The sequence below is a fragment of the Alcaligenes sp. SMD-FA genome, assembly GCF_025960365.1.
Lineage (GTDB): Bacteria > Pseudomonadota > Gammaproteobacteria > Burkholderiales > Burkholderiaceae_B > Alcaligenes > Alcaligenes aquatilis.
Genome location: NZ_CP110108.1, coordinates 1709977 through 1765673 on the forward strand (window position 1 = coordinate 1709977; position 55697 = coordinate 1765673).

Consider the following 55697-nt stretch of genomic DNA (forward strand, 5'->3'; position numbering starts at 1 on the left):
TTTGAATCTGGCCGGGCGCTCTATGAGCTGGATGACGGCGAACACCATGATCACCTGATCTGCACGGACTGCGGACGTGTGCAGGAGTTTCATGACCAAGCTATTGAGCAGCGACAAAAAACGATTGCTCAAGAACGGGGCTTTCAGGTTCTGGAACATAGCCATGTGCTGTATGGCCGTTGCCTGAAAGCGGATTGCGAATATCGCCCGGAACCCATGATGACAAGGAGAAAACGTGAAGACTGAAGGACAAGAAACCAGGTCTGCTGAAAATGCGACAGTCCAAATGAGCCGCCGAATCTCGGTGGAGCAAGTGGAAGAGGGCCACGAACTGGCCCCCAAGTTTGATGAGCACGGCTTGATTGCTTGCATCACGACAGACGCTAGCAATGGCGAGGTCTTGATGTTGGGTTACATGAATCGGGAAGCCCTGGAGAAAACCATACAGACAGGGCAAGCCCATTACTGGAGCCGCTCGCGTCAAATGCTCTGGCATAAAGGTGCCAGCAGTGGACTGGTGCAGACGGTAGAGGAAATGCGTATCGACGACGACCAGGACGCGGTGTGGCTACGTGTGCGGGTAGCCGGTTCCGGAGCCAGTTGCCACGTGGGCTATTACTCCTGTTTCTACCGGCAGGTGCCGGTGGGTGCCGAGCATAGCAAAGGTCAGGATCTGGTCTTTGTCGAGTCCGCCAAGACCTTTGATCCCAAAGAAGTGTATGGGGATGTGCCCAATCCCACTGTGCTGTAGTGTTTGTTTCATTCAATGGAGCCGCTTGACTGTTCGCACTCGTAAAACTGCAGGGCAGTCAGACTGAACATCGCATAGCGATCAGTTGTAATGGGAGAGAGCTTACTTGAGAGGCCATAAAGCATGGAAATGATGCACCGGACCTTGCCCCAGGCCGATCTGCAATTGGTCGGCAGCGGCCAAAGCGCCATTCAGGTATTCCTTGCCCAAACCCACCGCAGTTGGCACGCTGCGCCCCGGTAGCAGGGCCGCAATGGCGGAGGATAGCGAGCAGCCCGTGCCATGTGTGTTGCGTGTCGGGATGCGGGGCGACTGAAAAACATGGCTCTGCCCCTGACCTTGCAACAGATCCACACTGTCCGGGCCGTCCAGGTGGCCGCCCTTGAGCAGCACCCATTCAGGGCCCAGCAAGCACAACTCCTTTAAAGTGCTGTGCATTTCTTGCAGCGAGGCGGGTTCCGGTTTTTGCAGCAAATCGCCTGCTTCGGGCAAGTTGGGGGTGAGCAGGGTACACATGGGCAGCAGCTTGTCGCGCACCACGGAGACGGCTTCGGGGCTGAGCAAACGGTCCCCGCTTTTGGCAACCATGACCGGGTCCAGCACAATCGGGCAGTCCAGGCCGTGATGGTGCAGGCGGTCTGCAATCGCTTCCGCAATCCCTGCATTGGCGACCATGCCGATCTTGATGGCATCCACGCGCACATCCTCAAACACCGCGTCCAACTGGTCCGCCACAAAGTCCGGCTCCAGCGCCACAAAACGCCGCACGCCCTGGGTGTTCTGCGCGACCACGGCTGTAATTACGCTCATGCCGTAGGCACCCAAGGCGTACATGGCTTTCAGATCAGCCTGAATACCAGCGCCGCTGGTCGGGTCTGTGCCCGCAATACTCAATACATTCGGAATCATGCTTGGCCTACTTGATCTTGAGTGGCAGCCAATGCCAGTGCCTGGCGGGCAACTCGGACGACGTCAAAACTGTGTGCTACATCCAGGCTGTTCAGTTCCGCATTGCTGAACCAGCGTGCGTCCAGGGCATCATCGCCTGCCTGCGGCTCACCTTGCTGCCAGCGAAACAGCACAGCAATCAGAATGAAGTGTGAATAGGCCAAGGGTGTGGTGCTGGGCTCGCGGTCAAACACATCCAGCGCATCAAAGACCTGCAAGGCCTGGCCTTGTATGCCGGTTTCTTCGGCCAATTCCCGATGGGCCGCCGCCATGATGGTTTCGCCCGCGCGGATTTTGCCGCCCGGAAAGGCCCAGCGTCCGGCATCGGGCCGATTGGCGCGGCGTATCAGCAAAATCTGGTCTTGACGGATGACGGCAGCCAGGGTGGCGGCAACCGGGCCGACGGGGGCGGGAGAGTGGTCAGACGACAAGATAGCAACTCCTACTCAAGGATAGCCATCCGGCAGCAAGCGGCGAGCAGGTACATACCCGTCCCTTCGCCGGCATGACCCGGATCAGGTTCAACGGGTCACTGCGGTGCAATCTGCTCGGGCAGTTTCTCAGCCTGCTCGCCAGGCTCCCCTCGGTGAAAAGACCGTTCTTGTTAAAACGGTCTGGGCGAGTATACCTGTCTTTCGCCTACAACTCCCCCGTCAAAAACTGCGCTCGCCCACGCCCGAAGGACCAGTCTGCATCGCTGTTCTCGACCAGAGCGATGATCAGATCATCGGGTGATACGCCACAGTTTTGTTCCAGTCGCTCTGCCAGCAAACGGTAGAACTGGACTTTCTGACTCTCGCTGCGGGGGCGGGACACGATATGCAGCAGCACTACTTTGTCGCTGCGAGGGTAACCCAGGCCGGTGTCGTCCAGCACCAGCTCGCCGGGACGGTGCTGGGTGACGCATTGGTAGCGGTCGCTGGCAGGAACATCAAAGGCGTGCACCATGGCTTGGTGCGTGGTGTCAAGTAGCTGGCGTAGTTCGTCGTCGCTGCGGCCTTGGATCAGGTCAAATTTCAGTAGTGGCATGGTGGGTCATTCTTGATAGGAAGTGCGGTCTGCAAGGCCGTCGGGAGTGATAGCCATATCGTCGTACATCAGGCGTTCGGCTTCGATGAGCAAGGTTGATAGTTGCTGGTAAGCGGCGGCCCATTCATCGATAAGCTCGTTGCTGGCTATCCTCTCGCTCAGCTCTTCGCGTAGGGCTTGCAGCAGGAAAGTGTCCCCATGTGGGGCACGCTCGGACTGGATTTGGAGAGCAACGCGATTGTTGGTGATCTGGCTGGCCAAGGGACTCAGCGGTGGGGAGTCGCGCAGTATCAATTCATAAAAATAGGTGGTCAAGGCTTCACTGTCGCTTGCCAGCAGCGGCACAGCCGCCTTGATGATGTCGCGTTGAGCGTCTGTCAACATACAAGTCAAAAGCCAGGCAAGATGTGGCCATTTGTGCAGTCAACGAGATAGGCAGCAGGGTGGGTCACGGTATCAGTCTCCTAGTTTGAGGTTGAGATAGCGGCGCTATCCATAGGGAAGATAGAAGACTGAGTAGATCAAGTAAAATGATGAATAGTGAATTTATGGATCATTAATAATGATTAAAAAGCGATCCCTATAAGTGTTGCCTGGACGAGCTTTAGGCGTACTTGCAGACGGCCAGCAGGTAGGAGCCAGTGCCAGAGGGCTGAGATGATGAGGGTTGCCTGTCTGTCGCGTGAGGGCATGAGGAAAACTATCTGCTCATTGATCACTAAAAAAGATTTTATTTATCAATATTCATCATTTTACTTGATTGATAACTGCGCCTATCGTCAAGGCTCTGAGGACACCGTGACCCAGGCCCAGACCAGCAGGAGGCAAGGTGATGACCGAAGCTGGCCGCTTGTGCGTGTTGGGTAGGCGGCCCACGACGTATCACGTTGGGTATTGCACGGTAAAGGACTTGTCCTCGATGACCTTTTCAAGGAGCTAATCATGCAACTGCGAGACAACGGACTCAGGTTCTCGCCCATCACGATTGTGTTGCACTGGCTTATTGCGGCCTTGCTGTTTTCCATTCTGGGTTTGGAGGTGGCCATCGCCCAAAGCCCCGGTGAGGCGCGGCTGGTGCTGTTGCAAAATCTGCTGGGGACGCTGCTGTTCCTGATCTCCATCTACCGTTTCTGGGCGCGGGTGACGTCTTTTCATCCCTTGCCGGTGGGCTCGCCCAATCCGGTAGAGGTGATAGTGGCCCGTTCCGTGGCGATAGCCCTGGCCTTGGCGATGGTGCTGCTGCCCGTTGCTGTCTGGCTGTCCCGAGCGGCAGCGGGGGTGGCGGTGGAACTGCCCGGTGGTCTGGCCTTGCCGACCTTGATCAGCCCGAATGAGCAGCTCAAAGCCGTGGTCGATGTGTTGTTCAATATTGGCGCCACTGCCTTTTTGCTGGGGTTGGCCTTGCACCTTTTCGGGGCATTCAAAAACCATGTTGTGCTCAAAAATCTGGCCCTGCGGCGCATGCTGGGCAAACAGGTGGAGTTGTAAATCATGAGCGAAGCAAACCGAGTCTTTGCGGGCAATGTCATCACGCAGATGTGTGGTGTGCCATACCCGATCTTTTTGGCGGGCATGGCTGCAATTTCCGGGCCGCACTTGGTGGCGGCGGTAGCGAATGCGGGTGGGATGGGGGTGCTGGGCGGCTTGCGTCTGGCTCCCTTGACGTTGCGTAACTGGCTGCGGGAAACCAAAGCGCTGACGGACCGGCCTTTTGGGGTGAATATCGTGCCGCAGTTTGGTGGCCCGGAAGTGTTCGAGGCCCAGTTCCAGGTGATCTTGCAGGAGCGGCCCCGCATCTTGTCGCTGTTCTATGCCGAGGACTATTGCGCCGACCTGATTCCCCGCGCCAAAGACGCCGGCATGATCGTGATGGTGCAAACCGGCACGGTGGCACTGGCTCGCCAAGCGATGGCGCAGGGGGCCGACATTATCGTCGCCCAAGGCAGTGAGGGCGGTGGTCACCTGAATCGCGGCACGATTGGCCTGATGTCTTTACTACCTGCAATTCTGGACGGTGCGCAGGGCCGTCCCGTACTGGCCGCAGGCGGAATTGTTACCCGCCAGGATGTCAGAGCGGCCATGACCCTGGGGGCTTCTGGTGTACTGGTGGGCACGGCCTTTCTGGCCAGCGAGGAGTCCAATGCACACCCGCTCTACAAGCAAAAGATTCTGCAAGCCAGTACGGACGATACGCAATATCGCACCGGCTATTCCTTTGGCTGGCCCTATGGCACCCCGCATCGTGTGATTCCCAACCGCGACAAGTGGAATGTGCTGCGTTGGGTCGGGGGCGGGGCGCGGGCGATTGACAAGGACAGAATGGCCAGGAAACTGTCTTTGTATGCTGGTCAGGGCGTGGGCAAGATTCACAGCATTGTGCCAGCGGCAGAGCGGGTTGCGGAGCTGGTCTTGGGGCTGCCTTGATGGCTTATTGTGGCAAGGTCTGTGCGACGCTGTTGGACGGACCCACAGGCTGGCCGGTTAGAGCAGGCAGTTCGGCATGGCCTTGATCTGGCTTGGGCAATTGGGCGAACTGCGTTTGAGCCAGGGCCACAAAGCTGCGCAGGGCCGAGCCAGGATTGGTATCGGCACGACGGATAAACACGGTTTTCACCCGCGCAAGCTCAGGCGGCAGCGCGTGGCATTGCACGGGCAAGCGCAAGCTGCTGTTCTGGGCGATGGCTTTGGGCAGCAAGGTAATGCCCATGCCCGAGGCCACGCAGGACAGAATGCCGTCCAGCGTCCCCATTTCCATGATCTGGTTGGGCACCAGCCCGGCCTGGTAAAACCAGTGTTCCAGCGTAGAGCGGTAAAAGCAGCCGGTTCTAAAGACCAGAACCGTTTGTTGGGGGATTGTTTCGATCAGGGCAGGCAAGGACTCCACCGTTTTGCTGCTGACCAGCACCAGCTCTTCCTCAAACACCTCTTCTTGAATCAGGGCCGGGTTTTGATGAAAACCACCGACAAAAGCACCATCTAGCTGGTGGGTCTCGATGGCTTTAATCAGCTCTGCCGTGGTGCCGGCTTGTAAGGACAACTGAACCTGGGGGTAGCGCTCGCGGTATTGGATCAGAACCTGGGGCAGGCGGATGGCAGCCGTGGTTTCCATGGAACCCAGGCGCAGCAGACCGCTGGGCGTGCCCGTGTCTTGCAGGGCCGCACGGCTTTCGTCGGTCAGTTGCAAGATACGGCGGGCGTAGTCCAGAAAAGTATGGCCAGCCGCAGTTAGCACCACGCCGCTTTTCTGGCGTATGAACAATTGCTGTTCCAGCTCTGCCTCCAGCTCTTTGACGCGCATGGTGACATTGGATTGCACGGTGTGTACCTTCTGGGCAGCGGCCGTAAAGCTGCCATGCTCGGCAACCGCACAAAAAATCCGTAATTGGCGCATTTCCATACCGGCTTTCCTATGTCTAAAAGTGATGTTTGGGTTTTCGTTCAATCACTTTATGACATTTCCGATGCGTCGTACAGCGCAGAAGGGGCTAGGTTGAAAGTTGGTGACGGTAGTTGGCCGGGGTATGCCCAAAGCTGCGCCGAAACAGGCTGATAAAGGCGCTGGGGCTGGAATAACCCAGATCATAGGCAATGGTGGCTACTGGAACACCGGCCGCCAGCATTTCCAGGGAGCGCATCAGGCGGGCGCGTTGCCGCCAGGCGGTGAAGTTAAAGCCGGTTTCGGTCACGAAACGGCGGCTTAAGGTACGCAGACTGACCGCTGCCCAGCTCGCCCAGTGCTCCATGCCCTGGTTGTTGCTGGGGTCGGCAATCAGGGCGCGAGCAATGCGTTGCAAGCGCGGGTCCCGGGGAAGCGGCAGCCCAAAAGGCTCGACGGGCAGGGTACGGATTTCATCCAGGATAACGGAGGCAATATGCGCCTGTTCTTGGGGCAAGGGGGCAGCGGGAATCAACTCCCAGGAGCAGGCGCGCAGCACGGCTTCACGCAACAGGCCCGAGGTACGCAAGGTGCAGGCGTGGGCGGGCAGGTCGGCGCAGGCCGCTTCGTCTATATAAACGCTCCAGCCATGATAAGGGCCGTGCGATTGGCCCGAGTGCAGGACATGCGGCGGCAACCAGACGGCATGGATAGCGGGCACCACCCAAACGGCGTCTTCCACCCCGACGGAAAGCAAGCCGCGCAGAGAACCGAACAACTGCCCGCGAGCGTGCTGATGGGGGCGCGAGGATAGCTCCGAGTCGTGATTACCGGTGACGGCGAACAGCACAGGATGCTCGGGGAAGTTCAGAAAATCATGCAGACCTATTTTTCGTTCAGGCATGGCGTAATTTTGTTATTCATTGACCGATACAGTGTACATCTGCCAAAACCTTTGTGCTTACACTGAAAGCCTTGATGAACAAAGGAGCGATACATGCAAGCACATGACATTCTTCCCGATCACGCCAGCGAAGTTCAGATTGCTGGCACCACTATTCGCAAAGGCACGGTTGGCGCCTTTCTGGCCAATGCAGCGACGTTGCGCCAGCCTGGTGTCAGCGATGCACAACGTCAGCGTGCCTTGAACGATATTGTGGCGGCCTTGCCAGCCTTGAAAGCCTTGGGCTTGTTTGATGCCTTGGAGATTCGGGACCCTCAATTGCGTGATTTTGTGGAGTCCAGGCTGTGATGAGAGGTGAAGGCGCAACGGTTCGTCCGTATTGGCTGCGCGATACCGCCTGCTTGTATTTATCCGGCGGCTTGATGCGTGCCTTTGGAGGCATCCCCTATTTAGGCGTGCGCCGCTTTGATAGTGGCTGTCTTTATTGATGGCAAGGAGCCGCTTATGCAAGTCGATGACACGCAGTTTCCATTGGTGTTTTTAAGAGAACACAGCCCGCAGCAAACACCGCAACAGGCGCAGGATCAATTAGAGGCCTTGTTGAATCGGGGCCAACGCTTTGTCTTGCTGACTGACAGAATGGGCGGTGAAGATCCTGCTCATGAAGAAAGCCATGAAGATCGCAAGCAACGTGCCCTGTTTTTCAAGCAGAACAAGCCGCGTTTGAAGGCGTTGTGCGCTGGCATGGTGGTGATCAGCAAGGGGCGGACCATCCCTGCCGCCGCACGCTTGGCGCAGCAAACCTTGGGCCGGGTGTTGGGCCTGCAATTCAGTTTTGTTGTGGATGAGGGCGAGGCACGGCTTGAAGCCAGCCGTTTGCTGGCCCGTTAAATTGCGGGCGGCATGGCTGCCAGAAAGAGGAAGTCAGATCAAAAGAGGGACCACAGGCCGTGTGATGCGGCCTGTTTTTGTGTGCGATTTAGTTGGCTTGCAAATCCAGCGTGCTATCCAGGTGTATGCGTTCAAAGTCTGAAATCAGCACCTGAATACGAATATCCCAGCTGGCCAGATGCGGCAGCTCGACATTACTCACCTCCCATTGATCCTGCCGCGTGAGTTCCGCCGGAAAGGTAATGGACTCCACTCCGGCTTGCGGGTTGCTGAAAATCACCTCCACCTCTTGAGCCTTCAGGGGACTGAAATCCGGCTCGTATAAAGAGACGGTCAGAATGGCCGGGTGCTGGGTGGTGGCCGGGATGTACAACAGATCCGCCATACCGGCTTCGGTATGAATATGGCTGGAAATGCTGGGTGGAACTAGTTGGGCCAGGGCGCGCGGGGGCGGGGTGAAGCGCCATAATGCGGCCACGGCCAGGATCAGCACCGCCAACACATATTCCAGACGAACCACACGTCGCAGAGCCTGTCGTGCATCGCTACGCTGTTGTAAGACGGCTTGGGTCAGGCGATAGCGGTTGTAGGCTCCCAGAGCCAGCAAGAGCAGGACCAGAATCAGCTTGGCACTGAGCACTTGTCCATATCGGCTTTCCCATAAAGAAGCGAGCTGATCAAATTGCACGTAGATTAGCGCGGCTCCGCTCAGGACCAGAACCAGCAGGACAGCGGGAATCCAGCGCGAGAACAGCGTCAGCAAGCGGGATTCCTGAGCATGCTGAAGTGCATAAACCAAAGGCAGGAAGGAACCAATCCACAGTGTCAGCGCCACGACATGCAGCCAGACACTGGGCCGAGATAGCCAGACGGGATCTGCTGTGCTGGCATGTCCGCTGGACGCCAGGGAAGCTCCCAGAAGAATCAGCGCCAAAGCAGCCAGCCATTTCTGACTAGTGGCGTTTCTTGCATTCCAGGAAAGGGCGGCACAGGCCAGGGCGACCCAGCCCAGCGGCACGGCCAAGCCCATCGAGGTGGATGCCGCCGTTTTCCAGGCCGATGTGCTGAACAGGGCGGACAGCGGCAAATCCAGCGCATCGACACCGACCAGGCCCAGGTTCAGCAATAAGGCGACGGCACCTAAAGCCAGCATTCGTGGTGCGATATGACTTTGCGGGTTTGATGCGTTGTTTGATGCTGGACCCAGAGCGCGGTAGACCACCCAAGCTATCCCTGTAAACAGGCCCACATAGCCCAGAAGTCGGGCCAGCCAGATCAGTCCATTTCTGAGGGGATTGCTGTGGGTGCTGTCCACCAGATTTGAGCTGGGCGCCCCAATGGAAAATGTCAGTGTTCCGCCTACGGGATGGCCGTCAGCAGAAATAACCCGCCAGCTCAGTCCATAAGTACCCTCGGTCTCCATGGGCGGCAAGGCCAGTTCCAGCCGCTGGTCTTGCATCAAAACGTCCCCCAGTTCTTCGGAGGAACCGTCGGGACGAATCAAGGTCATCAGCAAGGGGGAGACGGACTCATTGAAACTTAGGCTGGCGGTTCTGGGCGACTGGGCCAGTATTGTGCCGCTATCGGGCTTGCTGGCCACCAAGGACGCATGAGCATGCAGAGCTGGCACCCAGGCCAGCAAAAGCAAGGCGATCAGCAGCACAAGCAATGGGTGGCAGCATGCCTGCCTATGCAGGGACTGGGTTTGCATAAGATCTCCTTTAGGCGGATGTCCAAGGGCAGCCGCCGCCTGGGTGTCTACGGTTTGGGCAACAGTTGCAGCGCAGGAGCAGGGGCGTCGGAATGGTCAGCCGCTTTCTGGGTGTCCGGTGCCGCTTGATCAATCCAGCGCTCCACGCCTTGCTCGCATTCCTGCACAACCGGGAAGTAGAGCGTGCTATTGGGTTTGAGCTCATCGCCTAAGTAGCTGATGAACACGAACTCGTCATAGTGCTCGTCCTGCAAAGGGCCGCCAGCCCAGACCACTTCCTGAACACCGGAGCTGACTTTGGCACCCCAACGCGTATAGGCCTGCTTGTAGTCACCTTTTACGGTTTCCAGCGTCCAGCCTGCTTTGGGTTGTGGTTTGACGCCGACCACGCCTTCCGGAATACGGACACGGATTTTGGTGGTGGCAGAGCCTTTGCAGCCATGCGGCACGGACAGAACAGCCTTGTAGCTGCTGCCCACCGGGGCTTGCTTGGTTTGCAGGGAAACGTGTGCAACAGCGCAAGAGGCGAACAGCACAGCAGCCATGCCCAGAATGGCACGGGAAGACATAGAAGAAATCGACATGAAAAACCTCGGCTAGATAGAAAAAGAAAGACCGTCAAAGGACGGGGATATATCAAGCGAGGGATAAGGGTGGGGCGCGTGACCCTAAAGGTGGGCCTTGTGCGGGTAGCGGTGGCCGGGTTTGATTGCTTTCGACCAGTAAAACCGGTCGATACGTAATCAGGCTGATCAGAACAGGTGCATCCAGCGTTGGCAATAAAGCGGGAGAAGCCGCGATGCCAAAGGGGCAGTCCTGCTGCGTGTGATGGGTATTGGAATCCGCTTGACCATCCTGGCCGATCAGATCAATCCAGAGCGTATTTGCTGAATTGCCCGCAGTACAGAAGGTAATGGCAAAACCATTGTCTTGTGCAGAGCGGGTAGGCATATAGCCTGCTGGGACGATGGCGCGACAGACGTAGGCTAGCAGAGCCAGGCAAAACAGAAATTGCCAGACTCGGATTTCGCGAAAAACGAAATGGGGACCCAGGGCGCGCATGCGGAAAAGTATATTACAAAAGAGGTGGCCGACAGATGAGGTGTTTGTCAGTTATCTGGCGCCAAACTTTAAGTGTTTTACTCTTTACGCTGTTTAATAGCGGCGACGGCTAGCTGGGTCGCCACCGTCAAAGGCCCTGGCAGTTGGTCCAATGCAAACCAGTCCATGCCGCTGTGCTTTTCTGGCTCCTGCACCACCGCTTGGCCGGTGAAAGATGTCACCCAATAGACAGGCGCAACCCAGTGCTCTCCTTTGTTGGCATCAATCTGGTTCACATTGACCAGCAGCTCCAGGCTATCCAAACGCAACCCCACTTCTTCCATAATTTCGCGTTTGACGGCTTGCTCCAGGGTTTCCAGCCAGTCCACTTTGCCGCCCGGGATGCCCCAGTGCTCGGCTTCCGGCTCACGTACGCGCTTGAGCAGCAAGATTTTTTCGTTTTGCATAATGACTGCACCGCAGCCCACTCGTATGGTTTCGTCCATGTCTACGTCTCTAGTTTGTTAAAAGGGCGTCAAGTGGCCCCCAGCGTCAATCACACGTAAAAAAAGCCGCGAACACAGGGGGCGGCTTGGCTTAGCTAAGACAAAGCAGCGTTTAGGGAAAACCGGCACATTGTTCTAGAAACGCAGGCCGTGAGGCCAAGCGGTGGTAGTAGTCTTCGGCCGCCTGCAGTTTCGGGCGATCAAACGGCGTATTCAGCCAGCGGTGAATGGACAGGCCCAGAATAATATCGGCCAGGCTGAACGCCGGTCCGGCTGCATAGGCTTGGGTTTGAGCCAACTGTTTATCCAGAATGGACATCATCTGTGCCCAGGCCGATAACGATGCCTGGACCTGCCCCGCATCCTGGTGTTGAGGTGACTGCCGTACCAGGCTCATAAACGCATAGGACCAGGATGGGTTCAGCTCGCACGCCTGCCAGTCTATCCATTGATCTACCTTGGCCCGTTGCCAGGCATCTTGTGGATACAAGGCGGTGGGCGCTTGGCGATTGGCCAGATAACGCACAATGGTATGGGACTCCCACAGCACGCGATCCCCATCCAGCAGGACGGGGATCTTTGCGTTAGGGTTCAGCGCAAGGAATTCGTCCGTGTTGACGTCCTTGAAACCGAGGCCCCAATCCTGCCGCTCAAACTCCAGACTTAGCTCCGCGCAGGCCCACATGACTTTACGCACATTGATGGAGGATTCTCTGCCAAGAATGGTCAGCATGAGGGGGCTCTGAGGCGCAGATTATTTGTTGGCAGGCAGCAGTTCGTCACGGCGTTCAATGATGCGTGAGATCAGGCCATATTCTATGGCTTCCTCGGCACTCATCCATTTGTCGCGTTCGATATCGTCGCGCACACGCTCGATAGGCTGGCCGGTTTCACGGGCAATCACTTGAGCGATACGTTCGCGCGCTTTCATGATTTCCTGGGCTTGAATGGCCATATCGCTGGCCTGACCACCGGCGCCACCGCTGGGCTGGTGAATCAGAAAACGGGTTTGTGGCAGGCATACGCGTCGCTCGCGAGCCGCGCCCAGGAACAGGTGGGTGGCAGCACTGCCAACCCAACCGGTTCCCACCATGGTGACGGGCGAGGAAATAAAACGCACCACATCGTGGATGGCGTCGCCCGATTCTAGGTGGCCACCGGGCGAGGACACGATCATGGTGATGGGGGCGGTGGATTCGGCATCCAGCGCCAGCAGCTTGCGCACGGTTTCCGAGGCGAGCTTATCCGTGATGGTGCCAAAGACCAGCACAGTACGGGCGCGGAAGGCTTTTTCTTCCAGAAAGGCGCTATCTTGAGGGCTGGTATCAGAGCGAGTTTCTTTTTCTTGGCCAAGCATGGGTGAAGACTCCAAGGGATACGTGTTCTGTCTGCTAAGGAAAATCGATTGCTCGACTATATCCCGACTGATGATCAACCGGGCTTTCACTTGGCAATTTTTGTGGTTTTTTTTGTCCGGGCTGGGGGCGCCCAAGCGCGTTCCGAGCAGGCAGACAAATCAACAGCAGGGTGGTTTGCCCTGCATGTTCGTCATAGTCTCATGCTTGTTTGGTATTTGATCGGGAGAACAAGACCCTATCGTCCTGCTTCTTGGATCAGCATCCGAGAAAGGCGCTGATCTACAAGCTGTGGCTGGGCCTGGAGACCTGCCACAGAACCCCGATAGCTCATTGGAAACGCTTCTCTCAACAGTGACACGACGCCCCCTGTCACTAAAAAAGATACCTGTCGCTTCAGGCGCTTGATGCTAAAACGGGACTGCACCAGATCAGTTGCCAAGGTCGAAGAAGTCCCTGCTTAAAAACGCTTTTCCAGCTTCAGCGCGACTTCGGTTTGCTTGTATTTGAAGGCCCAGTCGATATTGCTGTTGTTGAAGGTGTGCTTCAGATACAGATTGGGCGTAATGCCTTGGAACGCAAAGCGTGGCATGCCCACGTTCAGGATATAAATCTGTTGCCGGTCCTTGCGCAGCCCACCCAAGAACAAGTCCTCGGCATCGTGACGGGTCTGCCGGTACAGTGCCGTGGCGTTGATGTTCAAGCCTGCATCAAAGGCCCTGTAAATTCCCAGATTTGCCATATAGCTGCGGCTTTGTGCGGTTTGCTGAGACTGCAGATTACGGGTGTAATTCAGGCCCCCGTAGACCACGGTTTTTGCATCGATCAGATACGAGCCGTACAAGCCTATCTGGTTCTCTTTGACGCCTTCAAAGTACTGCCGTAAATCGCCTTTGTAGGACAGGCTCTTGTGCTGGGCATTCACGCCCACTTGCAGCCTGTCGCTAAGATTGTGCTTCCAGTCCACGCGCCCACCCCAGGACTGATAGCTGGTGCGACGGTTGGTGTAATTGTTCTCGAACAAGGGCGTAATCGACAGGTCGTTTTTAGCGTCCTGATAGTTGTAGCCCGCGTAAATAATGCTGGTGTTGTCGCTGTAATAAATGTCCTTGGGCTCGGCTTGCTTGTGCTTGTCGTACAGATTGCCGTAGCTCAGGCCGCGCAGCAGCAGATTGTGGTTGCCGCTGAGCTGGAAACGCCGGTTCAAGGTCAGGTCGTAGACCATGGCCGTGGATTTGACCGGGTCCGGCATCTTGCGTACCGACGGAAAGCACCCAAAGAAATAGCAGGTGAGGAAGGTGTCTTGCTGGCCGTTTTCTTTGTTGATATTGCTGTTGTAGCCCAGGCCAATCGAGGCAGAGCCGTGCCAGGCATTGCGGTCTTGCAGGGCACCCTGAAAGCCTTCGATCACGGGTCGCACTTCATCCGGAATACCGGCAGAGGAAATCTGGCTGAACAGTTCCTTGGCTTCGCTGGATTGATAGTCCTCGAACAGTACGCGGGCCAGTTCGAGCTTGGCGCGCATCATATTGGGATCGCTTTCTTGAGCTTGGCGCAGCTTGCTGATCGCCAGGCTGTGATTGTCCTTGCTACGGGCCACCATCCCTTGAGCCATCAGCACCAAAGCAGGGTTGTGGCCGGGCAGCTCCTGATACTTTTCTACAAACTGATCCACCTTGGCCCACTGCTGCAGATTGATGGCGACATAAATGGCCGGTTCCAGATCGGTCAGCGTGGCATCAACGCTATAGGTTGTGCCGTTGATGGTGATCAGGGCCGAGGGGTCCACATCGGGCGGGGTTTCTTCCACTAAATGGGAGCGTTCGCGTTCGTTCAGATTGCGGTCGATTTGATTCAAAAGTCGGCGCGTATCGTCGTCGTTGGCTTGCACCGCGCTGGATGCCATGGCCAGCAGCAGGCACAAAAGGGGAAGGGCTCGCCCATGCATGAATGAAAACCTTGCAAGAAAAAGGGGAGATGGACGCAGGGTCCGGAGAGAAAGGGGATCGAGCTTGTCGATCCCCCTTTTCTTATGGCAACACTAGGGTGTTGTCAGAGGCGGATTACTGTTTGGCACCGCCGAAGGCCATGTCATTGGCACCGTTGGCTGGGTTGTAGTAAATACCTGCCAGGGCGTCAGCGGCTGCGCCGTAGAATTGGCCCTCAATTTTGGCTGTACTACCGCTAAAGTTTTTAGCGAAAGAGCCATCGGAAGCAATGGTTGTGCCATTAAACAAAACAGTACCAACCAGACCAGCCAGGGTACCTGTACCACCACCGTAGTTGGCGGTCAGGGTGCCTTTGGAGATACCTGCTTGAGTGCCAGGGTTGTACTGGTTGACGCCTACAACATCGTACTTGGCATTGACCAGGTTAGGCATGGCTGTAGTTGGGTTTTCGCCAGTGTAGAACACCGTGCGGTCAGCATGGCTCAGGTTCAGATCCGTGCTGCTTGCTGGAGGTGTGCCGGCTATGCGGGGAGCCCACTCACCAAAATACACTTCCTGGCCGGAAACCTTGGCAACTACTTCGCCACCGAAGTGGGGGTAGCCCGGCAGAGGATTGTTCAGTTGGCGATAGGCGTAAATTTGAGTGCCTGTTCCTACACCGCTGGTGATGGTATGGCGCCATGTTTCAGCAATGTTTGTTCCCAAGGGCATTTGAATATATCCGTTGCCATCAGCACCACCCAGCACTTGATTGGTTTGCCAAAGAGGACCGCTTTTGAAGCTCACCACACCCGATTGTTTGGTGGCGTCATATGGGTCAGTACCTGGCATGGAGATACCAGCTTCGCCTTGAGCCATCATTGTGGACTCTTTATTAGCCACTACAAATGCTTTCGAGGAACCACCAGCGACGGGGGCAGCGAAGCTGCTGGCGGAGGCCAGCAGGAAAGCCGAAACAATAGCCAGTTTTTGTACATTCAGACTTGCTTTCATTACGAACTCCATTAAGTGAAGAAAAAGGGCGTTTTTACGAAAACGACCAAAAAAACCGATTAACTTAAAAACGTGCTGTCATACCGACACGCACTGTCCGTCCAGGGGCCGGCATAGAGGTGCGGGCCATAGGGTCCAGGTAGTACTGATTAGTTAGATTGCTGATTGCCACGTCCACATTCAGGTTTTTCTGTACCTGATAGCTGGCGTAGGCATCGAACACCAAAATGGGGTTCCAGTAGTTCGTTCTGTTAAATGCCCAGCCAAGGCCACCAAAATGGCCTTCATCTTTGTTTTTCGCAGCGCTGTGATACACCGCACGTGCTCCGAGCAGTAGTTTCTTTTCCAGCAGGCGTGCACCGACATCCAGATTCAGGGAGTACTGCGGTTGCAGACTGGTTCTGGCAAAGGTGCGAGGGAAGCCTCCATCAACGCAGGCAGGAATGTTGTCGCTTCCTGCGGCTCCAGGGATGGGCATAAACGTCTGGGCGTAGTCGGCGTCGCAGAGCTGTTGCTTCAAGCGGTATGTGCCGCCAAAGTTCGCAAAGTATTTACCGCTATCCACGCGAGCTTGCAGTTCAATACCGGACATTTTCTTCTCGGCAAACTGCACGGTATTGAAGTCCCAGTCCCGGTCTATATAGTCTTTGATCCGGTTGTTGAAGTAATTGATCTTGACGTCTGCATATTCCAGGCTTGGGAAGTAGCTGCTCAGATTGTGGACATAGCCGATTTCCCAGTTGTAGGCATGTTCAGGACGAGTAGCTGCCCCGGTCGAGCGCTTGCTGCCGCCAGCCAATGCCATGGAGGATTCAAACAGGCTTGGAAAGCGTACAAATTCGTTGTAACGGGCATAAAGACGAATATCGTCTGTAATGAAGGCTGTCAGCCCGATGTGAGGAACCCAAGCATGGTCTTTTTGTTTTTTAGGTTCTTCCCATTTGTTGGGTATTTCAGATTCGTCTTGGTAAACAGGTTTGCGATTGCTTATCGAGGCAATGTATTTGTCTACTGTGCCTTTTTGTCCCTGCGCATCGGTGACTTGCTCTGTTGAGTCAATTTCGCCATTGGTAAAGGGGTTATTGGCAGTAAAACCTTTGTGACTTTCGCCAGAGGGAACAAAAACCGTTTCTTCGGTATAGCGATAGCCGTTAATTTTTCCTTTATGAAATGAATCGCCTAGTATTTCTTCAAATGATTTTTTGCTTGTATGCCCGAAAACGGCCTCCAGCATGCTCGGATCTAAATCGGAAATGAACTGCCAGTCTTCTTCATATTGCTTGTACAGGGGGAGTTCTCTTTCAATGATTTGGCCTTCGTAATCAGCAACTTCTTGGTTGCTCATTAAGCGCTGAACCTGGTAGTTATAGCCTTTCAGAGCAGGCTGAATTGCCCAGTTTTTATGCTGCTGACTACGCATTTCGGCCAGCTTGTCGTCGTACGACCAGTAGTCGCTATAGCGTGCACCAGCATTCACCTGCAGCCAGTCCACAGGCCGCCAGTCGAAGTTAAAACCAAAATTCCATTGCTGACGTGTCCCCGAGCGAGGCCCCATGTGGTTCACGCCCCAGGTCAATTCATTCAGGTGCTCGAGCTTCTCCGACGCGTCATGCTGCTTGAGCTTTTCTCGTGTGAAATCAGCCGATAAGCTCAGATCCAGAGTTGGGTGCAAAGTCATGGCGTTGCTAAGGTTCAGCCCGCTACGCCTATGGTCGGTAATTTGCAAGGCTCTGGGGATGATGTTGAAACGTCCGTCTGTATTGGGCAGCTTTTCTGGGGCGGTAGGCGGTACCCAAGCGCATTCAGAGCCGTTTGTGCCCAGGACATGGCAATTTGTGTAGTTGTCCCAGTCACCATCGCGTCCGTAATTAAGACCTTGGCCTTGAATCCCATAAATGACGTCGCCATTCTGATGACGCTCACTATCGCTTTGGGTAATCCAGGCTCCGGCCTTCAAGTTGATGAAACGACTGCCTTCGGGATTCCAGGAGTAGTTCAGGTTCCAGGTGTCTTGTTTGACCTTGCTATACGGGTTTTCGGTTTGGAGGATATTTTTTTCGCCATAGCCATCCAGGGCGTGGATGGCCCAGACCACGTTCCATGGCACGTTTTCGCCAAAGGTATGGTTGCTGCGCATGTAGCTCATATCAATGGCTTGATCATGAGGTAGGCGCAACGTGCCTTTCAGCAGCGTGGTTTCCAGTTCGCTGGATGTGTTCAGAACTTCTTCACCAGGACGGTAGTACTTGGCGATGTAGCTCACTCTGGGGAAGGAGTACGACGGGTTGTAGTCGCTATTTGCGTCCTCTTGCCAAGTGTCGTTCTCGTACTTCTCGCTACCCTTTTTACCGCTGTAATAGTTGCCGCGACTGCGGTAGCTGTAGGCGGCCAACAGGTCAAAATGTTCTTGTTGCGTGGCGATGGCCAGACGATAGGAGTGATCTTCAAAGTTGAAGTTCTTGCCGCTATTCCCGACTTTCGGCATACGGTCTGCAGAAATGTACTCAGGTAGAACAACGCTGTTGAGGCCTCCTCTATCAAAGACCGCCCCCGGAATATCGCGATAGTCCTTTCCGAAAATCCCAAAAGCCCGCTCATTCGGCTTGGTTGAATTCGTCGCTGTCTCCGCCTTCAGCTCAATCCCGAAGGTCTCGCCCGGTTTGACAATATCTTCCACCTGCAGCGTGCGGATCTGCACCGATCCGCCAATCCCGCTGGCGCCCGACGTCGCCGACACGCCTTTTTCCACCAGAATGCTGCTGATCATATTGGGATCAACATAGTTGCGGTTGGCGACCCCGGCCGGTCCCAGCCAGACTGATGTGGCCTGTTCCGTGCCGTCAATCGTCAGTGGAATGCGGCCTTCACCCTGGATACCGCGAATGTTCGGGTCCAGCGCGCCGCTATTGCGCGAGTCCCCCGCATACACACCATTCAGGCCCTTGAACAAGTCCCCCACGGAGCTGCCCTTGTATAGCTCGATTTCCTCCTTGCCGGCGTACACATTGGAGACGTCTTTCTCGAATACATCGGTTTTACCCGCCTCATCGCGGGTTTCTCGTACGACGGTAATGGTGTCCAGGCGAGTGGCTCGGTCCGTGTCATCCTGGCTCTCATCCTGACGGGAAGAGGGTGGGGCGCTGCCCACGCTTTGAGCCTGTGTCTGCCCGGCCCAGGAGGCCAGAATCAAGGCATACACCAGCGGCTTGAGCGCGTGTTTTTTGTGTAGGGGGGAAAGGGTAGCGGACATAGAACGAACCAGGGCTCCGTGTGAAAAATAACAATCTGTCGTGGGGAAAGGCTCCCGTTTGCTGGCCAGGTTCACCCCTTGTCTCAAAAGGTGGGGAATGGCACGGGGATATTATTCCTATTAATGAGAATAATTATCACTTAGATTGATATGCGGGACGGAGCAATTCCTATGCAGAACCGGAAATCCGCTGCAATGGCAGGAACTTGTCAAAGCAGAAGGGGAACTTTTCAGGGAGAGGGCCGCAGGGGGCGGCCCGAAAAGAAGGGTGGGCCTCTATGAATAAAGAGGCCGAAAACAGCGGAAATACAAGGGTTTAGGCGCGCTTGTTGCCAAAAATGGATTTGGGTGAGCGGCCAAAGTAGCGTGTAAAGGCGACGGAAAAATTATTGGGGTATTTGTAGCCCACTTGCCAGGCAGCCTGGGCCACTTGTTGGCCGGACTCCAGCAAGGTATAGGCTTTGCGCATACGCAGTTCCAGCAGCAGGCCGATAGGCGTGTTGTCGTACAGATAGCGAAAACCCTCTTTAAGCTTGTGCTCGTTAATGCCTACTGTCGTGGCCAGATACTCCACCGTGATAGGTTGATCCAGTTGCGAGCTGAGCAAATCGCGTGCTCGCTCAACCCGTTGAATATCATCTACCGACAGCGGGGCGCTGTTGGGGGCGTCGGGCGGAGCCAGGCGGTTGAACTGCTCGGCCAGCAAGCTTAGTGCATGGATTTGCAGGTTCAGCCTGTGGTGATGAATGGGCTGCTCCGGGGTGCACGGCTGCATATAGCGTGCCAGTGCCGCAGCATGGGCCATGGTGGCCTGGCTGCTGGCATGAAAAGACAGACGATGCAGTCCTACGCAATCCATCAGTTGGGTGGCGCGTTCCGGGCCCACGTATTTGTTCAAGGCCGCCTCGCTGATGACCAGCCGTAATTGCGATACGGATTGGTCCTCTTGATAGTGGCGTTCCCCCCGCAGGGATCGGAAAGCTGTCACCGTGGTATGGCCTGCCTTGAACAGCAGGTCTGAACTCTCCCGTCCCTGATAGGCCGACTGTCCTTGCAGACCCACGGTCACCACAATGACACGGCCCGCATGAGGGCCGTTGCTTTCTTCAACCAGCGATCGGCTGGGGTGATAGTGCAAACGGCCTAACAAAAACCCGTGTTCCAGCTCCACGCATTCGGAATAGCAGTGGCCCAGTTCTTCGGGAAGTTGCAGCCGGACTCGGCCATCGCTCAGAGCGCGGCATGATCTGGGTTCATCCGTGGTTAAGCGATAGCCACATTTGCGCGTATTCATCATTTCTCCTGCTAAAAGCGCCTCGCATATGAATTGCTCCGTTCAGCATAGATCTTAATGCAAATAATTCTCATTAAATATATATCATTTCTAGCTGTCATGGCAGAGGGAAGGGCCATTGTGGAATTTACGGAGGGAAAAACAGTGCTGGATCGATCGCAAGGAGACGTTGTTTTGCCGGAGCAATTGTTGCAGTCGCATGCGCTGCAAGCCTGTTGGGACGCGCAATTGGCGGGCTTAAGTGCCGATGCCTTGAACCTGGCTTTGGGGTATGGGGTGTTTGCGCATCTGGATCAGTTTATCGCTGCCCAGGAGTTGGCGCTTGTGCTCAAGTGGGACGCTGACAACACCGCTTATCTGCTGGAGTTGTTGTGGAGTCTGGAACTGCTGGAGTGTCAGTGGACCTGTCCGCGACGCTATCGCAGCCTGCCCCAAACGGCACGTTATCTGAATCCGGGTTCGGCGCAATATTGTGGCGATGCCTTGCTGTTTCGGCATGGCGTTTTGCGCCAGGTGGGCAATCAGTTGGAAGAGTTGCTGCGTAATGGCAAATCTCCTCCGGCGGATCCGGCCCTGATTCAGCAGGGTTGGGCAGCGGCGGCGCGCTCGCAAATTGCCCAGGAGCAAACGGCGGTAACGGCTGAGGTGGCCTGTGAGATTTTTGGGGCCGTGCCGCAGTTCTGGCGGGCGCAACGTTTGCTGGATTTGGGCGGTGGGCCGGGCCTGGTGGCTATTGCCTTGGCACAAGAGCAGCAGGACTTGAATGCCGTGGTGTTCGAGTACGAAGCAGCGGCGGCCGTCGCTCAGCAAAAAATTCTTGATGCCGGCCTGGAAACGCGTGTCAGCACCTTGGCCGGTGATCTGCTGGTGGACGATTTCGGGGCGGATTACGACCTGATCTGGTGCTCCTCCGTGCTGCATTTTGTGCCGGACATTCCCGCTTTGCTGGCCCGTCTGTATCGCGCCTTGCGCCCCGGTGGGGTGCTGGTGTGCTGTCACGCCGAAGTGCATAAGGAAGTCAGCAAGGCCAAACGGATTTTGCATTACTACCTGCATATGCGTATGCAAGGCCGCCAGGTGCTGCCGGAAGGGCAGTTGGCCCAGTTGCTGGAACAAGCCGGATTTGATGAGGTTCAGCAGTTTGATGAGGTGCGCTTTCCGGTTGCGCCCGTCACTGCATTGATTGCGCGCAAGGCGTGCAAAGGGTGATGAGAATGAAGACGTGGAAAGCGTGGGGGGCACAGCTGCTGTTTGGCTGGATGAATCTGGTGCTGGCTGTCCCCAGTATTTATTTGATGCTGGGCCTGCCCCTGGTGATGCGCCAGCATGGCTGGTCCGGCACCGAGATAGGCTTGTTTCAGTTGGCGGCCTTGCCCGCTGTTTTCAAGCTGGTGCTGGCCATGCCGGTGCAGCGCGTTCGCCTGGGGGGCGGGCATTTTGTGCATTGGCTGTGGTTGATGGCGGTCTTGTTGCTGGCTTTGTATGTAGGCATAGGCCGCGAGAATCTGATTGATCAGCGGACCCTGCTGTTTGCCCTGACGTTTGCCATCAGCATTGTGGCGACCTGGATGGACATCCCTTTGAATGCCTTGGCCGTGCAATACCTGCCGCGCGAGGAACAGTTGCGTGCGGGCAGTATTCGTTCTGCCGCCTTGTTTCTGGGCGCGATTGTTGGGGCAGGGGTGATGGTGCTGGTGCAGGCCCGCTGGGGTTGGCGGGCACCGTTCGCCTTGATGGGCCTGGGGCTGGTTGTGGGTTGTTTGCCCTTTGTGTTTCTGCGCTCTAAAGCGGGCTTGCACGTGGCAGAGGCCGAGCAGGCGCCGCCTGGTTTTGTCGCTGATTGGGTCAGTTTTTTTGGGCAGGAAGGGGCCAAGCAATGGACCAGCTTGCTGCTGACCAGCTTTCCCTTTATTGGTGCCGTCTGGTTTTACTTGAAACCCTTGATGCTGGACCAGGGCATGCCCCTGGAAGAGGTAGCCTGGACGGTCGGGATTGCTGGTGGCATTACCGGTGCCGTGTTCAGCCTGATTGGTGGTCGTTTGGCCTCATTCCTGGGTGCCGCGCGTGCCATTCCTATTTATCTGCTGGCGGCTTTGCTGTCTCTGGTTTTGCTGATGGTCTCGGTCTGGGCCAAGCTGGGCCCGGTGTGGCTGATCAGCAGTGCCCTGTTGATTGCTGCCAGCATGGGGGCGGTGTCGGCCTTGCTGTTTGGCCTGACTATGTTTTTCACCCGTAGACAGCGCAATGCTTCCGACTACGGTTTGCAGTCGACCATCTTCACCTTGGCGCGCATGGCTGTCCCGATTGCGGCGGGCATTGTGCTGGACCGCTTCGGGCAAGTCGTCATGCTGGGTGCCTTGACCTTAGGCGTTCTGTTCGCCTTTGTACTGGCTTGGCGCGTCCGCCACAGCGTTGGTGCCAGCACTGAAGTGTTGCTGCGCAGCCAGTAAATCCTCTGCTGAAAACGCCGGCGTACATAGGCTGCGTTGGCGTTCATCGTTTTTGCTCCGTTTTGCATAGAAATTAGAGCCCGAAGGCCATTGTGTCATTTTCAGTCATATTTGAGAATAAGTCTTGTTCGTATTTATATGTATTTAACCAGGAGTCATGATGACCTTGCCCCCTTTAGTTGAACCCGGTGAGCCCTTAAGCCGCGAAGAGGTGAACCGTTATAGCCGTCACCTTTTGATTCCCAATGTGGGCATGGAAGGCCAGCGCCGCATCAAAAATGCCAAAGTGCTGGTCATCGGGGCGGGGGGCCTGGGTTCGCCCACCTTGCTGTACTTGGCCGCGGCCGGGGTGGGCACACTGGGCATCATCGACTTTGACCGGGTGGATGAATCCAACCTGCAGCGCCAGATCATTCACACCGTAGACAGCATTGGCGAGCTGAAAGTGGAAAGCGCCAAGCGTGCGATTCACCAGCTCAACCCCCACATCAAGGTAGAAACCTATACCGACCGCTTGGAACCGGATATGGCGGTCGAGCTGTTCTCGCGCTACGACTTGATTCTGGACGGCACCGATAACTTCGCGACCCGCTATCTGGTCAATGATGCGTGCATGCTGGCCGACAAACCCTATGTCTGGGGTTCGATTTTCCGCTTTGAAGGCCAGGTCTCGGTGTTCTGGGAAAACGCGCCCGGTGGCATAGGCTTGAACTATCGTGATCTGTACCCCGAACCGCCACCCCCCGAGCTGGCTCCCTCTTGCGCGCAGGGCGGGGTGTTTGGTGTCTTGTGCGCCTCGATTGCCTCCATCATGTCCACCGAAGCCATCAAGTTGATTACCGGCATTGGTGATCCTTTGATCGGTCGTCTGATCGCTTATGACGCATTGGATATGTGCTACCGCGAACTGCCTATCCGTCGCCTGCCCAATCGTACGCCGGTCACTGAGTTGGGTGACTACCAAACCTTCTGCGGCCTGAACCCACCTGCTGATGCTATGGCCATTCCCGTGCCTGTCATGACGGTGTTGGAGCTGAAAGAACGGCTGGACCAAGTGCAAGCCCCCGTCCTGGTGGACGTACGCGATCCCAATGAATGGGAAATCGTGAACATTCCTGGCGCCATTCTGATGCCCAAGTCTCCCACCGTCGCTGCCGAGATTCTGGCTGCCTTTGGTCCGAATGCGGATCTGGTGATCTCGTGCCGCTCCGGTGCGCGCTCCAAGGCCGTGTGCGAAGAGTTGATCAAGTTGAATGCCCCCAAGGTGCGCAATCTGGAAGGTGGCGTGCTGGCTTGGGTAGAGCAGGTCGCTCCCGAATTGGCGTCTTACTAAGTTCGGGAAGGAGCACATCATGGCCTTGCAGATTCGTCGTTCTGCCTTGGAACAAGTTCTGAATCATGCCAAGCAGGATCACCCCATCGAGGCATGCGGACTGATTGCCGCCCAGGAAGGCTCGCTGGTGGCTGAACGTGTGCTGCCCATGCAAAACCGGGCGGCCTCGGAGGTGTTTTATCAGTTCGATTCGCGCGAGCAATTTCAGGTCTACCGCCGTCTGGATGAGGACGATCAGGAGTGCTGCGTGATCTACCACTCTCATACCGCCAGCCAGGCGTTTCCCAGCAAGGACGACATTGATTTTGCGGGCCATCCCGAACTGCATTACCTGATCGTGTCCACCTGGGATCAGGCCACGGTGCCGGTTCGATCCTTCCGGATTATCGATGGCGGTGTGACCGAAGAAACCATTGTGATTGTCTAGGGAACAGCGTCGCTCCTAAGGGGGCGTGCGTCCCGGCTGTTGGAAACCACTATTTCAAAGGAGTTTTAAGCATGTCCATTTCAGTCTCTATTCCGACCTTACTGCGTCCATTGACGAATGGCGAGAAGAAAGTCCAGGCCCAGGGCACTTCGGTAGGCGAAGTGATCGAGCATCTTGACGGTCAGTTTCCCGGCATCAAGGCACGTCTGATGAGCGGCGAAGACCTGCACCGTTTTGTGAACATTTACGTAAACGAAGAGGACATCCGTTTCAGCAATGGCCTGAAAACCGCCACCTGCGCTGGCGACAGCCTGACCGTACTGCCTGCCGTGGCAGGGGGCTAAGACCGCCTGGTCTGGATTTTCATGGTGCAAGTGCTGGTTTCTGCAATCAGCACTTGGCGTGTGCATCACTCTGGTTTGGAACTATGTCTGAATTACTACATGGCTGCGGATTACGTTGGCAGATGGGCTCACCGCCCCCGTACTGGCAGGGCTTGCCCGCTGCCTTGAGCCGTCAGGCCCGATTGCTGGGTTTGTCCGAGCAAACCGCAGGCCAGCAAGACGAAGCAGCATTCAGCCTGCATTCGCCTGATTTTGGAACGATTAGCACGCGTCTGGAAACCGAGGCAGGCGGCATGACGCAAGCCGCGATCAGCGAGCTGAGCATGCAGGCTGCCAGCGGTATCTTGTCCGTGCATGGACGCTCCAGTGGTCCGTCGGGTACCTTGGGCCTGGATTATCTGGCTGTACTCAGTTCAGCCATGAGCTTGCAGGCGACCTTGGCAGCCGCCTTGGGCCAGTTGCGTGGCGGGCGTTTCTCCACGGTGTCGGTCTCGCCCTTGGCTTGTGGCTTGCTCAGTATCGGTCAGTATCTGGCCGGGGCAACGGCGGCCCAGGATCCCGAGCAGTTATTGGCAGGCAGCTACGATCCCGGCTTGCGGCCGCCCTTTGTCTCGCAAGACGGTGTGATCTTCGAGTTGGAAACGCTGGACCCCCGACCCTGGCGCGCCTTTTGGGAAGCGGTGGGCGTACCGGCTGATTTGGCTGGTCAGGCCTGGAAAGCCTTTTTGCTGCGTTATGCCAAGGCGGTGTGCCCTATGCCAGAGACGTGTTTACGCCGTTTGCGAGCGTTGAACTTTGCCCGCTTGCAGGAATTGGCCGTGCAAACAGGAATGGCCATTTTGCCGGTGCGTACACCGCCTCAACGCCAGAGTGATAGTGATTACGCGGCCTTGGCTGGTCTGTGGCAGCATCAGATTCATGCCGCGTCTGACTCCTTCTTGCGCGCCTTGCCGTTCAACGCCGATTTGCCCTTGCGCGGTTTGCGGGTAGTGGAGTCTTGCCGCCGGATTCAAGGGCCGATTGCCGGTCATTTGCTGGCGCTCCTGGGGGCGGAAGTGATCCGTCTGGAACCGCCCGGTGGCGATCCCTTGCGTGCTATGCCGCCTTGCGTGGATGGTTGTTCGGTGCGTTTTGATGCGCTCAATCAACTCAAGACGGTGCAGGAAGTGGACATCAAGTCGGCTCAAGGCCGCCAGGCCATTTACGAGCTGGTGAGTCAGTCCGATGTGTTCCTGCATAACTGGGCGCCGGGCAAGGCGGCCGAACTGCAACTGGATGCTCAGGACTTGCATGCGGTGCGCCCGGATCTGGTCTACGCCTATGCGGGCGGTTGGGGGCAGGAGCAAGTGGACGCACCGGGCACGGACTTCACGGTGCAAGCCTGGTCGGGCATTGCTCACACCATTTCTCAAACCTCGGATGCACGGGGTGGGTCTTTGTTTACGGTGCTGGATGTGCTGGGCGGCGTGATGGCCGCGCTGGGTATCAGTGCCGCCTTGCTGCGCCGGGGCCTGAGCGGGTCGGGCTTGCGGGTAGACAGTTCCTTGCTGGCCACGGCCGATCATCTGGCCCAGGCCGCCTCTCCTATTAGTAAAACCGGCGTGTCGGCGGTGTTCCAGACGGGCGATGGCTTTATGGTCATCGACTGCCAGGATCAAACGCATTTGCACGCGCTGGCCGGGTGGCTGAATGTGTCGCCCGATGCCGTTTGGACGGTCTTGCCGGATCGTCTTCTGTCCCAGTCTGCCCTGAGCCTGGAGGCGCAACTGGATGTGCTGGGCATACCGGCTCGCCACGTCCCAGGCAATCTGGCGCAACTGCGTGCTGATCCACGCCTGGCGTCCCATTTCCATGACAAGGGCTATTCGTCTGTTAATTCTCCCTGGAGGTTTGTATGAATCACGCTGGCATCATCGATCTGGTCCCCGCGTCATTGCGCCAACGCTGGATAGAGGACGGTACCTACCCGAACAAGCCGGTCTTTACGCTGTTCGCGGAAAAAGCCCAGGCCCATCCGGACAAGCTGGCGGTGCTCTCGCCACAAGGCAATATCAGCTATAGCGCCTTGATGGACGCGGCCTTGCGTCTGGCAGCTAATCTGCGTCGTGCGGGCATTATGGCGGGCGATGTGGTGGCCTATCAGCTTAGCAACCATTGGGTGTGCTGCGCCATTGACCTGGCCGCCGCCGCGTTGGGGGCGATTGTGGCGCCTTTCCCACCCGGACGGGGCAAGCTGGATATTCAATCGCTGGTGCGTCGTTGCGATGCACGGGCGGTGATTGTGCCGCATGAATATGCAGGCATTGATTTGTGCGACGTGATCGAGTCCTTGCGGCCGACGTTGCTGTCCTTGCGTGTTCTGATCGTGCAAGGCCCATCGCGTCCGGGCTGGATGACCTTGGATTCCCTGTTCGAGGGCGAGCCTTTGGCCTTGTCCGAATTACCCGAGGTGTCCCCCAATTCGCCGGTACGTTTGCTGGTGTCCTCCGGTACCGAATCCGAGCCCAAGCTGGTGGCGTATTCGCACAATGCCCTGGTGGGCGGGCGCGGCCGATTCCTGCAACGCATTTCCCCCAACGATGTGGAGTTCCGGGGCATGTATCTGGTGCCGCTGGGCTCGTCGTTTGGCTCTACGGCCACCTTTGGCGTGCTGTGCTGGTTAGGTGGTTCTTTGGTGGTCTTGCCCAAGTTTGATGTACCTAGTGCGATTGCCGCCATCAATGCCTTCAAGCCTAGCTTCATTCTGGGCGTGCCCACCATGTTCCAGCGTATTGCGGCAGCGCCCGAGCTGGAAAAAGCCGATAAAGCTAGTTTGCGCGGCTTGATTGTGGGCGGCTCCGTCATTGACGAAGCTACCGTGCGCCGTTGCGTGGAAGCGTTTGAGTGCGGCTTTATCAGCCTGTACGGCTCGGCAGATGGGGTGAACTGCCACAACACGCTGGACGATCCCATCGACGTGGTCTTGAGCAGTGTGGGGGCCCCCAATCCGCAAGTGTGCGAGATCCGTCTGATTGATGACGAGGGTGCCGAAGTGCCACACGGTGAAGTAGGCGAAATCACGGCACGCGGTCCCTTGAGCCCCATGCAATATGTGAATGCCCCGGAGTTGGATGCGCAGTATCGGGACGAGCAGGGTTGGGTGAAAACGGGTGATCTGGGCTATATCAATACGCAAGGGCAGTTGGTGTTGGCCGGTCGCAAGAAAGACATCATCATTCGTGGTGGTGCCAATATCAGTCCGGTGCAAATTGAAGGGCTGGTCATGGCTCACCCGGATGTGGTTACCGTGGCGTGCGTGCCGGTCCCCGATGCGGACCTGGGCCAGCGTATTTGCTTGTGCGTGACGGTGCGGGAAGGCGTGCCGCGTTTCTCCTTGAAAGAGATCACCGACTTCTTGCGTGAACAGGGCCTGGAAGTGAACAAGCTGCCCGAGTATCTGCGTTTTTACCGCAGCTTGCCGCTGACGCCTGCGGGCAAGATTGACAAGCGCGCCTTGGCTGCTGACGCTGCCGCTTTAGGTTCCGGGGCCAAGACTGCAGCAGGGATGGCCGCATGAGTCACTTTGCTATTTCCAGTGCGGCCTTGAGCCGCAAGCTGCGGCAGTTTGTGGATACCGAGATCATTCCTAACGAGGGCATTCTGGCTCAGGGGGACAATCTGGCCCGCGAGCTGACCCTGGACCTGACGCGTCGTGCCCAACAGGCCGGTTTGTTTGGCAGTTTCTACCCCATGCATCGTGGTGGTCGAATCGCCAGTTTGGTCGAATACTTGCCCGTGGCTGAACAAGAAGGGCGTTCTGAATATGGCCCCGGTATTTTCGGGGCGGATGCCACGCTGGACGCGTATATGTTGAGTCATCATGGCTCGGCCAGCGTCAAACAGCGCTTTTTGACACCCTTGCTCAAGGGCGATGCGGTGTCCAGCTACGCCATGTCCGAGCCGGACAGCATTGGTTCGATTCCCGCCACCATGCAATGTCAGGCTCGCCTGAAAGACGGGCAATGGCATGTGAATGGCCGCAAGTGGTTTATTTGCCGGGCGCAACTGGCCAGCTTTGCGACCGTGGTGGCGCGCAGCGCGGATGGCCCTGTGAATGAGTCCTTGTCCATGGTGATCGTGCCCACAGACGCAGCGGGCTTTAAAGTTGTGCGTCCCTTGCCCTTGCTGGGACGTTACCAGGGGCAAAACGAGCTGTTGTTCGACAATGTGACTGTGCCTGAGGACTATGTTCTGGGCAGCGCCGGGCAGGGCATTGCCTTGATGCAAAAGCGTCTGGCCTTGGGCCGCATTTTGCGATCCGTGCAATGGTTGGGCTTGGCCCAACGCAGCTTTGACATCATGTGCGAGCGCATTCATTCAGAGCGTGGACAACAGGCCCGTCTGGCGGACAAGCAACTGGTTCGGGCGCGGGTCTATCAGGTGTACCGCGCCATTACTTCGGCCCGCTGCTTGCTGCGCGAAGCAGCCATCAAGTTCGATGCGGGTTTACCCAATTCGGTGGAGGTGAATGTGGCCAAGCTGGCGGCGTCGGATGCGGTCAGCGAGGCGGCAGACTCCGCCATCCAGATCATGGGGGCCGAAGGGTTGGCCGATTGGAGTCCCTTGTCCGGCATCTACCGGGCAGCGCGTACCACGCATATTCTGGATGGGGCGGACGATGCCTTGATCAGCACGGTTGGCAAGCACTTGCTGCAAGCGCACTCCGCCATTCAAGAGACAGTAGAGATGAACAAGGCAGTCGCATGATGTTATCGACACGGGCAGGTCGTTCACCCTGGGTGCTGGCCAGTTTGATGACGCTGGCGATGGGCATGCCCATGATGGTGTTTTACGCTATCGGCGTCCTGGGTCCGCAAATCATTCAGGATCTGGGCATCTCGCGTGAACAATTGGGCTGGTTGACCACCAGCACCTTTGGTCTGGCTGCCTTGCTCTCGCCGTGGGCGGGGGCCTTGGTGCAGCGCATGGGTAATCGGCAAGGTTTGTTTTTGCTGTTCCTGCTGGTGGCCATGTCCTTTAGTTTGATCGCGGTATTGCCGGGTTTCTGGGGCGTGCTGACAGCCTTGCTTTTGTGCGGCCTGGCGCAGTCCTTGGCGAACCCGGTGACCAATCAGGCCATTGCCCAGTTGGTTCCGGCAGAGCGCAAGGCCGGGCTGGTCGGTATCAAGCAATCCGGCGTGCAGGCTTCGGCCTTGCTGGCCGGTTTGGTCCTGCCCACCCTGGCCTACAAGCTGGGGTGGCGGGGGGCGTTTGTGGTGTGGGTGCCTGCCATGTTGTGCCTGTCCTATTTTGCCTTGCAGCTTTTGCCTGCCAGAGCCAATACCGTCGCCGGCAGCATGTCCTGGCGCTTGCCTTGGCCCAGCCCACAGCTTTGGCTGTTGATGGCCATCCAGTTGTGCGCGGGTCTGGTGCTGTCGTCCTTCATCACTTTTCTGGGCGTTTTTGCCCAGCAGTTGGGTGTGTCGCCGTACTGGATCGGGATGCTGGTCAGTGGCTTTGGGGTGATGGGGATTGTGTCCCGCGTTCTTTTGACGCCTATCGCCGCCCGCTTCGGCGATGAAACCTTGCTGCTTGGCATCCTGTTTGTGATCCCGGTTGTGGCCTTGTTGCTGATGATGATGGCCGCCGCGGATAGGCTGTGGCCCTTGGGGGTAGGGGTTTTGGTGATTGGCTTGACCCTGGTTGCGACCAATGCAATTGCCATGAGTATGTTGTTGCGTGATGCCCGCTTTGGTGCTCCCGCCCGCACGGCAGGGCTTTTGTCCGTCGGGTTTTTTGGTGGCTTCGCCTTTGGCCCGCCCTTGTTTGGCGTGCTGCTGCGCTCGCCTGAAGGCTTTGCCGCCGCCTGGCCGTTTTTGATGGGTATTTTGGTGTGCGCCAGCTTGTTGTGCCTGATTCTGTACCAGGTGCGTCGCATCGCGAAAGGAGAGTGATGCAATGTCTGTCGATGTCTTGGGATCAGTCAGCATACAGGCTATCTTTGCCAATATGGATCAGGTTGCCGAGCAATGTGGGGAGCAGTTTCCCTTGTTCAGACAGTCCTCGTCCGAGCAATGGACCTTGTCGCGGCGTGGATCCTGGTTGGGGGGCTTTTGGGCTGGATTATGGTGGCGACGTGCCCTGATCAGCGGTCGGGAGCAGGACAAGCGCCAGGCGCTGCGCTGGAGCCAGAAGCTGCAAGTCTGGCTGCAAGAGCCCAGTATCAATCGCAGCTTTGTGTTCTGGTATGGCGCTGGCTTAGGCAGTATCTGGCATGGGAATAGGCAGGCGGAAGCGAATGTAGATCTGGCGGCTCAAGCCTTGCTGAACAGTTTCGATGCCTCCAGTGGCTTCTGGCCCCTGGGTTCTGGGATGGGGGGCGGAGAATCAGGTAATCACATGTTGAATGTGGATGCGTTGGCGCCGACGCTGTTGGTGTTGAATGCACAGGGTGGGCCGGTGGCGCGTCAATTTGGGCAATGGCATGTGGATGCTTGTCTGCGTTACTTGCAAAAGCGTAGCGGAGCCTGGCGCGATACCGTCTTGCTACGCGGGAACGATGTGCTGGCCGAGCAGGGCGCTCAAACCTGGCAACGAGGGCAAGCCTGGGCCATGTTGGGCATGGCAAGCGCCACGCGACTGTACGACAGAGCGTCCTATGCTCACGCGGCTTTGAAGGCTTGTCGCTATTGGCACGAGCGTTGGGGGAAATATGCACATGGCTTTTTGAGGCAGAAGTCCCCACTGAGTCCGGTGGACCGCTCGGCTTGGGCGATTGCTTCTTTGGCCATGTATGAGCTGTGGCAGATTTTGCCGGAGCAACAATGGCTGCACGAGCAATCGCGCCTGTATCTGGATGCCTTGCTGACCCCTGAGTTAAGTGAGACAGGTCGTTTTGTGGGGCATCTTTATAAGGTTGCGCCGGGGCAGTCGGAGTTAGTGGAGTCGGCTTGCGCCAGCTTCTTTTTGCTGGAGGCTTTGTTGGCGCATTTGGCTTGATGGACTGATAGTTCGGTTACTTGCCCCTTTGCGTGATCGAGGGGGCCGCGAAATCGATGGTGTACGTTTCCTGGCCTAAGGCCGGTCCATAAAACGAGGATGCCAAGCACGATTGCCGTACGCAATAGCAATATCCTGTCGTGCAGAAAAAGCAGGCCAACACACAGAAAGGGTGTTAGCCTGCATGGCATGGGGCGATGCAGCGAATCAGGAAATCTGTAAGGACCCTGTTGCCCCCATCAGCAGGTCAATCACATCCGGTGCGGTAATAATTTCAAAGCGTGGGTCCATCTGCTCGGCGCTTAGACCGTTATGCACCATGCAGGACTTGCACACAGCGATACGTCCACCTTGCTCCAGATACTTCTTCAATAGATCTGCTGCCGGTTCAAAAGGCTCGCCAATACGGATCGGGTCAGCGGCGCCGGGTACACCCAGGGCGACCCCTTCCGCCATCAGAATCAGGCAGGCGCTATGTCCTTTCTGAACGGCATTGACCGCCATGGTCAGAGCCACGGTCACTTTGTCGGGATTGCCCTGTGCATGAAACAGCGTGGATACGAAAGCAGCGGGTTTAGGCATCACAGTTCTCCTTGTTTCCGGTTCAAGACTTGAATTCATTAAAAGCGGCAACCGCATTGGCGGCGTACATCACGGACGGGCCACCGCCCATATAAATGGCAACGCCCAAGGCGTCATGGACTTCCTCCAGGCTGGCGTTCATGTGCGCCAGTGCCTTGCTGTGAAAGCCAATGCACCCTTCGCAGCGCGTGGCCACGCCAATTGCCAAGGCTATCAGCTCCTTGGTTTTGGCATCAATAGCGCCACCGCTCATGGCTGCCTTGCCTATTTCCCCAAAGCCCTTCATGACATCGGGTTGTGTCTGGCGCAGTTGCGCCAGATTGCTGGAAATACCGTGGGTTAATTGTTTGTAGCTGGTTTCACTCATGCGTAAGGTCCTTTGTACTTAACAAAAGCAAAGAAATGCTGAAATTATTGACTGCATTAATTCAGTATATGCTAAATTAAGATTTATCTAAATTAATGCGTAAAAAAGTTGGATAAACCATGATGCAACGCAAATCCGACATCGAGCTTTTGCAAGAAAGTGCTGATCAGGCGGCCGCCTTGTTGCAGGCGGTAGGTAATCCCAAGCGTCTGGTCATTTTGTGTCTGTTGATTCAGCAAGGCGAGATGAGTGTGGGAGCCTTGAACGAGATGGTGACGCTTAGCCCTTCGGCCTTGTCGCAGCATCTGGCACGCATGCGCCAGGAAGGTTTGGTCAGCTACCGGCGCGAGGCGCAAACCCTGTATTACCGGATTGAGGACCCGAACGTCGCCAAGTTGATTGGCACCTTGAAGGATATTTTTTGTCCCTGAACCGGCGGGTGTTAGGGGGCTGGGCAGCATCAGTATCCTGCGTGTAGGTACCTTCACCCGCTCCGTTTTTTCCTTACTTTTTTGTTGAGAGGATGAGCCATGAAAAGCAACGTCGGTAGTGTAGATCGTATTATCCGTATCCTTGTCGGTGTGGTGCTGATTGCGCTGGCAGTCACGAATGTCATCGGCTGGTGGGGCTGGCTGGGCCTGATTCCCCTGATCACGGGCCTGGTCGGTTTTTGCCCCTTGTACCCCATGCTGGGTCTGAGCACCTGCCCGCTGAAAAAGCGTCAGTAGGTCAGTCCCTATTGCCTGATAGCGGGGCATCCCCGCCTGCTCCTTGGGAAGGTTTATCCTGCTCAAGGAGCTTTTTTATTGCCTGAAAAACTGCTTTGGGTTTTGTACGATAACGCAGGCAGTGTGCCAGTCCTGTTGGAGTGGGGAGCGAAAGATGAATAAAGAAGATATTTCCAAAGCAAAGAACCCGGACTTGCGGGCGTCCCTGGCCGCCTTGGAGCGTGCCGCGCAGTCGGCACGTTTTGTGGCCATGCAAACCAATACCTCGGTGGTGTTGGTGGAGAACGGCAAGATGATCAAGCTCTCGGCAGAGCAATTGCGGCAGGAAGTCTGCAAGAGCTGATGATACTTGGTTGCTATCGCGGTTCTAGTCTGGTGGCGCCGTACTTTTGTCTCTGCTGAGCGGTTTGTTTTTTGAAGTGCTCAAGAGGGTGATGGGTCTTGTAGATGGGCCTAGGGGTAGTCGGATGAATATCCACATCGAGCATTCAATCAAGCAGGAAGCAGGTTGGCGGACTGAGTAGTTACTGCAGTCTGCCAAGCATTCTTGCCGTAGAGATCGGCTTCAGACCATGCCAGTATCATGCTCCCTATCAGGAGACTGGCTCAAGGTCGCCAAAAACTCTGAAGGCGGATAGGCAAAGGTCTTTTTAAAGGCCACTGAGTACGCGCTCAGGCTTTCATAGCCGCTTTCCAACGCCGCCTGCGTGATGGACTTGCCTTGCAGCAGAAACTGGATCGAGGCCATCAGCCGCATCTGTTGCCGCCATTTCCCCAGATTCATCCCCGTGCTTTTCAGAAAATGCCGATGCAGGGTTTTCGGCGTTAAGGCATATTGCTGCGCCACCTCATCCATCGTTTTTTGTTGGGCGGGCCAGCGCACCAGGTCTTCGCAAATTCGCCGCATCAAATCATCTTCCGGCCAGGGCAAATGAAAAGGCAGGGGATGGAGCACGCGCAGCTCTTCGATCAGTAGTTGCCCCAGCAGTGCGTCTCGTAAAGGTGGGTTCTCTTGCGGAACTACCTGCACCAGCGCGGCAATCAGTTCACGCACCAGTGGTGTGACATGGATCACGCAATCATGGTCCGGCAGTTGTGCGGCCAGAATTTCATCAATAAACAAACCATGCACATTCACTGCTGTGGTGGCGTTGAGCTGATGCGGCACACCGGGCCGCAACCAGACGGCCGTAGTAGGCGGCACCAGCCACTGGCCGGTATCGGCCTGCACCAGTAGCACTCCTTCAGTGGCATACAAAAGATGCCCACGGTGGTGGCGATGGCGGGGCACTTCATGCCCGGCCGGGTAATGCTCGATCACCCCGCTGACCAGCAAGGGCGAGGTATCGGAGTGCGACAAGTCCAGCGCCCGCCCACCGCGTTCAGGGGATGCGTAGCCCATATTCAGAAATGTCCAAAAAGATAAAACAAATGACTATTTTTTGATAGAAGGCCAAGTGACTTGCAGTCTAAAGTGCTTTTATCGTCTTCATCAAGCACTTTGGGATTGAAGCTGCTGTGACTTATTTGCACTTGCTATCGCTAGGCCTACTAGCCCTGACATCCGGTCGGGGTCCGTACGCCTGTGTGTGCGAATGGTCCTATCCTGGTTTCCCCAGACCCCGACTGTAGCCAGCTCCTTGGAGCAGGGAAGCCAGGTATGTCATTCCCTATATTCGAGGTTCTCATGCTGACTGATCCTTCCCACAAATACCGTCCCTTTCCCGTCGTCAACTTGCCCGATCGCCAGTGGCCACAACGTACCCTGAACAAGGCGCCCGTGTGGTTGTCTACCGATTTGCGTGACGGCAACCAGGCCCTGTTCGAGCCCATGAATCGCGACCGCAAATTGCGCCTGTTTCAGGAGCTGGTCCGCATTGGTTTCAAGGAAATCGAAGTGGGTTTTCCGTCTGCTTCGCAAACGGATTTTGATATCGTTCGTCAACTGATTGACGAGGGCATGATCCCGAATGACGTCACGCCTATGGTGATCACCCAACTGCGTGAAGATCTGATTGAAACCACGGTACGTAGCGTGGCGGGGGCGCGTCGTGTGATTGTGCATTTCTACAATGCCATCGCACCAGCGTTTCGTGACATTGTCTTTGGTATGAAAGTGCCGCAAATCATAAACATGGTGCGGCACCATGTGGAGCTGTTCAAGCGCCTGACCGCCCAGCACCCGGAAACGGAGTGGGTGTTGCAGTATTCGCCTGAAACCTTTTGCATGGCAGAACTGGACGTGTCGCTGGCTGTCTGCAACGCGGCCATTGATGCCTGGGACGCGGGGCCAACGCGACCCATGATCATCAATCTGCCCACCACGGTGGAAGTGACGACTGCGAACGTTTTTGCCGATCAGATTGAATGGATGGATCGCCATCTGGATAGACGTGAACATATCGTCTTGTCGGTGCATCCGCATAACGACCGTGGCACAGGCGTTGCTTGCGCCGAACAAGCCATGCTGGCTGGCGCACAGCGTGTTGAGGGCTGCCTGTTTGGCAATGGCGAGCGCAGTGGCAATCTGGATGTGGTGACCTTGGCATTGAATCTGTATACCCAAGGCATTTCGCCAAACCTGGATTTCTCCGATATTTCGGCAGTAGCCCGTATTGCGGAAGAGGCGACTTCCTTGCCCATCCACCCGCGTCATCCCTATGTGGGTGATCTGGTCTTCACCGCTTTTTCCGGTTCTCATCAGGACGCGATTGCCAAGGGCTTTGCGGTGCAGAAAGAAGATGCCCCGTGGCGCGTGCCTTATCTGCCGGTCGATCCCAAGGATTTGGGCCGCACCTACGACAGCATCGTGCGTGTTAACAGCCAGTCCGGCAAAGGTGGCATCGCTTTCCTACTGGAACGCGACTACGGCATTGTGATGCCGCGTCGCATGCAGGTGGAGTTCAGCGCCATTGTTCAGCAGATTGCCGATTCCAGCGAAACGGAGTTGAACAGTCAGCAGATCTGGGAGCTGTTTGAAACCACCTACCTGCAAGCCAATCAGCGCCAAGGGAGCACCAGCTACCGTACCCATGGTCTGTTCGATGAGGCTCAAGGGAAGCAGGGTATAGAGCTGCAATGCGTGAATGCTAATGGCGAGACTGAAACCTATACCGGAACAGGCAATGGCCCGATTGCGGCGACGGTGGCAGCCTTGAATTTGCCTTTGCGTATCGACAGCTACGAGGAACGCAGCCTGGGCTCTGGCGCAGACGCCTGCGCCATGGCAATTGTGGAAGCGGTCATGCCGGGTGTGCCTGGATCGAAATTTGGCGTGGGCAAACACGCGAATATCATCACGGCCAGTGTGATGGCGGTCATGAATGCGGCGGCGCGATTTGAGGAGGTCAAGGCGTAAGCAGTCAACGGTGTGCGGTGGTCCGTGCTACTTGATTAATCGACCAATCAGTGCGGGCCACACTCAAGGCCAGGCGCTTAGGCAGGCTGCTCAGCCTTCTGAGTTATGGCTTTGTCAGTTTGTTGAATCATCATCTGATAAATGCTTGTTGCTGGTTCTAGTTAAGGTGTTAACGATATCGGAGTGGCCTGAGAAGTGAATCAATCCAGTCTCAACGGGGCAGCCAGGCCTTACATCCCTTCCGCCAAGCCCTTGATTGCCTCGATATACCAAGCCTGATCATTCATCCTGTGCGTCAGAATAATTGGTGAGGTCGCCTGCGGTTCTTCTATCAAGCGATAGTGCAGATCGTTGCGCAGGCGTGCCGAGGTCGGGATCAGGCACAATCCGGAATCAGCCGCCACCAGGCCCAAGGCGGCTTGAATTTCCCCGGCCTCATAGACTTGCGCCGGGCGCACGCTGTGATCATGCAGCAGGTGCAGAACGTGGTCTGCAAAGCTGGGCCTGGGCTCTTTCGGGTAAACAATCAGCTTTTGGCCTTGCACTTTTTTCAGGCTCAAAGGCGTGTCTGAATCGGCCAGATCCGAGCTGGGTGGAATGGCCAGGGCCAGTTGCTCTTCCCGTAATACGGTTCTTTGCACTGACGCATCATTTAACCGTATTCGCCCAAAGCCCACATCAATCCGTCCCGACTTCAAAGCCTCCAACTGCTGCATGGAGGTCAGCTCCACCGTTTGCAAGTCCACTTCCGGATATTGGTGGCGTAGCTTGCGCATCAAGGCGGGCAAACCACCATACAGGGTAGAAGCCACAAAGCCTATCGACAGGGTTTGCCGTTGATGCAGCCCGATCTGTCGGGTCGTATGCACCAACTGATCCACCCGGCTCAGTATCTGCAAGGCCTGTTCATAAAATACCCGTCCGGCTTCGGTCAGCCGCAAGGGCCGGTTATTGCGCAGCAGCAGTGTGACGCCCAGCTCTTCTTCCAGCAATTGGATTTGTCGGCTCAGTGGGGGCTGGGCCATATGCAGGCGTTCGGATGCCCGCGTGAAGTTGCGGGTTTCGGCAACGGCCACAAAATATTTGAGCTGACGTAGATCCATAAGGGAAAACCATACCTAGTCTGAATTGATGGGGTTTAGTTTCTTGATTTTTAATATTTATATCAGAAACTATACCCATAAGGTATAGAACTAGACCTATTTAGTCTTGGAAATAACGGGCCTGCTTCGTGTTCAATCAAGCCATGGAACACACGCGATCTTCTCAACTATTAGCAACTCCGGCCCTGATTGAACGGGTGGAGACTTTGCTGCTGGATCTGCCTACGATCCGTCCTCATCAATTGGCGATGACGACCATGCAAGGCCAGACTTTGATGCTGGTGCGCTTGTACTGCTCGGACGGTACGGTGGGTGTCGGCGAGGGCACGACCATTGGTGGTCTGGCCTACGGCGCCGAGTCGCCCGAAGGCATGAAGCTGGCTATCGACACCTACTTCACGCCCTTGCTGCTGGGCGCCAATGCCAATGCCGTGCCTGCCATCATGGCCCGCTTGAACACGGCGATTCAGGAAAACCGTTTTGCCAAAAGTGCAGTGGAAACGGCCCTGTTTGATGCCTTGGGCAAGCGCACGGGTCTGCCGGTTTCGCACCTGCTGGGTGGCCGCATGCGCGAGAGCCTGCCCGTGGCATGGACGCTGGCTTCGGGCAATACCGCCAAGGATATTGATGAAGCCGAGCGCATGCTGGCGCAGGCTCGTCACCGTATTTTTAAACTCAAGATTGGTCGCCGCCCGGTAAAGGACGATGTGGCTCATGTGGCGGCCATCAAGAAGGCGTTGGGTGACCGTGCCGACGTGCGTGTGGACGTGAACATGGCCTGGAGCCCCTTGCAGGCTCAGCATGGTTTGGCGGGCTTGGTTGATGCAGGTTGCTCCCTGGTAGAGCAGCCGGTGCGGCGAGCTGATGCGCTGGCCGATCTGAAGGGGCGCTTCCCGATTGCCTTGATGGCCGATGAATCCCTGACCGGCCCGGCCTCGGCCTTTGCACTGGCCCGTGACTGTGCCGCTGATGTGTTCGCCATCAAGATTGAACAGTCCGGTGGTTTGCGTGCGGGCTTGCAAGTCGCCGCGATTGCCGAAGCGGCTGGTATTGAAGTGTATGGCGGCACCATGCTGGAAGGCGCGATCGGTACGATTGCGGCAGCTCATGTGTTTGCCACAGTGAACCAGTTGCAGTGGGGCACTGAGTTGTTCGGGCCTTTGCTCTTGACCGAGGAAATTCTGGCAGAGCCACTGAATTACAGCAATTTTGAATTACAGATACCTCAAGGGCCGGGTTTGGGTATCGTACTGGACGAGGATCGTGTCCAGTATTTCCGTCGCGACAAGACACACATCAGTGTTGGCTCGGCTGCCTAGGCGCAATAAGAAGCCAGTCGTAACGGCTTTGCTTGGAACACTTTTTTCAGGATATTAGGAGACACAGAATGAGCGTAAAAATTTTTGATACCCCCGATGTACAAGACTTCCTGCGTTTGGCCTCTGGCCTGGATCAGCCCGGTGGCAATCCACGCGTCAAGCAGATCATGCACCGCATCATCAGCGATCTGTTCAAGACCATTGAAGATTTGGAAATCACCAACGACGAGTACTGGGCAGCCGTGGCTTACCTGAACCGTTTGGGCACGGCCAGTGAAGCCGGTTTGCTGTCTCCCGGTCTGGGCTTTGATCGTTTCCTGGACATGCGCATGGACGCCATGGACAAGGAACTGGGTCTGGACAACGGTACCCCTCGCACTATTGAAGGTCCTTTGTACGTATCGGGCGCGCCTGTGGCCCAAGGTTTTGTTCGCCTGGACGATGGTTCCGATACCGCCGGCGAAACCCTGATCATGCACGGCGTCGTGGCTGGTGCGGACGGCAAGCCTATCGCGGGTGCCCAGGTTGAAGTTTGGCACGCCAACACCAAAGGCTTTTACTCGCACTTTGACCCCACTGGCGAGCAACAGCCCTTCAATATGCGTCGCACCATCATTACCGACGAAAATGGTCGCTACAAGTTCCAGAGCATTGTGCCCAAGGGCTACGGCTGTCCTCCGGATGGTCCTACCCAAGGCTTGCTGAACGAGCTGGGCCGTCACGGTAACCGTCCTGCGCACATTCATTTCTTTGTGACCGCTCCTGGCCACCGCAAGCTGACCACGCAGATCAACATCGACGGCGATCCGCTGGTGTACGACGACTTCGCCTACGCCACTCGCGACGGTCTGGTACCACCACTGACCGAGCACACGGATCCTGCCCGCATCGCTGCCGAAAACCTGGATGGTCCGTTTGCAGAGATCGTGTTTGATATTTCCTTGACCCCCTTGGTCGATGGCAAGGACAACCAGATCGTGAATCGTCCACGTCTGGCTGCCTAAGTCTTGCTGTAGCCCAGCGCCTGTGTTTGCCTCGTCAAACCAGGCCCTGGGCTGACTTGTTTTTGCTGTGCCTGACGTAAGGGCTAAGCCCATCCGTAGCGTCAGTGCTTTATACGGAGAACGGAGTGATCGATAAACAGGTAAGCAGTGTTGCACAGGCTTTGCAGGATGTGCAGGACGGCGCCACGATTCTGGTCGGTGGTTTTGGAACGGCTGGCATACCCACGGAGTTGATCGACGGCCTGATCGAGCAAGGCGCTCGTGACCTGACCATCGTCAACAATAACGCGGGTAATGGCGATGTGGGGCTGGCGGCTTTGCTTAAAACAGGCCGGGTACGCAAGATTATTTGCAGCTTCCCCCGTCAGGCTGATTCCTGGGTATTTGATGACTTGTATCGCAGCGGCAAGATCGAGCTGGAGTTGGTGCCACAAGGCAATCTGGCCGAACGATTGCGCGCCGCCGGTGCGGGTATCGGTGGCTTTTTCTGCCCCACAGGCTATGGCACAGAACTGGCCAAGGGCAAGGAAACACGTTTGATCAATGGTCGCTGGCATGTCTATGAAGAGCCCATTCATGGCGATGTCGCCCTGATCAAGGCCGAGCGGGGGGACCGTTGGGGGAATTTGACCTACCGCATGGCGGCGCGCAACTTTGGTCCCGTCATGGCGACTGCGGCTCGCACCACCATTGCCAGTGTGTTTGAGCTGGCAGAACTGGGAGAGCTGGACCCTGAAACCATTGTGACGCCCGGCATTCACGTGCGCCGCGTCGTGGTGGTGCCGCGCAGCCGTACAGAGGCAGGTGGGTTCAAGGCATGAACGAACAGAGCATGAAGGGGGACAGCATGACGCTTACTTATCAGCGCCGCAGTAAAGACGAATTGGCGCAGCGCGTCGCCCAGGACATCCATGACGGCGCTTATGTGAATTTGGGTATTGGCATGCCAACCCTGGTGGCCAACCATTTGCCCGCTGGTGTGGAAGTGGTGCTGCACAGCGAGAACGGTATTCTGGGCATGGGCCCGGCTCCGGCAGCCGGGCAGGAAGATTACGATTTGATCAATGCGGGCAAGCAGGCGGTCACGCTGCTGCCCGGTGGTGCGTTTTTCCATCATGCGGACAGCTTTGGCATGATGCGTGGCGGCCATCTGGATATTTGTGTGCTGGGCGCTTTTCAGGTGTCGGCAACCGGGGATCTGGCCAACTGGAGCACGGGCGAGCCTGGCGCGATTCCGGCTGTGGGTGGCGCTATGGATTTGGCGATTGGCGCGAAACAGACCTGGGTCATGATGGATGTACTGACCAAGCAAGGTGTCAGCAAACTGGTTGAACAATGCAGCTACCCCTTGACTGGCTTGGCTTGCGTCAAACGTGTGTATACCGATTTGGCGACCTTGGCTTGCACGCCAGAGGGTTTGCAACTGATTGATCTGGTGCCCGGTTTGACCCATGAAGCACTGGAAGAAATGATTGGTTTGCCCATTGCCGTGGCAATGCAAGGAGAGGGCCAATGACGGTCAGCCCTAGCGTCTTGAATACCGAGCGAGGCATGTTTCGCGTCAGCGTGCAAGGTGATCCGCTGGCCCCGGCCCTGATTCTGAGCAACTCCTTGGGTACCACCCAAGAAATGTGGGACCCGCAGGTGGCCGGTTTCGCCCAGTCCTACCGTCTGATTCGTTATGACACTCGCGGTCATGGCGGCAGCCCGGTTACTCCCGGCCCATACCGCTTCAAGGATTTGGGGCGTGATGTGCTGGCGATTCTGGACGCGTTGGATATTGAACGCGCTGCGTTTTGCGGCTTGTCCATGGGCGGTCACACTGGCTTGTGGTTGGGGGTGAATGCACCGGAGCGTTTGAATGCGCTGATCGTGTGCAATAGCGCGGCCAAAATTGGTACCGCTCAAGCCTGGCAGGAACGTGCCCAAGCGTTGCGTCAAAGTGGTGCCGCCCAGATGCGTACTCTGGCGGACTCGGCCCCTTCGCGTTGGTTTGGGGAGGCTTTCATTCAGCAATCGCCGGAGTTGGTCAAAGCTATGCAGGATGGTCTGGCCAAGCTGAACCCACTGGGTTATGCCGCCTGCTGCGATGCCTTGGCCGAGTCGGATCTGCGAGATCAGATCAGCCGTATTGCGGCACCGACTTTACTGGTCGCCGGCGAGTGGGATCCCGTCACGACGGTGGCCGATGCCCAGGCCATGCAAGCCAGTATTCCTGGCTCCAAAGTGGCCGTCGTACCGGCCTCGCACTTGTCCAATCTGGAAGCGCCCGAAGCCTTCGAGCGCGCCATACTGAATTTTTTAGCCCAGGCCTAAGTGCCCGAGCGCTTGTTTTTAGAAAGGAACACCATGCTTTATCTGGTTCACATGATTGTTGATATCCCTGACTCCCTGCCTGCCGAAGAGGCTGCCCGTATCAAGGCCGAAGAAAAAGCCTACTCGCAGGATCTGCAGCGTTCGGGCAAGTGGCCGCATATTTGGCGCGTGGTGGGGCAGTACGCCAACTACAGCGTGTTCGATGTCGAGAGCAATGAAGAGCTGCACAATTTGCTTAGCGCCTTGCCCTTGTTCCCTTACATGCAGATTTCCGTGACTCCCTTGGCGACGCACCCTTCGGCCATTTAAGTTACACAGCAGTAAGAAGGGCCCCCACGCTGCGCCTTCGGCTTGCGCTCCACCTCGCGGCCTGCATGCCGCTCGGATTCGCCAGGCACACAGCAGTCCGCAATGGACTACTGTGTGTCCCGGCTCATCCTTGAGGGGGCTGCTTTTCCCTTGGGGCGGCCCGGCGGTAAAAAAACTCAGGCTGTGATCCCAGCGCAGTCTGAGCACCGAGTACAGTTGAGAGTTCAAACAACAAGACTGGGGAGACAAATCGATGGGATTGAAAAGTGGATCGGCGTCGGTCTGGGTGGCTGGGTTTTTGTCGGTGTTGATTGCCTATGCCGGGCCTTTGCTGATCTTTATTCAGGCTGCACAAGTAGGCCGAATTGCCGATGCAGAGCTGATCTCCTGGATCTGGGCGATTTCCATAGGCGCCGGTTTGAGCGGTTTGTTCCTGAGCGCGTATCTGAAGCTGCCCATTATTACGGCCTGGTCCGCGCCGGGCACGGCCTTGCTGCTGACCCTGTTTCCAGGCATCACCATGCCTGAAGTGGTGGGGGCGTATCTGAGCGCCGCCTTGATTATCGTCGTCATTGGTCTGACAGGCGGTTTTGAAAAGATTCTTTCCTTCATCCCCAAAGGCATTGCTGCGGGCATGATGGCTGGCATTTTGCTTCAGTTCGGTATGGCGGCGTTCAAGTCCAGCAGTGACATGCCCGCCACCGTCCTGGTCATGTTGGCGGTGTACTTGTTGGGTAAACGTTTCTTGCCGCGCTACGCGATTGTGCTGGTGGCCTTGTCTGGATTTGTGATGGCCGTGCTCACCGGCCAAGTACATATGGAAGCGTTCAAGCTGGAGCTGGCCCGCCCGGTTTGGGTTAGTCCGGAATTCAATATCGCGACTTTATTGAGCCTGACTTTACCCTTGGTGCTGGTCAGTTTGACGGGGCAGTATTTGCCCGGCATGGCGGTCTTGCAGTTGGCGGGCTACCCCACGCCATCGCGTCCTGTGTTGGCAGGCACCGGCTTGGCCTCGATGCTGGTGGCCTGTTTTGGTGGCATCACCATTGTGCTGTCGTCCATTACCGCTGCCTTGTGTACGGGCAAGGATGCCCATCCCGATCCGGACAAGCGTTATGTGGCCGGTATAGCCAATGGCGTGTTTTATCTGTTGGGCGGCACTTTTGCCGGCTCGATTGTGTATTTGTTCACCGCTTTGCCCGCCTCCTTGATTGCAGCCTTGGCGGGCCTGGCCTTGATTGGGGCCATTGTGGCCAATGTGCGGGTGATGGTCAGCGAAAGCGGCTATATCGAGCCGTCTGTCATCACATTTCTAACTACCGCATCCGGTATGAGCCTGTTTGGACTGGGCGCCGCATTTTGGGGCGTGGTGTTTGGCCTGGTGGCGTATCGCTTGCTTGGGTCCAGACATAAGTAAAAAAGGAAGAGACATGAATCAGTTGGCACTATCCCTTGATCACATATTGGAGCCTGTGCTGGCCGTGTTGCCACAGCGCCGTTGGGATCTGGATCGCTTGCGCGTTCTCTTGCAATTGAATGTGCCGCCAACGGTGACCGTAGTTGGTAAATACAATCATGGCAAAAGTCGTCTGCTCAATGAGTTGATGGGCAGTGATGTTTTCAATGTGGCTGACCGCCGTGAAACTGTCGCATTGGCCGAGCACGTGCATGAAGGCGTGCGCTGGCTGGATGCGCCGGGTCTGTATGCAGACGTGGCCTTGCAGGATGATGCCCTGGCACGTGAAGCTATGGGTTTGCAGGCGGATATTCGCCTGTTCGTCCACGCTGCCAAAGAAGGTGAGCTGGACGCTTTGGAAAGCAATTTGCTGCAAGAGCTGGCCGCGGATCATCAGCGCTCGCAGCGTCAGAACCTGATGGTCATCAGCCAGATTGACCAGTTGGCCGATGACGAACAACAAGAGAAAGTGTTGGGCGCCATTCAGCAGCAGTGTGCCGGTGTGACGTTGCACCCGGTGTCCAGCACCCGCTATCGCCAGGGCCGTGAAGGAGGCAAGCCGCGTATGCTGGAGAAAAGCGGAATTCCGGCTTTGCAGGCTTCTTTGGAAGCCGCCTTGACGCGTGTGCCGCAAGCCCGCGAGTTCGAGCGCGAAGCCTTGCTGACCGAGCTGACACAAGAATTGAATGCCTTGCAGCAAACGCAAGAGCAAAGCCTGCACAGCCTGCAGCAGACGCAACAGCAGCAGCACATTGATTTTGTTGAAGGTCTGCGCAAAATTCTGGAAGGCATCGCAAAGGATCTGGAGCCAGTGGTCAATGCGCCCGGTGTGGATCATTCCCTGGTGCCGGATACCTTCGAGTTTGGTTTCAAGATGACGGCAGGCAAGCAAGAGCGTGCCCGTTTGCAGATTGCCTATTCGCGTGCGTGTATTGCGATCAATGGTCACCTGGTGGAGTACGGTGCCGTAGGCTTGCCAGCGGCGCAACGTACCTCGGTGCGCAGCATGGATACCGTCATGATTGCGGTGATGGGCGTGTCGGTGAAGTACCGTGCTGACCTGCGCCGCATCTTCTGCGAACAGGCTGGGCGCGACAAGCTGGTTCAGGACTTCACCCATTATTTTGACGTCTCGGATGGCCGTGTGGCCTTGGAAAAGCAGATCGAAACGACTGAAAACCAGCTTGAGCAAACGCGTCAGGCTTTGGAAGGTCTGTCCACATTGGAGCATGCCTAATGTCGGTGGAAAGCACGTTTATCAAGGCGGTTACGCAGCTCAATCCTGCCAGTCAGGATAGGCAGCCTGCTATTGCCAGGATGGAACAGTGGCTGGCGGATTTGGGCCAGACGACCGTGGCGCAATCCTTGTCCGGCACGGCTTTGGTCGAGCAGGGCACCTTGGCGCAAAGTGCTCAACAATTAAATCAGCAACTGCAGGCACAAAGAGAAGCCTGGGCGGCTTCCTGGTCGGCATTGGCACCAGCGCAGGAGTTGGCGGATCGTTTCCGCGATCGCATCATGTTGCTGGTGTTTGGTTCTTTTAATGCCGGTAAAAGCTCCTTGTGTAATTTCCTGGCGGACCGCTTTCGTCGTCAGGGTCATAGCGTGGATTTTTTTCGTCTGGCCGATGGGCAGATGCAGCCCATGCCTGAAGGTTTTCAGGAAGGGGCAACAGAAACCACGGTTGCCTTGCAAGGGGTATGTCTGGGCGAGAAGCTGGTTTTGCTGGATACCCCCGGCTTGCACTCGGCCAATGCGCATAACGCTGCTTTGACACAGCAGTTTCTGGAAAGCACGGATGCGCTTTTGTGGTTGAGCAGCTCCAGCGCACCGGGGCAGGTTCAAGAACTGGGCGATTTGCTGGTGGAACTGCGCCGCAACAAACCCTTGCTGCCGGTAATTACCCGCAGCGATCGCATCGAGGAAGATGAGATCGACGACGAGATCGTCAAAGTGCTTTGCAACAAGACAGCCGATAACCGCCAGTTGCAGGAAGAGGACGTGATGACACGGGCGGCGCAGGCTCTGAACCATTGGGGATTGAGCCGTGATTTGCTCAAACCCGCTTTGTCCTTGTCCGTGCATATGGCGCGTAGTCAGCAGGACGAAGATCAGGGCTTGGAACAGGCGGGTTTCGAGCGCTTGTATCTGGCCGTGCAGAACCTGCTAACGCCTGCCCTGGCCTACAAGCAGCGCAAACCTGCCGAACTGCAATTGCACCATATTGAAGAGGCGATTCTAAGTCCTTTGATGCAAACGCTGGAGCAGGGCGCTGCTCAATTGCGTCAGCGTATTGAAGAACAAACGGTAGTTTTGCAAGGCGCTGTACAGGTCCTGACCGAAGGCACCTGGCGGCGAGTGGTGCCCCAATTGCCCGAGGTGCTGGAAAAGCATGCCGCCCAGCAGGATGTGACTGCTGTGCGTACTGAACTTGGCCAGAACATAGGCAAGGCATTTGCAGATCTAAGCCAGACGGTTCTGGTCAACTTTCAACTGACCCAGCCGGATTTGCCGACACTGAGTCTGCCTGCTCACATTGGCTATGAAGTGTTCCAGGAGCAGGGGGAAGGGCAAGCGCCGCTGATCGACTACAACCGCCTGTACATGAGCTTGAGTGATGGGGTGATGACTGGTGCCCAGGAGCTGGCGGAACAGGTAGTGGAGCAGGCTGAGCAAAGCCTGGAACAGCTCAAGCAGGAGCTGATTGGCTTGGAAAATGCTGTGGCTGATCAGGCCCAGGCTTTGGAGGCGATCAAGCGTCAATTGCACGCGGCGTGAGGTAGCATTAAATCGGTTTTGCATTGCCATGCAAAACACAGAAAACCGGCTGGATAGCGGTTAAACCTCAAGCTGATTTCATGGATTGTGGCTTATTTGTTGAAATGCTAATGAGAATTGTTAGCATTTCGATATTTGTGTTTTAAATCGAAGGTGAAGTCGCTATGATGGTTTGTATAGCATCCACGCCTTAGCCAAGAGCCGTTTTACGGCTTTTGGTGTCTGTACTAGGCAAACCTGGATTGCGTAATTTTCTGGGGGCGCACGGCGATGAAACCGAAAACAAGCCACTACTTTTTACCTAATAAAGGGACTTCGCCTCACTGGCACCAACACCTGCGTCTATGGATTGGACTGATCATCTCCATGGGCGGCATCTGGGCGCTCTGTCATCAGTTCTGGCTATATGCACAAGATCACCCGGTGGTTTTGCAGGCCCTGCTAGGCGGCTCCATCGCGGCGTTGGCCACGGCACTGGGCACGGTGCCCGTCATGTTTTCTCAAACCATGTCGCAGCGCACCCAGGATACGCTGTATGGCTTTGGAGCAGGGGTGATGCTGGCCGCTTGTGCCTTCTCCTTGGTTTTGCCGGGTCTGGAAGCGGCAGAAAAGCAGCAGGTGTTTGGCGGTGGTGCCTGGGGGGCGGGCGTAGCAGTGGGCTTTTCCATCTTGCTGGGGGCCGCGGCCTTGATGCTGCTCGATCGCATTCTGCCGCACGAGCATTTCATTAAAGGGCGTGAGGGTCCCGGTAATGCCTCATCGACCAAGCTGCGCCGTACCTGGCTGTTTGTGATCGCGATTATGCTGCACAACTTCCCAGAAGGTTTGGCCATTGGTGTGGGCTATGTGGGCAATGAAGGGGTGCGCGCCAATGCGCTGGCCACGGGTATTGCCATTCAGGACGTGCCTGAAGGCTTGGTAGTGGCGCTGGCCTTGCTGGCCGCCGGTTACAGCCGTACTTTCTCTGTTGTGTTGGGCATGGCCAGTGGTTTGGTTGAGCCGGTCGGTGCGGTGCTAGGGGCAGTGGCAGTCAGCAGTTCGCTGGTGCTTCTGCCTTTTGGTCTGGGCTTTGCGGCGGGTGCCATGCTGTTTGTGATCAGCCACGAGATCATTCCCGAATCGCACCGGCAAGGACATGAAACCTTTGCGACCGGCGGTTTGATGATCGGTTTTGTTTTGATGATGTTGCTGGATACGGCATTGGGATAAGTAGGTTCGCAAAAAAATAGCCTGAACAAGCTCGTCTTGTTTCAGGCTATTTTTTTGGCTTGGCTTTGGCTTTGGCTTTGGCTTTGGCTTTGGCTTTGGCTTTGGCTTTGGCTTTGGCTTTGGCTTTGGCTTTGGCTTTGGCTTTGGCTTTGGCTTTGGCTTTGGCTTTGGCTTTGGCTTTGGCTTTGGCTTTGGCTTTGGCTTTGGCTTTGGCTTTGGCTTTGGCTTTGGCTTTGGCTGTAGATCCGCGCATGAATGCCTGGCAAGATTGTTCCCGACAAGGTTTTTGCTTTATTTCTGCTGAACCCTGCATGGTCACGGCGCAGCAAGCAGCCCAAACATCAGTTAATAAAGACCTATACTAAGGCGCCTGTTTGGGGCAGCCCCGAACTTATTTTTTTATCCCGCCTCGGCACAGCATCTTGTATCTGTCCAGGCGCTTCTTTGGCAGTGATTTCCAGCATGCTACGCATAGAAAATCTCAGTAAAAACTATGGCGATTACCCCGTTTTCAAGGGGCTGACTCATACCTTTCAGCCTGGCTGCGTGGCGCTCTGTGAAGAAGACAGCACCGGCAAATCCACCTTGCTGAACATTATTGCTGGCTTGCTCGAACCAGATGCAGGCGAAGTGTGGATAGACGGGCATTCGCTGATGAAAGCGCCCCAACAAGCCCGCGCCCGTATGGCTTATGTGCCGGACAACTGCATGCTGTTTCCGTCCCAGACAGGCCGCGAACTGCTGGAACAAATCGCCGCAGAAAAGAACACCCATGTGGATGACAATGCGCTGGGTCTGGCCTGCCGATTAGGCCTGGAGCCACACTTGGACAAGCGTTTTGAGCAGATGTCCACAGGAACGCGCCGCAAGGTGTTTCTGGCGGCAGCGGCTTTGGGTGCGCCGGCTGTGATCATTGCCGATGGCCCCAGCAATGGCCTGGACACACAGGCTCGTGCCGCTTTGGCAGAGCAATTCCAGATTTGGTCACAAGACCGTGTTGTGCTGTTTGCCAGTCACGATGCGGAATTGGTAGAGGCCTGTGGAGCACACAGCATCAATATTGCCGAGCTGGTGTAGTCCTTGGGCAGTGCCCGTCATCTATCAGTCAATCAGCTTCAAGAAAGAGGCAGAGGACGCTTTGGAAAACGAGCGTCCTCTGCCTCTTTTTCTGTGGGTAGTTTCCTAATCAGTTCATAAATTCGGCAATCCTACGGATTCTTTCAGTTGTCCAGATCCCTACTATGGTTAAGCCAAACAAACCAAAACAAAGGAGACGACATGGCAACAGGATATATTTGGAACACTCTTTACGGCTGGGTAGATACCGGTACGGGCAGCCTTGCCTCGGCTAATCTGGGTGCCCGTTTACAGCCGATCAGCCACCATCTGGCTCACCCGGATACGAAGCGCCGCTTTCACGAGCTGGTTTGCGCATCCGGTCAAATTGATCATCTGAGCAGCATCCAGGCCAAGCCTGCACGCGACAAGGATATTTTGCGTGTTCATACGGCCGAGCATCTGGAAAACATGAAGCGTGTCAGTGCCTTGCCAACTGGGGGGGATACAGGTGATGGCGTTACCGCTATGGGGAATGGCGGACTTGAAATCGCCATGCTTTCCGCCGGCGGCGCGATTGAGATGGTCAAAAAAGTGGTCAGCCGTGAAGTGAGCAATGGCTATGCCTTGGTGAATCCACCCGGCCATCATGCGCCTCGTGCCGGTGCGATGGGTTTTTGCATTTTCAATAACACCTCGGTGGCCGCAGCGTATGCTCGCGAGGAACTGGGCCTGGATCGTGTCGCGATTCTGGATTGGGATGTCCACCACGGCAATGGAACCCAGGATATTTGGTGGAATGACCCGTCGGTGCTGACTATCTCCTTGCACCAGCACTTGTGTTTTCCGGCCAATAGCGGCTTCACGACTGAGCGTGGTGAGGGTGAAGGCCTGGGCTACAACTTGAATATCCCTCTGCCTCCTGGCGGCGGGAATGCCGCCTACCTCTATGCCATGGAAAAAGTGGTGTTACCTGCGCTGCACACCTATAAACCGCAGCTGATTATTGTGGGTTCGGGCTTTGATGCCAGCATGATGGACCCGCTGGCACGCATGATGGTGACGGCTTCCGGTTTCCGGCAAATGGCGCGTCAGGTGATCGACTGCGCCGAGGAAGTCTGCGAAGGTCGTATCGCCTTTGTGCAGGAGGGTGGCTATAGCCCGCACTATCTGCCATTTTGCGGTCAGGCCGTGATTGAGGAACTGACAGGCGTGCGTACGCTGGCTGATCCTTATGCGGAGTTCCTGGGCGGGATGGGTGGCGACACGCTATTGGACGCGGAACGCGCCTGCGTTGATGAGGCCGCAGCCCTGTTGAGCGGACTGCGTTAATTCCTGATGTGCCAGTGTTAAGCGGCGTCCCGGATCGTGTCTCTTAATGGCACAGTCCGGGCACTGCCGCCAGGATCGCACCCTGCGTATCCGGCACATACCAATGATTCAGAGCCGCTGTGACAGCGGCTTCTGTTCGCCTGGTAATGCCCAGTTTGCGAAGTAAAGACGTGACATGTGAATGCACGGTGCGTTCGCTTAAAAATAGGCTGGCGGCAATTTCCCGGTCGGTGTAGCCCGTTACCAACCAGCCCAGCACCTGCATTTCCTTGGCACTGAGCGCAGCGGGCAAGGGGGCGGGCAGCAGTCGCACCAGAACATCGCCCTTGGGAAAGCGCTGCGCTTGCAGTCGATAGCTTCGTTTGCCTTCCAGCCAGAACGCTTGCAAGGTCGAGGTTTTCCGGCCCATGAAGGACAAGGCTTTAGCCAGTGCGGGGCTGAACTGGGGAGCGTCAGAGAGCATGTCCTCACGCATGATCAGCCCGCCTGCCTGTGGCACCAGATGCAAGACGATGCCGTTTTGCGAGACCATGTTCTGCATGGCCTCTTCCAGCAAGATTTTCGCGCCCAGCGCCAGTGTGCGGACATGGCGATTGAAGCATCCTGCTTGTTGGGAAGAGAAGTGAATCATTCCCAAATACGAGTCCCCGCGCTGTAGTTCTACCGTCATCCCATCCTGAAACCCGCCACGCAGCAGGGCATCGGTATAGATGGCAGTACTGCGAAAGGGTGGATCCATGGTGTCCGAGCACTCGGAAATAGAAGGCGGCAGCAAATCGTGCGGAGAGGCCTGTGCTGTAAAGCCCGGTGCGTAGATTTGTGGAAAGCCGGTTCCCAAGGCCGACGCGCAGTTCAGGTTATAGCCTTCGCAATGCAACTCCAGATGGGCACGGCTTTGCGGTGCACAACCCAGAAGCTGCACCGCATCGAAGTGAAACAGGGAACGCAGGGATTGAATACGATCGCCGAGACTGAACATGGCAGGGCCTGAGGATAAGTATGGTAAGGGTGCTAACAATCAACATAGCCTTTGGTGATTGAGAGCGCAATTGGGCCAAACCCAGGCTTGGAAGTGGTTCCGAGTATGGATGCACCCCCAAAGCAAAAACCCTCCAGAAATGGAGGGTTGCTTGAAAAAGGCGGCAAGCCAAACTGCTTGATACCGCCCATCTCCGGGCGGGGAGATAGCTTAGGGCAGGTGGTAAAACGACCGGCGGCAGAACCGTCTTATTTAACGGCTTCTAAATACCGTCTCAGTACTTCGGGCCAGTTGATCACATTGAAGAAGGCGGCAATGTATTCAGGCCGGCGATTCTGGTATTTCAGGTAGTAGGCATGTTCCCACACGTCCAGACCCAAAATGGGCGTGTTGCCGTGCATCAGTGGGCTGTCCTGATTGCCGGTGCTCTCTACCACCAGTTTCTTTTCCGGGGTGACACTGAGCCAGGCCCAGCCACTGCCAAAGCGTGAGATTGCTGCTTTGGTAAAGGCATCCTTGAATTGTTCGAATCCACCGAGATCCCGGTCTATGGCCTGGGCCAGGTCCTTGGGAATAGTGGTATCGGCATCCGGTGTCATCACCGTCCAGAACAAACTGTGGTTGGCATGGCCGCCGCCGTTGTTGCGCACCACATTGCGTACGGATTCGGGCAGGGTGTCCAGCCCAGCAATCAGCTCATCAATAGGCGGGTACGGTAAGTTGGCTGCTTCCAATGCCGCATTCAGATTGTTGATATAGGTCTGATGATGCTTGCTGTAGTGAATTTCCATGGTCTGGGTGTCGATATGGGGTTCCAGAGCATGGTAGGCATAAGGCAGGGCAGGTAAGGTGTAAGACAAAACGCACTCCTCGATAAACCCCCGGCCAGCGGTGCCTGGGGGACAGATTGAAACTTAATGAGAAAAAGAGCGTTCCTGCGGGCTGACGGCTCCTAAGAAAAGGGCAGAGCAGGTGGGGACATGATGGGGGTAGCGACGCGCATAGCGCGCCAGCTCGGCATAGGTGCGTCGGCTGTGTTGCCAGGCGGCCATGCGCCAATCATCGGCCAGGTGCGTGTTGGCCGCCGCCCAGCACAAGGTTTCGTGCGCGGTACACAAGAGCAGGCCTTGTTCGTCACTTTGATCTAGCTGTTCGCAAGCATCGGCCAGATTCAAATGGGCAATGACCCAGGCGGCAATGGTGGCGTCGGCCCCTTCACAAGCGCCAAACAGCAGCGGTTTTACATAGGCGCGGGCCTGTTGGTAGTGCGCGATGGCATCGGTGTAATTGCGAGATTGAAAGGCCTGGTTTCCCTGCGTAATCAAACTACGCCAAGAGGCGAGCTCGTCGCGTTGGGTAAGAGCGTGTTGGGGCTGTTGGGTAACGGTCTGCATGCTTTGCTCCTGATAAAAGGTAGCGCATCAATAATGAAATTAATGATAATGATTTGCATTTATATTATCAAGGAAATCCAAAAAGCAAATCGTAAGCAGATCAAACGTCAGTTGGAAAGGAGCGGGGCGGGGGCGCTGAAGCCAGTGGTGCTGCGGCTTTTCGGGCTTGGTTGACGTGTTTAGGTGTATACCCTGTAGCGCCCGGATGCTTGTTCCAAATCAAGTTCACGTCGGCTACAGGACAAGAAAAAAGGCTGAAAGCCCGGGGGCGTTCAGCCTTGATATCAGTTTGTCTGAATCGTCTTAACGACGTTTTACTGACAACTCATATTCCATATCCTGCTCGTAGCTGCCCAAGGACATGGCTTTGACTTCGTAGTCGCCCGCTTCCAGCTGGACTTCCAGACGGGCATTCATATCGCCGCCGCTATCATCGTCTTCGGCAACGGTTTGGCCGTCTTTGCGCAGTACCAGGTAGGTGTCAAAGATAGGCGAAGTCATATCAATGATGTAGCTGCCAGGCTGGCGCACGGTCAACTGGTAGCTGTCGCTGGTGATGCCTTGCAGCATCAGTGCCTGGCGGGGTTCGCCTACACGGATGGTGCCGCCGCCAGCATTGGCAGGGACGTCATCAGCCACGGCGGACAGGGCAAACAAACCGGCTTGATTGGCGCCAGAAATCTTCACCTGGTGTTCGCCTGCAGCCAGTACGCCACGGACGCGTTGTTGGCCGGCTTCATCGCCGTATTGGTTGGCGCTGGTGGAATCCACTTCCATGGTGGCTTGGAAGCCTTGGGCGTCCATGAGCACCGTCACCAGTTTGGGTTCGGGCAATGTGAAGCTGTAGGTTTGGGTCTCACCGGTAAACAAGCCGCTTCTGCCTTCGCCGTCCAGCACCAGGCTATCGCCATTTTTCAGCTCGACCTCGCCAGTCATTTCCTCTGGCTTGATCTGCAGCGAGAAGCCACCCTGGAAGTTTTGCGAACCCATGGCCGAGCTGGCCTGCACAATGTATTCACCGGCTTTCAGGTAAACCTGCAGGCGTGCATCGGTGCCGCCACCGTTGTCATCGTCCGAAGCCAGTTCCATGCCACGACGGTCCATCAGTTTCAGATAGGCATCCAGGCTGTTTTGCTCGGCCTTCATGGCCAAGCTGTACAAGCCGTCTTTGTCAATATTCAAGCGGTAGCGTTTTTGACCTCCCAATGCCCAGTCATGAATAGTCTGGTCTGGGGTCAAAGGCTCGCCTGTGTAGGCTTTCAAGGTGTCGGCCATAATTTGGAAAGGGCCGAAGGAGCTGGTGTTAAAGCCGCTGATCACCACCTGGTAGGTGTCGTTGAAATCAGCCTTGAAGCCCAGTGTGGTGGCTTGACCCTTGGTTTCGCTCTCTGGGCAGTCCTCACAGCGCTGGGTACGTGTCACCAGCTCGCCGTTTCGCAGCACAGTGATTTGTGGGCGTAAGGGACCGGTGACGCTGATCTTGATAAGTTGGCCCGCTTCGGCTTTCACATCAAACAGGCTACTGCGCACGCCATCGCTCAGGTTCAAAAAGCTTTTGCTGGTTAGTTCGCCAGAGACAGATTGGCCCAATACCAGGGTTTGGGCAGCATCGACGGTGCTGGGGGTACTGACCGGGCCGCTTGTCGGTACGGGTACGTTTTTGGCGTAGTAAATAGCGCCACTGGCGCCGATGGCCACGCCCAACAGGGCTGCAAATAAGGTAGTTGGCTTCATGATCTCTGAAGAGTAGCTAAAAGAGTAAGGCACCGATAAGCCGGCGATGGTTAGCGGGCGATTGTACTGGAGCTAGGACAATGAGCGCACACTGTCGTAATCATATGTTACGAACTGGACCGGAGTTTCGGGTTGACTGCTGAGGCGTGAATCAATAACTGGATTCGCTTGTTGGCCCGGCCCCCCCTTGGGAGCAAGGGCCGTCTTAGCGTACTTTGTTACGTTTTAAAACGCAGCGTGGAGCTCAAGGCTGCACATAAGGCTGCTTGATAAAGGCGGGGGCTTCACGAAAGGACTGTCCTCCCCCCGGTGGTGGGGGCTGGGTCAGGGCAACTTGCACCCATTGGCCGTGCCGGCGCTCCAGCAGTCGATAGCGCTGCTCGGGACCGACCGGGCGGCTGGCCAGATACAAGGTGCCGTTCAGTCTGTATAGCGCAGGCTGAGAGGCAGACTGTTTGTCCACTTCCCGTTCCTGCCCTTGATCAAGCAGCACAATCGCGCCGCCGGGGTTTTTCTGAACCGCGACAATGACTTGTTCTTTCTCGTCCAGGCTCAGTGCGGGTGTTCCCACATAGTTCAAGCCCAGGTTTTGGGGGGCCGTCCAGCCTTGCTTGCCGCTTTGTGTCAGGCGCAGCAACTGCTGGCTTTGACGGTCGCGCAGATACAACTCAATATGCCCTTGTGCATTCAGGATAGAAGCCAAGCCGCCACTACTGGCAGGAGCAGGAATCGCTTGCCAGTCCTGCCATGTCAAGTCGCTTTGCTGATAGGTCTGGAATAACTGGCCCTGCAAATTGCTGGCAAATATATGGGGGCGCCCTTGTCTATCCAGGCTGAGAGTGGCGGGGTAGGCGGCATGTTCCAGCGCAGGCAGTGCTGTCCAGGCCCCCCAACCGTAGTCGGGCTGGCGCGCGGCGCTCCAATAAAAAAGGCCGTCGGTTCCCATGGCGACCGCCTGACTGTCCCGGCGGCTGACGATAGGGGTATGCAACATGCGAGGGCCGGGTATTTTTTGCCAGGCCAGCCAATCGTTCTCATCGGGGGAGCGGCTGAACCAGACCTGTCCGGTAGCATCACGCGCAAACAGACCAGGGCTCCCGTCTGCGTAGTGAAAGGCGCTTAAGGCTTCGGCTGTGCGTCCGC

59 protein-coding genes and 1 riboswitch (2 of these 60 only partly in view) are annotated in these 55697 nt (G+C 56.4%); of the genes, 34 read left to right on the forward strand and 25 right to left on the reverse strand.

The features are described from left to right. On the forward strand, positions 1–246 hold the 3' portion of the coding sequence (gene fur, locus OKX01_RS07855) for a ferric iron uptake transcriptional regulator (RefSeq protein WP_094196464.1). 213 nt of this gene lie to the left of the window's left edge; 246 of the gene's 459 nt are visible here — the last part of the coding sequence; its start codon lies beyond the left edge, outside the window; its stop codon occupies positions 244–246. 40 nt (positions 247–286) lie between these two features. Then, a complete protein-coding gene (gene hisI / locus OKX01_RS07860) occupies positions 287–751 on the forward strand; it encodes a phosphoribosyl-AMP cyclohydrolase (RefSeq protein WP_094196465.1) in 465 nt (154 codons plus the stop codon). A 102-nt stretch (positions 752–853) separates the two neighbouring features. Here the strand turns inward: hisI and thiD are convergent, their stop codons facing one another. The 4 genes from thiD to OKX01_RS07880 form a co-directional block, all read right to left on the reverse strand. Continuing rightward, positions 854–1660, reverse strand: a complete 807-nt coding sequence (gene thiD / locus OKX01_RS07865) for a bifunctional hydroxymethylpyrimidine kinase/phosphomethylpyrimidine kinase (RefSeq protein WP_264672742.1) — start codon at positions 1658–1660, stop codon at positions 854–856. Further along, positions 1657–2130, reverse strand: a complete 474-nt coding sequence (locus OKX01_RS07870; protein WP_094196467.1) for an NUDIX hydrolase — start codon at positions 2128–2130, stop codon at positions 1657–1659. The genes thiD and OKX01_RS07870 overlap by 4 nt, the downstream gene beginning before the upstream one ends. 44 nt (positions 2131–2174) lie before the next feature. Beyond that, positions 2175–2293: riboswitch (TPP riboswitch) on the reverse strand. Positions 2294–2338: 45 nt separating this feature from the next. After that, positions 2339–2728 (reverse strand): tautomerase family protein, encoded by a 390-nt coding sequence (locus OKX01_RS07875; RefSeq protein WP_094196468.1) that lies wholly within the window; start codon positions 2726–2728, stop codon positions 2339–2341. Between the two features lie 6 nt (positions 2729–2734). Beyond that, the gene (locus OKX01_RS07880) at positions 2735–3112 is read right to left on the reverse strand and encodes a hypothetical protein (protein WP_264672743.1); all 378 of its coding nucleotides are present in this window, start codon (positions 3110–3112) and stop codon (positions 2735–2737) included. A 558-nt stretch (positions 3113–3670) separates the two neighbouring features. On the opposite strand from OKX01_RS07880, the gene OKX01_RS07885 reads away from it, so the two are divergent. Further along, a complete protein-coding gene (locus OKX01_RS07885) occupies positions 3671–4216 on the forward strand; it encodes a cytochrome b (protein ID WP_230018495.1) in 546 nt (181 codons plus the stop codon). Positions 4217–4219: 3 nt separating this feature from the next. Next, positions 4220–5152, forward strand: a complete 933-nt coding sequence (locus OKX01_RS07890; protein WP_094196471.1) for an NAD(P)H-dependent flavin oxidoreductase — start codon at positions 4220–4222, stop codon at positions 5150–5152. Between the two features lie 4 nt (positions 5153–5156). Here OKX01_RS07890 and OKX01_RS07895 read toward each other — a convergent pair whose 3' ends face one another. Next, entirely contained in the window at positions 5157–6125 is a 969-nt protein-coding gene (locus tag OKX01_RS07895) for a LysR family transcriptional regulator (RefSeq protein ID WP_264672744.1), read from the reverse strand. Positions 6126–6213: 88 nt separating this feature from the next. Then, the gene (locus OKX01_RS07900) at positions 6214–7008 is read right to left on the reverse strand and encodes an AraC family transcriptional regulator (RefSeq protein ID WP_108727360.1); all 795 of its coding nucleotides are present in this window, start codon (positions 7006–7008) and stop codon (positions 6214–6216) included. Between the two features lie 93 nt (positions 7009–7101). On the opposite strand from OKX01_RS07900, the gene OKX01_RS07905 reads away from it, so the two are divergent. The 3 genes from OKX01_RS07905 to OKX01_RS07915 are packed head-to-tail and all read left to right on the forward strand — an operon-like array spanning position 7102 to position 7899. Beyond that, positions 7102–7356: a hypothetical protein gene (locus OKX01_RS07905; protein ID WP_094196473.1), complete on the forward strand. Its 255-nt coding sequence runs from the start codon at positions 7102–7104 to the stop codon at positions 7354–7356. Further along, positions 7353–7496, forward strand: coding sequence for a hypothetical protein (locus OKX01_RS07910; protein WP_159086112.1), 144 nt, complete (start codon positions 7353–7355; stop codon positions 7494–7496). The genes OKX01_RS07905 and OKX01_RS07910 overlap by 4 nt, the downstream gene beginning before the upstream one ends. Positions 7497–7512: 16 nt before the next feature. Further along, entirely contained in the window at positions 7513–7899 is a 387-nt protein-coding gene (locus OKX01_RS07915; protein WP_108727361.1) for a hypothetical protein, read from the forward strand. Between the two features lie 88 nt (positions 7900–7987). On the opposite strand, the gene OKX01_RS07920 is transcribed toward OKX01_RS07915, so the two are convergent. The 10 genes from OKX01_RS07920 to OKX01_RS07965 all read right to left on the reverse strand — a co-directional run bounded on the left by OKX01_RS07920 (position 7988) and on the right by OKX01_RS07965 (position 20001). Continuing rightward, complete coding sequence (locus tag OKX01_RS07920) at positions 7988–9610, reverse strand: copper resistance CopC/CopD family protein (protein WP_264672745.1); 1623 nt, start codon at positions 9608–9610, stop codon at positions 7988–7990. A 47-nt stretch (positions 9611–9657) separates the two neighbouring features. Further along, positions 9658–10194: a YcnI family protein gene (locus tag OKX01_RS07925; protein WP_108727363.1), complete on the reverse strand. Its 537-nt coding sequence runs from the start codon at positions 10192–10194 to the stop codon at positions 9658–9660. 52 nt (positions 10195–10246) lie between these two features. Further along, complete coding sequence (locus tag OKX01_RS07930) at positions 10247–10672, reverse strand: DUF2946 family protein (RefSeq protein ID WP_413544466.1); 426 nt, start codon at positions 10670–10672, stop codon at positions 10247–10249. A 77-nt stretch (positions 10673–10749) separates the two neighbouring features. Continuing rightward, positions 10750–11157, reverse strand: coding sequence for an NUDIX hydrolase (locus OKX01_RS07935; RefSeq protein WP_125277850.1), 408 nt, complete (start codon positions 11155–11157; stop codon positions 10750–10752). A gap of 112 nt (positions 11158–11269) precedes the next feature. After that, positions 11270–11890, reverse strand: a complete 621-nt coding sequence (locus OKX01_RS07940; RefSeq protein WP_264672746.1) for a glutathione S-transferase family protein — start codon at positions 11888–11890, stop codon at positions 11270–11272. A 21-nt stretch (positions 11891–11911) separates the two neighbouring features. Beyond that, the gene (locus OKX01_RS07945) at positions 11912–12514 is read right to left on the reverse strand and encodes an ATP-dependent Clp protease proteolytic subunit (RefSeq protein ID WP_094196482.1); all 603 of its coding nucleotides are present in this window, start codon (positions 12512–12514) and stop codon (positions 11912–11914) included. 458 nt (positions 12515–12972) lie between these two features. Further along, the gene (locus OKX01_RS07950; RefSeq protein WP_230018475.1) at positions 12973–14460 is read right to left on the reverse strand and encodes a surface lipoprotein assembly modifier; all 1488 of its coding nucleotides are present in this window, start codon (positions 14458–14460) and stop codon (positions 12973–12975) included. Positions 14461–14575: 115 nt separating this feature from the next. Next, positions 14576–15454 carry a Slam-dependent surface lipoprotein gene (locus OKX01_RS07955; RefSeq protein ID WP_094196484.1) on the reverse strand — a complete coding sequence of 293 codons (879 nt, stop codon included), beginning with the start codon at positions 15452–15454 and terminating at the stop codon, positions 14576–14578. Positions 15455–15518: 64 nt separating this feature from the next. Beyond that, the gene (locus OKX01_RS07960) at positions 15519–18704 is read right to left on the reverse strand and encodes a TonB-dependent receptor domain-containing protein (RefSeq protein ID WP_264672747.1); all 3186 of its coding nucleotides are present in this window, start codon (positions 18702–18704) and stop codon (positions 15519–15521) included. Positions 18705–19020: 316 nt separating this feature from the next. Then, the gene (locus tag OKX01_RS07965; protein ID WP_264672748.1) at positions 19021–20001 is read right to left on the reverse strand and encodes a helix-turn-helix domain-containing protein; all 981 of its coding nucleotides are present in this window, start codon (positions 19999–20001) and stop codon (positions 19021–19023) included. Between the two features lie 141 nt (positions 20002–20142). On the opposite strand from OKX01_RS07965, the gene OKX01_RS07970 reads away from it, so the two are divergent. The 10 genes from OKX01_RS07970 to OKX01_RS08015 all read left to right on the forward strand — a co-directional run bounded on the left by OKX01_RS07970 (position 20143) and on the right by OKX01_RS08015 (position 31530). Next, entirely contained in the window at positions 20143–21207 is a 1065-nt protein-coding gene (locus tag OKX01_RS07970; RefSeq protein ID WP_240631588.1) for a class I SAM-dependent methyltransferase, read from the forward strand. 5 nt (positions 21208–21212) lie between these two features. Then, positions 21213–22448: an MFS transporter gene (locus tag OKX01_RS07975; protein WP_264672749.1), complete on the forward strand. Its 1236-nt coding sequence runs from the start codon at positions 21213–21215 to the stop codon at positions 22446–22448. A 160-nt stretch (positions 22449–22608) separates the two neighbouring features. Next, positions 22609–23781: a molybdopterin-synthase adenylyltransferase MoeB gene (gene moeB / locus OKX01_RS07980; protein ID WP_413544473.1), complete on the forward strand. Its 1173-nt coding sequence runs from the start codon at positions 22609–22611 to the stop codon at positions 23779–23781. Positions 23782–23800: 19 nt separating this feature from the next. Then, positions 23801–24208: a Mov34/MPN/PAD-1 family protein gene (locus tag OKX01_RS07985; protein ID WP_003801262.1), complete on the forward strand. Its 408-nt coding sequence runs from the start codon at positions 23801–23803 to the stop codon at positions 24206–24208. A 71-nt stretch (positions 24209–24279) separates the two neighbouring features. Further along, a complete protein-coding gene (locus tag OKX01_RS07990; RefSeq protein WP_264672750.1) occupies positions 24280–24552 on the forward strand; it encodes a MoaD/ThiS family protein in 273 nt (90 codons plus the stop codon). Between the two features lie 83 nt (positions 24553–24635). After that, complete coding sequence (locus OKX01_RS07995; protein WP_264672751.1) at positions 24636–26450, forward strand: CoA transferase; 1815 nt, start codon at positions 24636–24638, stop codon at positions 26448–26450. After that, positions 26447–28108, forward strand: coding sequence for an AMP-binding protein (locus OKX01_RS08000; protein WP_230018470.1), 1662 nt, complete (start codon positions 26447–26449; stop codon positions 28106–28108). Before OKX01_RS07995 ends, OKX01_RS08000 begins: the two co-directional genes overlap by 4 nt. Then, positions 28105–29298: an acyl-CoA dehydrogenase family protein gene (locus OKX01_RS08005; RefSeq protein WP_094196493.1), complete on the forward strand. Its 1194-nt coding sequence runs from the start codon at positions 28105–28107 to the stop codon at positions 29296–29298. Before OKX01_RS08000 ends, OKX01_RS08005 begins: the two co-directional genes overlap by 4 nt. Continuing rightward, entirely contained in the window at positions 29295–30485 is a 1191-nt protein-coding gene (locus tag OKX01_RS08010; RefSeq protein WP_264672752.1) for a CynX/NimT family MFS transporter, read from the forward strand. The genes OKX01_RS08005 and OKX01_RS08010 overlap by 4 nt, the downstream gene beginning before the upstream one ends. Before the next feature lie 4 nt (positions 30486–30489). After that, the gene (locus tag OKX01_RS08015; RefSeq protein WP_230018464.1) at positions 30490–31530 is read left to right on the forward strand and encodes a hypothetical protein; all 1041 of its coding nucleotides are present in this window, start codon (positions 30490–30492) and stop codon (positions 31528–31530) included. 207 nt (positions 31531–31737) lie between these two features. Here the strand turns inward: OKX01_RS08015 and OKX01_RS08020 are convergent, their stop codons facing one another. Both OKX01_RS08020 and OKX01_RS08025 read right to left on the reverse strand, forming a co-directional pair. Next, positions 31738–32112, reverse strand: a complete 375-nt coding sequence (locus OKX01_RS08020; protein ID WP_094196495.1) for a DsrE family protein — start codon at positions 32110–32112, stop codon at positions 31738–31740. Between the two features lie 22 nt (positions 32113–32134). Continuing rightward, on the reverse strand, positions 32135–32479 hold the full coding sequence (locus OKX01_RS08025) for a carboxymuconolactone decarboxylase family protein (RefSeq protein ID WP_108727377.1): 345 nt from the start codon (positions 32477–32479) through the stop codon (positions 32135–32137). A 119-nt stretch (positions 32480–32598) separates the two neighbouring features. Here OKX01_RS08025 and OKX01_RS08030 point away from each other — a divergent pair, with 119 nt between their 5' ends. The 3 genes from OKX01_RS08030 (at position 32599) to OKX01_RS08040 (ending at position 33550) form a co-directional block, all read left to right on the forward strand. Continuing rightward, a complete protein-coding gene (locus OKX01_RS08030) occupies positions 32599–32910 on the forward strand; it encodes an ArsR/SmtB family transcription factor (protein WP_094196497.1) in 312 nt (103 codons plus the stop codon). Between the two features lie 99 nt (positions 32911–33009). Next, positions 33010–33207: a DUF2892 domain-containing protein gene (locus tag OKX01_RS08035; RefSeq protein ID WP_094196498.1), complete on the forward strand. Its 198-nt coding sequence runs from the start codon at positions 33010–33012 to the stop codon at positions 33205–33207. Positions 33208–33361: 154 nt separating this feature from the next. Then, the gene (locus tag OKX01_RS08040) at positions 33362–33550 is read left to right on the forward strand and encodes a hypothetical protein (RefSeq protein ID WP_009454580.1); all 189 of its coding nucleotides are present in this window, start codon (positions 33362–33364) and stop codon (positions 33548–33550) included. 222 nt (positions 33551–33772) lie between these two features. Here OKX01_RS08040 and OKX01_RS08045 read toward each other — a convergent pair whose 3' ends face one another. Beyond that, positions 33773–34609 carry an AraC family transcriptional regulator gene (locus tag OKX01_RS08045; protein ID WP_264672753.1) on the reverse strand — a complete coding sequence of 279 codons (837 nt, stop codon included), beginning with the start codon at positions 34607–34609 and terminating at the stop codon, positions 33773–33775. Between the two features lie 285 nt (positions 34610–34894). On the opposite strand from OKX01_RS08045, the gene OKX01_RS08050 reads away from it, so the two are divergent. Continuing rightward, entirely contained in the window at positions 34895–36565 is a 1671-nt protein-coding gene (locus tag OKX01_RS08050) for a 2-isopropylmalate synthase (RefSeq protein WP_264672754.1), read from the forward strand. Between the two features lie 230 nt (positions 36566–36795). Here OKX01_RS08050 and OKX01_RS08055 read toward each other — a convergent pair whose 3' ends face one another. Then, positions 36796–37668 carry a LysR family transcriptional regulator gene (locus tag OKX01_RS08055; protein ID WP_094196502.1) on the reverse strand — a complete coding sequence of 291 codons (873 nt, stop codon included), beginning with the start codon at positions 37666–37668 and terminating at the stop codon, positions 36796–36798. A gap of 143 nt (positions 37669–37811) precedes the next feature. Between OKX01_RS08055 and OKX01_RS08060 the strand changes: the two genes are divergently transcribed. From OKX01_RS08060 to OKX01_RS08120, 13 genes are all read left to right on the forward strand, one after another. Continuing rightward, positions 37812–38987, forward strand: coding sequence for a muconate/chloromuconate family cycloisomerase (locus tag OKX01_RS08060; RefSeq protein ID WP_208393612.1), 1176 nt, complete (start codon positions 37812–37814; stop codon positions 38985–38987). 68 nt (positions 38988–39055) lie between these two features. Next, positions 39056–39991 carry a catechol 1,2-dioxygenase gene (catA, locus tag OKX01_RS08065; protein ID WP_094196504.1) on the forward strand — a complete coding sequence of 312 codons (936 nt, stop codon included), beginning with the start codon at positions 39056–39058 and terminating at the stop codon, positions 39989–39991. Positions 39992–40116: 125 nt separating this feature from the next. Beyond that, positions 40117–40812 (forward strand): 3-oxoacid CoA-transferase subunit A, encoded by a 696-nt coding sequence (locus OKX01_RS08070; protein ID WP_108727380.1) that lies wholly within the window; start codon positions 40117–40119, stop codon positions 40810–40812. Between the two features lie 26 nt (positions 40813–40838). After that, positions 40839–41507: a 3-oxoacid CoA-transferase subunit B gene (locus OKX01_RS08075; protein WP_199827888.1), complete on the forward strand. Its 669-nt coding sequence runs from the start codon at positions 40839–40841 to the stop codon at positions 41505–41507. Continuing rightward, the gene (gene pcaD, locus OKX01_RS08080; RefSeq protein ID WP_264672755.1) at positions 41504–42307 is read left to right on the forward strand and encodes a 3-oxoadipate enol-lactonase; all 804 of its coding nucleotides are present in this window, start codon (positions 41504–41506) and stop codon (positions 42305–42307) included. Before OKX01_RS08075 ends, pcaD begins: the two co-directional genes overlap by 4 nt. Positions 42308–42340: 33 nt before the next feature. After that, complete coding sequence (gene catC / locus OKX01_RS08085; protein WP_009454559.1) at positions 42341–42616, forward strand: muconolactone Delta-isomerase; 276 nt, start codon at positions 42341–42343, stop codon at positions 42614–42616. 253 nt (positions 42617–42869) lie between these two features. Beyond that, positions 42870–44033 carry a benzoate/H(+) symporter BenE family transporter gene (locus tag OKX01_RS08090; RefSeq protein ID WP_264672756.1) on the forward strand — a complete coding sequence of 388 codons (1164 nt, stop codon included), beginning with the start codon at positions 42870–42872 and terminating at the stop codon, positions 44031–44033. Between the two features lie 13 nt (positions 44034–44046). Continuing rightward, entirely contained in the window at positions 44047–45309 is a 1263-nt protein-coding gene (locus OKX01_RS08095) for a GTPase (protein WP_264672757.1), read from the forward strand. After that, positions 45309–46850: a GTPase gene (locus OKX01_RS08100; protein WP_264672758.1), complete on the forward strand. Its 1542-nt coding sequence runs from the start codon at positions 45309–45311 to the stop codon at positions 46848–46850. Before OKX01_RS08095 ends, OKX01_RS08100 begins: the two co-directional genes overlap by 1 nt. 366 nt (positions 46851–47216) lie before the next feature. Then, positions 47217–48059, forward strand: a complete 843-nt coding sequence (locus tag OKX01_RS08105) for a ZIP family metal transporter (RefSeq protein ID WP_249494426.1) — start codon at positions 47217–47219, stop codon at positions 48057–48059. Between the two features lie 59 nt (positions 48060–48118). Continuing rightward, complete coding sequence (locus OKX01_RS08110) at positions 48119–48424, forward strand: hypothetical protein (RefSeq protein ID WP_264672759.1); 306 nt, start codon at positions 48119–48121, stop codon at positions 48422–48424. Between the two features lie 97 nt (positions 48425–48521). Then, on the forward strand, positions 48522–49136 hold the full coding sequence (locus OKX01_RS08115) for an ATP-binding cassette domain-containing protein (RefSeq protein WP_264672760.1): 615 nt from the start codon (positions 48522–48524) through the stop codon (positions 49134–49136). A 201-nt stretch (positions 49137–49337) separates the two neighbouring features. Continuing rightward, on the forward strand, positions 49338–50447 hold the full coding sequence (locus OKX01_RS08120; RefSeq protein WP_264672761.1) for a class II histone deacetylase: 1110 nt from the start codon (positions 49338–49340) through the stop codon (positions 50445–50447). A 43-nt stretch (positions 50448–50490) separates the two neighbouring features. On the opposite strand, the gene OKX01_RS08125 is transcribed toward OKX01_RS08120, so the two are convergent. The 5 genes from OKX01_RS08125 to OKX01_RS08145 all read right to left on the reverse strand — a co-directional run. Further along, positions 50491–51426 carry a helix-turn-helix transcriptional regulator gene (locus OKX01_RS08125; protein ID WP_264672762.1) on the reverse strand — a complete coding sequence of 312 codons (936 nt, stop codon included), beginning with the start codon at positions 51424–51426 and terminating at the stop codon, positions 50491–50493. A gap of 248 nt (positions 51427–51674) precedes the next feature. Further along, positions 51675–52286, reverse strand: coding sequence for a superoxide dismutase (locus OKX01_RS08130; protein ID WP_108728702.1), 612 nt, complete (start codon positions 52284–52286; stop codon positions 51675–51677). Between the two features lie 54 nt (positions 52287–52340). Beyond that, complete coding sequence (locus OKX01_RS08135) at positions 52341–52820, reverse strand: hypothetical protein (protein WP_094196515.1); 480 nt, start codon at positions 52818–52820, stop codon at positions 52341–52343. A gap of 303 nt (positions 52821–53123) precedes the next feature. After that, positions 53124–54554 carry a hypothetical protein gene (locus OKX01_RS08140; RefSeq protein ID WP_264672763.1) on the reverse strand — a complete coding sequence of 477 codons (1431 nt, stop codon included), beginning with the start codon at positions 54552–54554 and terminating at the stop codon, positions 53124–53126. Positions 54555–54798: 244 nt separating this feature from the next. After that, positions 54799–55697: the final stretch of a PIG-L family deacetylase gene (locus OKX01_RS08145; RefSeq protein WP_264672764.1), read on the reverse strand. 1024 nt of this gene lie beyond the right edge of the window; only the last 899 of its 1923 coding nucleotides appear in the window; its start codon lies off the right edge, out of view — the gene reads right to left on this strand; its stop codon occupies positions 54799–54801.

Bases quoted from the DNA above. Each gene is read 5' to 3' on its own strand.
- OKX01_RS07995 (WP_264672751.1), top strand. From the start codon at position 24,636: ATGTCTGAATTACTACATGGCTGCGGATTACGTTGGCAGATGGGCTCA.
- OKX01_RS08010 (WP_264672752.1), top strand. From the start codon at position 29,295: ATGATGTTATCGACACGGGCAGGTCGTTCACCCTGGGTGCTGGCCAGT.
- OKX01_RS07940 (WP_264672746.1), bottom strand. From the start codon at position 11,890: ATGCTGACCATTCTTGGCAGAGAATCCTCCATCAATGTGCGTAAAGTC.
- OKX01_RS08140 (WP_264672763.1), bottom strand. From the start codon at position 54,554: ATGAAGCCAACTACCTTATTTGCAGCCCTGTTGGGCGTGGCCATCGGC.
- OKX01_RS08060 (WP_208393612.1), top strand. From the start codon at position 37,812: ATGGAACACACGCGATCTTCTCAACTATTAGCAACTCCGGCCCTGATT.
- OKX01_RS08075 (WP_199827888.1), top strand. From the start codon at position 40,839: ATGACGCTTACTTATCAGCGCCGCAGTAAAGACGAATTGGCGCAGCGC.
- moeB (WP_413544473.1), top strand. From the start codon at position 22,609: ATGACCTTGCCCCCTTTAGTTGAACCCGGTGAGCCCTTAAGCCGCGAA.
- OKX01_RS08095 (WP_264672757.1), top strand. From the start codon at position 44,047: ATGAATCAGTTGGCACTATCCCTTGATCACATATTGGAGCCTGTGCTG.
- OKX01_RS08030 (WP_094196497.1), top strand. From the start codon at position 32,599: ATGATGCAACGCAAATCCGACATCGAGCTTTTGCAAGAAAGTGCTGAT.
- catC (WP_009454559.1), top strand. From the start codon at position 42,341: ATGCTTTATCTGGTTCACATGATTGTTGATATCCCTGACTCCCTGCCT.
- OKX01_RS07915 (WP_108727361.1), top strand. From the start codon at position 7,513: ATGCAAGTCGATGACACGCAGTTTCCATTGGTGTTTTTAAGAGAACAC.
- OKX01_RS07890 (WP_094196471.1), top strand. From the start codon at position 4,220: ATGAGCGAAGCAAACCGAGTCTTTGCGGGCAATGTCATCACGCAGATG.
- OKX01_RS07965 (WP_264672748.1), bottom strand. From the start codon at position 20,001: ATGATGAATACGCGCAAATGTGGCTATCGCTTAACCACGGATGAACCC.
- OKX01_RS07955 (WP_094196484.1), bottom strand. From the start codon at position 15,454: ATGAAAGCAAGTCTGAATGTACAAAAACTGGCTATTGTTTCGGCTTTC.
- OKX01_RS08000 (WP_230018470.1), top strand. From the start codon at position 26,447: ATGAATCACGCTGGCATCATCGATCTGGTCCCCGCGTCATTGCGCCAA.
- OKX01_RS08125 (WP_264672762.1), bottom strand. From the start codon at position 51,426: ATGTTCAGTCTCGGCGATCGTATTCAATCCCTGCGTTCCCTGTTTCAC.
- OKX01_RS07875 (WP_094196468.1), bottom strand. From the start codon at position 2,728: ATGCCACTACTGAAATTTGACCTGATCCAAGGCCGCAGCGACGACGAA.
- hisI (WP_094196465.1), top strand. From the start codon at position 287: ATGAGCCGCCGAATCTCGGTGGAGCAAGTGGAAGAGGGCCACGAACTG.
- OKX01_RS08050 (WP_264672754.1), top strand. From the start codon at position 34,895: ATGCTGACTGATCCTTCCCACAAATACCGTCCCTTTCCCGTCGTCAAC.
- OKX01_RS08040 (WP_009454580.1), top strand. From the start codon at position 33,362: ATGAATAAAGAAGATATTTCCAAAGCAAAGAACCCGGACTTGCGGGCG.
- OKX01_RS08115 (WP_264672760.1), top strand. From the start codon at position 48,522: ATGCTACGCATAGAAAATCTCAGTAAAAACTATGGCGATTACCCCGTT.
- OKX01_RS07920 (WP_264672745.1), bottom strand. From the start codon at position 9,610: ATGCAAACCCAGTCCCTGCATAGGCAGGCATGCTGCCACCCATTGCTT.
- OKX01_RS07960 (WP_264672747.1), bottom strand. From the start codon at position 18,704: ATGTCCGCTACCCTTTCCCCCCTACACAAAAAACACGCGCTCAAGCCG.
- OKX01_RS07990 (WP_264672750.1), top strand. From the start codon at position 24,280: ATGTCCATTTCAGTCTCTATTCCGACCTTACTGCGTCCATTGACGAAT.
- OKX01_RS07930 (WP_413544466.1), bottom strand. From the start codon at position 10,672: ATGCGCGCCCTGGGTCCCCATTTCGTTTTTCGCGAAATCCGAGTCTGG.
- pcaD (WP_264672755.1), top strand. From the start codon at position 41,504: ATGACGGTCAGCCCTAGCGTCTTGAATACCGAGCGAGGCATGTTTCGC.
- OKX01_RS07925 (WP_108727363.1), bottom strand. From the start codon at position 10,194: ATGTCGATTTCTTCTATGTCTTCCCGTGCCATTCTGGGCATGGCTGCT.
- OKX01_RS07945 (WP_094196482.1), bottom strand. From the start codon at position 12,514: ATGCTTGGCCAAGAAAAAGAAACTCGCTCTGATACCAGCCCTCAAGAT.
- OKX01_RS08135 (WP_094196515.1), bottom strand. From the start codon at position 52,820: ATGCAGACCGTTACCCAACAGCCCCAACACGCTCTTACCCAACGCGAC.
- thiD (WP_264672742.1), bottom strand. From the start codon at position 1,660: ATGATTCCGAATGTATTGAGTATTGCGGGCACAGACCCGACCAGCGGC.
- OKX01_RS07950 (WP_230018475.1), bottom strand. From the start codon at position 14,460: ATGCATGGGCGAGCCCTTCCCCTTTTGTGCCTGCTGCTGGCCATGGCA.
- OKX01_RS08020 (WP_094196495.1), bottom strand. From the start codon at position 32,112: ATGCCTAAACCCGCTGCTTTCGTATCCACGCTGTTTCATGCACAGGGC.
- OKX01_RS08045 (WP_264672753.1), bottom strand. From the start codon at position 34,609: ATGGGCTACGCATCCCCTGAACGCGGTGGGCGGGCGCTGGACTTGTCG.
- OKX01_RS07905 (WP_094196473.1), top strand. From the start codon at position 7,102: ATGCAAGCACATGACATTCTTCCCGATCACGCCAGCGAAGTTCAGATT.
- OKX01_RS08090 (WP_264672756.1), top strand. From the start codon at position 42,870: ATGGGATTGAAAAGTGGATCGGCGTCGGTCTGGGTGGCTGGGTTTTTG.
- OKX01_RS07885 (WP_230018495.1), top strand. From the start codon at position 3,671: ATGCAACTGCGAGACAACGGACTCAGGTTCTCGCCCATCACGATTGTG.
- OKX01_RS08025 (WP_108727377.1), bottom strand. From the start codon at position 32,479: ATGAGTGAAACCAGCTACAAACAATTAACCCACGGTATTTCCAGCAAT.
- OKX01_RS08100 (WP_264672758.1), top strand. From the start codon at position 45,309: ATGTCGGTGGAAAGCACGTTTATCAAGGCGGTTACGCAGCTCAATCCT.
- OKX01_RS07900 (WP_108727360.1), bottom strand. From the start codon at position 7,008: ATGCCTGAACGAAAAATAGGTCTGCATGATTTTCTGAACTTCCCCGAG.
- OKX01_RS08105 (WP_249494426.1), top strand. From the start codon at position 47,217: ATGGGCGGCATCTGGGCGCTCTGTCATCAGTTCTGGCTATATGCACAA.
- OKX01_RS07975 (WP_264672749.1), top strand. From the start codon at position 21,213: ATGAAGACGTGGAAAGCGTGGGGGGCACAGCTGCTGTTTGGCTGGATG.
- OKX01_RS08055 (WP_094196502.1), bottom strand. From the start codon at position 37,668: ATGGATCTACGTCAGCTCAAATATTTTGTGGCCGTTGCCGAAACCCGC.
- catA (WP_094196504.1), top strand. From the start codon at position 39,056: ATGAGCGTAAAAATTTTTGATACCCCCGATGTACAAGACTTCCTGCGT.
- OKX01_RS07895 (WP_264672744.1), bottom strand. From the start codon at position 6,125: ATGGAAATGCGCCAATTACGGATTTTTTGTGCGGTTGCCGAGCATGGC.
- OKX01_RS07935 (WP_125277850.1), bottom strand. From the start codon at position 11,157: ATGGACGAAACCATACGAGTGGGCTGCGGTGCAGTCATTATGCAAAAC.
- OKX01_RS08015 (WP_230018464.1), top strand. From the start codon at position 30,490: ATGTCTGTCGATGTCTTGGGATCAGTCAGCATACAGGCTATCTTTGCC.
- OKX01_RS08005 (WP_094196493.1), top strand. From the start codon at position 28,105: ATGAGTCACTTTGCTATTTCCAGTGCGGCCTTGAGCCGCAAGCTGCGG.
- OKX01_RS08035 (WP_094196498.1), top strand. From the start codon at position 33,010: ATGAAAAGCAACGTCGGTAGTGTAGATCGTATTATCCGTATCCTTGTC.
- OKX01_RS07985 (WP_003801262.1), top strand. From the start codon at position 23,801: ATGGCCTTGCAGATTCGTCGTTCTGCCTTGGAACAAGTTCTGAATCAT.
- OKX01_RS08120 (WP_264672761.1), top strand. From the start codon at position 49,338: ATGGCAACAGGATATATTTGGAACACTCTTTACGGCTGGGTAGATACC.
- OKX01_RS07880 (WP_264672743.1), bottom strand. From the start codon at position 3,112: ATGTTGACAGACGCTCAACGCGACATCATCAAGGCGGCTGTGCCGCTG.